The organism is Okeania sp. SIO3B5, from assembly GCF_010692555.1.
Classification (GTDB): domain Bacteria; phylum Cyanobacteriota; class Cyanobacteriia; order Cyanobacteriales; family Microcoleaceae; genus Okeania.
In genome coordinates, this window is record NZ_JAAHHG010000010.1 from 1 (window position 1) to 57,671 (window position 57,671).

Genomic DNA, 57,671 nt, shown 5'->3' on the forward strand with positions numbered 1-57,671 from the left:
TAAAAAAGTTTTGATAAGCTTGGTTTAAATCATTTAAAGATTGCTGCAATGGTATGTTAGAAACCTCTGACAACCATTCTCTTTCTTCAGTCTTTTTAGACTGAGTAATAAAAAGCTTTTGTAGTTCAGAATTAGTAGATTTCTTTTCTCCTGATTTATACCTCTGTTGGCAGTAAGCTAGACTATCATTCACTCGCCACACGGACACAGCCAAATAGCTTGGCGCTCTCGGTATTTTTGTCCCGGGGTTGGATATATACGGTACTTAAATCTAGCTTTCATAACTTGACTTCCAAACTAACATATATGTTAACATATTTATTGAAAAAAATCAACCTGTAAAAAGTCGCCCGCTTATGGGCGAGGCTTGAGACCCATTTTTTCAGTCAGCTGAAAGCGAAGCTCCTTTGTAAGAGGAAATTGCTACAACGTAGATTAAAGTTAAAGACATCCAGTTCAGCAAATCGACATAAACTTAACCAAAAGATAGCAAGACTTCATCAAAAAATCTCAGACACCCGAAAAGACTTTCACTTTAAATTAGCTCATCATTTATGCGACCAAGCAGGAATGATATTTGTGGAAGACCTAGACTTGAGAACCTGGGCCAAAGGAATGTTGGGTAAACATACCTTTAGATGCAGGGTTCGGTCAGTTTTTCAATATCTTGGCTTGGGTATGCAGGAAATGAGGGGTATATTTTGGCAAGGTAGACTATAGATATACCAGTCAAATTTGTCCGAATTGTGGAACCCATACAGGTAAAAAAGACCTGTCTGAGCGCGAACATAAATGTCCTGAATGTCACTACGAAATGAACCGGGATGTAGCAGCAGCAAAAGTAATTTGTCATCGAGGTGTAACTGCGGCCCTTGCAGATCGTAGAGCAAATTGACTGTGTAGGCGTACTGTCGGGGGTTGTTTTCAACCTAGATAAGTGCCACTCAAGCAGTAACCCTAAATCGTGAGGTTTGCGAATCTCCCGTTATAATCTTTGATTTAACAGGAGAGAATGTCAAATTTGTGGATATATCCTTAAATAAGTAGTAGCAAAATTTCTAGTATATTTATGAAAGTTAATCTACATTCAGTTCTTAACGATACCAATATTGACGCCACTAAATCTTCATCTCAACGTCAACTGGCCATATCTATTTCGGCTCTAGCTGATGAGCTAGAAAGAAATGTACCATTAAACCTATGTTTGATTTTAGACCATAGTGGTTCTATGGAAGGAAGGCCACTGGAAACTGTAAAACAAGCAGCAGGACAGCTTGTAGATAAATTGAAGGAGGGCGATCGCCTTTCAGTTGTGTCTTTTGACCATAGAGCTAAAGTGATTGTTTCTAATCAAGTTATTAATGACCCTGCTAGTATTAAGCGTGAGATTAACAAATTAAGGTCCTCTGGTGGTACAGCTATTGATGAGGGTTTGAAGTTAGGAATAGAGGAGTTAGATAAAGGTCAAAAAGACGCTATTTCCCAGGCTTTTATATTAACTGATGGGGAAAATGAACATGGAGATAATGACCGTTGTTTGAAGTTGGCAAAGTTGGCCACTGATTATAGTATGACTCTAAATTCCCTGGGATTTGGTGATGATTGGAATCAAGATGTTCTAGAAAAAATAGCTGATGCGGGTGGGGGGACTCTTGCTTATATTCAACGTCCAGAACAGGCAATAGAGGAATTTGGTAGACTGTTTAACAGGATTCAGTCTGTGGGACTTACTAATTCTTATTTGCGACTATCTTTGATGCCTAGAGTTAGATTAGCAGAACTTAAACCTATTGCACAAGTAGCTCCAGATACTATTGAATTGCCCGTACAAAAAGAGAACGACCGCTTTATGGTCAGATTGGGAGATTTAATGAAAGATGTGGAAAGGGTAGTTCTAATTAATCTTTATATTGGGAAATTACCTGAAGGAAAACAGGCGATCGCCCAATTACAAATTCGTTATGATGACCCTGCTCAAAGTAAGGAAGATTTACTTTCTGAACCGATATTAGTTGAAGCTAATGTTATGCAAAAATATCAGCCTCAAATTAATTCTGAAGTACAAAATCATATTTTAGCTCTAGCAAAATATAGGCAAACTCAAATAGCTGAAACAAAATTGCAGCAAGGCGATCGTTCTGGTGCTGCTACGATGTTACAAACGGCTGCTAAAACAGCATTACAAATGGGAGATACAGGGGCAGCAACTGTTTTACAAACAAGCGCTACTCGTTTACAAGATGGAGAAGAACTTTCTGAAGCAGATAGGAAAAAAACTAGAATTGTTTCTAAAACAATTTTAAAGTAATTTAAATTAAAGAATACTTTTTTATTAGTTTAGCCAGGTAATTTTTTCCTGGCTAATACTTTAATATAATGTCCAGTTGAACAGTTATAACTTACATTCCGCACTTCAATTTGTATCATTAAAAGTAGTATATAACCCACATTCCGCACTTCAATTTGTAACATAGAAATTAGTATAAAATCCGTAGCCAACTTAAGTATTTATACTATTTGATCACTATAATTTATAGCAATGTGCGCTGGCATATTTACAAATTTCAGGAACTGTCCAATAGCTAAAAGTTTTATATTATCAGCTTTTTATCCCCACTACTGCCTATTGCCTATTGCCAGATGAGCTGCGCGCAGCGCTATATTTCTTACTTTTGACTTTTGACTTTTGACTTTTGACTTTCATTTTTCTACTACATTTTGTCGTGCGGAATGTGGGTTTCAAGAGCGTATTTGTGTAGTACTTAACATAAAACTTGACAAAAATATCATTTGATGTATTAGGGGGTGAAAGCTCCTAGTGTCGTTGCGATCGCAACGACAAAAAACAACTTTTAGGAGTACACAAGTTAGTCAATTTGTCAAAGCTTGTAAAACCAACAAAATGCTCGTAAGCTTGTGATAATAGGCATTATCCACTAAGGAAAAAATTCATCAATATTTAAAACTCTCAATCCTATTTTAAGTTCAGTTTGACTACTCCCCGGACTGAAGTCACGGGGATTCTAAGCAGATACTACGCAACACCGATAAATCCGTGTTGCTCCGTTTCTTCGAGCGCTGACCAAAGATACACTCTTTGGGGACAATTTCATTGTGCCCCTACACAGTTGGCTTAAGTAGGGGCGATTCGCGAATAGCCCCTACAGCTTTGCGGCTTACTTTTGTGATTATATTTGCCGCTCCATTACAGTCTGCATTAATACACCAATTATTACCTGTTCTATACAAGCCACGCTTTATTCTTTTCGGTGATGGTTTCCAATCATCGGGTTTCTCACCATAAATAGGTAGATTGTCACCATCTAAAAATGAAGCAACACTTGTATAACTCTCTTGGTGTTTCTATAAATATTATTCCATATTCAGAGCATAATTGAGCTATTCTTTCTTTGAGTCTAGCTGTAGGAATTGGTACAAATTCTGAATTACTTTTTTTTCCTAATTTTATTTGATTTTTCTGGCCTTTATTCCAACCAAAAACAATTGTACCGAGCTGATTTTTTAAACAATTATTAATTACTATTCTAGCCGCTTTATTAATACCCAAATCGAATTTGGCGGTTACGCTTTTCTGTAATGGCAGCTAGTTTATTTGACCAAACACGGGGACCTTAAACGTGGCCTTTCGGTCAAATAAAGTACATCGGATTTTAATCCTTACATATTTTATTTTACCGAAAAGCAACATTGAAGCTCCCTGTGCTTGAACCGGGACATGAAAACAAGGGAATCGTTGAGACTAGACAACTTTAGTTGTCCTCTGTTACTATGATCAACAATAACTTTCCCAACGCCCGTTTCAAATGTACTCTTGTCAGCAAGTTTTAGTTGCTCAAAATCCTGAGTTAATTGCTATTTTAACATTCTTATGTGAACAGTCTCACAAGCTAACGAACATAGGAATATATTATGGTCGGCAATTATTTTTTAAGTCTCACAAAACTCTGGGCAAGTTTGACTTGGAAAAAGCCTATAAACACAACTATCATTACAAAGTTTTATATTCTCAAGCAGCACAACAAATATTGAGAACTGTAGCTGAATCATTTCGCTCTTATTATGGTCTTATTATTGCCTATAGTTCAGGAAAAATCTCAGACAGACCAAGGATTCCTAAGTACAGAAAAAAAGAGGGAATGGCTACAGTTAGTTACCCCAAGCAAGCATTAAAACTTAAAGATAATCAAATTAGAGTACCACTAGGGAATACCTGTAAACGCTGGTTTGGAGTAGATAACTTTTTAATTCCAATGCCTAGTATAAGAGCATTTTCTACGCTCAAAGAACTGAGAATATTACCGAGAAACAGATGTTTTACCCAAGAATTTGTCTATGAAAAAGAAATAGTAGTTAAACCTCAATTAAATCAAGAAAATGTATTAGGAATTGACCATGGTTTAAATAATTGGTTGACCTGTGTATCTAATGTAGGTACTAGCTTAATTGTAGATGGTAAACACCCACCCCTTTGGTTCCCCTCCCGGGAGGGGATAGGGGTGGGTTGGTACAACAAACAAGTATCAACTATTAAAGAAAATCAACCTTTGGGATTTTGGTCAAATAAACTAGCTGCCATTACAGAAAAGCGTAACCGCCAAATCCCTGACGGTATTAATAAAGCAGCCAGAATAGTAATTAATCATTGTTTAAAAAAATCTATTGGTACAATTGTATTTGGTTGGAATAAAGGTCAGAAAAATCAAATAGAATTAGGAAAGAAAAGTAATTCAGAATTTGTACCAATTCTCACAGCTAGACTGAAAGAAAGAATAGCTCATTTATGCTCTGAATATGGAATAATCTTTATAGAAACAGAAGAAAGCTATACAAGTATTGCTTCATTTTTAGATGGTGACTGTCTACATAATTATGGTGAGAAACCCAATGATTGTAAACCTAAGTCCTTCAGACAAGCTTTCCTAGGTCATGCTACGCAAACGCTTTTCATGTCGCGCAGCGAAACAGGAAAAAGAATAAAGCGTGGTTTGTATAGAAGTAGTAATAATTGGTTAATTAATGCAGACTGTAATGAAGCTGCAAATATCATCACAAAAGTAAGCAGAAAGCTAGGGTTAAACTTAAGCCGACTGTGTAGGGGCACCGCGGAAATTGTCCCCAGAGAGTGTATTTCAGCTAAGAACAGACGGAGCAACATGGATTTACGCTGTTGCGTAGTATCTGCTTAGAATCCCCTCGGCAACAGCTGCGGGGAGTAGTAAATACTTGGTATAGTTCGCGAATATGAGACAGTTGATTGCTATTTTAAAACTTATTTGATAGAGAATTTTTCATAGTAGAAAATATACATACAGAAAAATTTATACAGTATTTTCCAAGAAGTGTGAAGTGGATTGCACTTTTCCAGATTTCCTGTTCCATACAACCTCAAATTTTGTAATTCATCCAAACTAAAAATACTAAACTCTATTCTTGTGTTTACTCCTATATAACTATTATTTACGAAATTCTAATCAAACCGTTAGAATAATAATTTCAAATTTTAATTCACTTAATTTTCTACAATTAATTTATATACATGAAATACTAACAACTTTTCTATTTCCTGTCCTCAAAAACCCCAGATATATCTAGGGCTTGCTGATTAATTATCAAAGTATTGACTGCTATTGGATTGAGCGTTTTTCGGTTGAAAAAATTACCAGTTTTTCGGTGGAAAAAGCTGCATAAAGCTAGTATTCTGGGATGATTATGACAGAAAAATTGAGAATTTTTCCGACTACCTCCTCTAAATTCCCCGCCCCTCCTGTCTCCTGTCTCCTACCCCTACTAAAAAACTTATTCAGCAAACCCTATCTACTTAATAAAACAGCCAATTGCTGTAAGTTTTTAATCTAAAAGTAAAAATAGTTTTACAACAAGTATGAATTGGTTTTTTTTACAAAGTAAACAATGGTTTCAAAACTTATCTAGAGCATTAACAACTCCACTGTTTTATATTGGAGATAATCATCTTTCTATCAGCGCTATTGTCAGACTAATTCTATTAGCTGTAGCAGTCTTAATTATTGCTCGTACTATTGGAGAAGGAATTAAGAGATTATTACTAACTCGTATGGGTTTAGACCGAGGTAATCGAGAAGCGATCGCCTCAGTTATTATCTATATACTCGCCACTTTAGGGATTTTAATTGTTTTACAAAGAGCTGGTATAGATCTGAGAACTATTACAGTTTTAGCAGGAGTTTTAGGTATTGGAATTGGCTTTGGATTACAAAATCTTGCTAGTAACTTTATTAGTGGTTTAACACTTTTATTTGAACAACCTATTAAGGTAGGAGATTTTATTGAAGTAGATAATTTATTAGGAACAGTAGAAAATATTTCTATTAGGTCTACAATTGTGCGTACTCTTGACGGCATATTTGTAATTGTACCTAATATAAAATTTGTAGAAAATAATATTATTAACTGGAGTTATAAAGATCCTAGAAGTCGTCTTCATATGCCAGTTGGAGTTGCTTATGGTAGCGATCCACTGTTAGTAACGGAAGCATTATTAGCTGCTGCTCGGGCAGAAACGAGTGTATTAAACCGTCCTTCTCCTAAAGTATGGTTTAAAGGTTTTGGTGATAGTTCTTTAGATTTTGAGTTATTAGTTTGGATTGATCATCCTCAAGATATCGATATAATTCAAAGTTCTTTGAATTTTTTAATTGAGCATGAATTGACTCAGCAGGATATAGTTATTCCCTTTCCTCAGAGAGATTTATGGTTAAAAAATCCACAAGATTTGAGTACCTTACTTAACAATAGTATTGTTACTAATACTAGGGAAAGTAAAGTGTTTTCCCAAAATGGTGTTTCTTCTGAGCAAAAACAGAGTAGTATTCAACCTAAAACTAAAAAGTCAGCATTAAAATCACCAAATAATTGGACTTTGCGAGACTTACTCAGAAGAGTTACTTATTTTGAAAGTCTTACTGATTTAAAACTCAGAAAATTAATAGAATATGGTTATAGACAGTTATTTCCTGAAGGGCAAATTATATTTAGAGAAAATGATGTTGGAGATTCTTTTTACATTATTCTTTCTGGTGCTATTGAGGTGATTTCTGAAAAAACTGGTAAATATATTGCGACTCTTCACGAAGGAGAATTTTTTGGTGAAATGTCTTTATTATTGGGTTCTCCTCGTACAGCTACAGTAAAAACTATTGAAGATTCAATTTTATTTGTAATAGAACAACATGATTTACAAAGATTATTAGAAGAATCTCCTAGTTTAGCTACTGATATTTCTCGAAAGCTTTCTGAACGCCAACAGGCATTACAAGAATTAGGATTACTCGATCTTAGTTCTTCAGAAAATACTCCTTTTACCAAGATTAGAAATCGGATTCAAACTCTTTTTGGTATTTAAATAGGGCTTGCTGATTAAATATCGCGGGCATTGACTGATATTGGTTGTAGCATTTTTTGGTCTAAAAAAGTGCGCCTGTTTTCGGTGGAAAGAGCTGCAAAAAGCTAGTATTTTGGGACGATTATGGCAGACAAATCAAGAAACCATTATAAACGACTACCTCCTCTATAACTCCCCCTAAACTCCTTACTCTTAACTACTCCCTACTCCCTACTCCCTTCCTTCACTAACAGACTTTTGAGCGCATCCTGTCAAGGATTTTAATTGCCCTTATTATTCGTAACATTATGGTCTACTATAATAAATACTATATCTAATACTATTGGAGAAAAGAATATAGTACTCCTCAAAGTAGTTGTACAAAAAATATTTGAGAGTTAAGGAACGCTTAACTAAAGAAAAGTGATATTGAAATCTAGGATTTATAGCAGTTTCTATTAGGAGCAAGTAGTTATAATCAATATTTTATGATGTGTGATAAATAGGGCTTGCTGATTAAATATCAAAGTGTTTACTGGCAAAGGTTTCAGCCTTTGTAGGTACTAAGGGAGTACCTGTTTTTAGGTAATTCCAGTTCAATTTAGGAGCATATTTTGGGCATTTCGAGGGGTAGAAAACCAAGGGAAGATTCTTCTGGCTACCTCTTCTCGGAATCTCATTCCTCCTGGATTCACCGATTCTGTTTGCGGAGAATGACAAACGGAAATTCTGGCTCCTCCTCTGAAAAAAAGACTTTTGAGCGCAAACCCTAAATATTTATCAAATTTATATGATATGAAATTTCCACTCTATCCTCAAAAATAAATAAAGTTATAAAATACCATCTATTCCTGCTTGTGCTTCCTGGCGTAATCTAGAAGCAATTCTAAATAGTTCCTGGCCTGTATGTAAATAAGAATCATCATAATTTAGAGTAAATAATTCTAAATCTTCTATTCCATCACTAACTTGGTTTAAGCAATAATATAAATGAGCTGCTACTCCTGCAAAATTAGATGGATTTGGCTGAGAACTAAATAAATTATGAGCTTTTTTAAGCAAGCGCCGACAAGTTTCTAAATAATCTTGAAATGATTCCATTAGTTGGTCGTCAAACGGATCGGCAGCTAAATAATCAATTTCCTTTTTTAGAGGTTTTAATATTTGAATTATAATTTTATTAACTGGTTTATAAACCTGATTTAACCATTTTTGTAGATGTTCATCTGCATTATTTCGTCTTTTATTTTGCTGCTGATAATTTTGCTTCGTATTTGTATATTTCCAATCGTGTTGATTAAATTCTCGATCGTAAGATTTTCTTCGTTGGGGATCGCCCAATACTTCATAAGCTTCATTAATGCTAATAATACGTTCACGATCTGCTGTTTCGGTATTAACATCTGGATGAAATAACTTAACTAAACGACGATAAGCTTGTTTAATTTGTCCCTGAGTTGCTGTGGGATTAACATTCAAAGTTTTGTAATAGTCACCAGTTACCATAGAACTATTTGTACTCAATATTTACAATGGAATATAAAAATTTATATCCCCATTACTTATTCTATTCATTGTTACCAAGAATTTGCCAATGAAATAAGCAAACCTTTCAATTTTTAATAGTAGATTAAATATTTTAGATTCTAGATAGCAATAGTGAGTAGAAAATTATATCAGGTATTTTAATTTCCCATAAATATGAATTTTGCTAAATTTTGAACTGGGCTTAAATTTGACTTTCCGTAAGGTGGAGACTAATTATATTTTCTCCGCCGCAATACTTAGTCTTTGCAGAGCTTTAAATAATCTCAAATTAGTCAGGTACTTACCGAAAAGCGACGTTGAAAGCCCCCCGTGTTTTAACCGGATGAAAACAAGCGAGTCGTTTAGACTAGACAACTTTAGTTGTCCTATGGTATTTTCTGGATATACAAATGTTTAGACAAAAGTAAGCAGCAAAGCATGGTTTAGACTTAAGCTGACTGTGTAGGGGGACAATTTCATTGTGTCCAAAGAATATATCTTTGGTCAGCGCTCGAAGAAACGAAGCAACAAGGATTTATCCTGTTGCGTAGTATCAACTTAGAATCCCCTAGGCAAAAGCTGCGGGGAGTAGTCAAACATTGATTCTTATAAAATATCCTTATCCTTATCAAAATGCGTAAGTCCCACACTAAATATATCTAGTGCAGGATGGCATAAATAACTAACCAGTTACAAAATCCTAAAAGCCTTACCAATCAATAACTTTTTAATTTTTAATTTTGACTTCTGCGTAGCGGCACTAGCTGACTGCTGTAGCTAGAGTTTGTTCTGGCTCCTGAAAAAGTGGAGTACTTAAATAACGCTCCCCAAAACTAGGCTGAATCATTACTATTAATTTACCTTGATTTTCTGGTCGCTGACCTACCTTTATTGCTGCACAAAGAGCTGCTCCTGTAGAAATACCAGATAAAATACCTTCCTCTTTAGCTATACGACGACCATAACTAATTGCTTCACTATCAGCAACCTGAACTACTTCATCTATGATATCCACATTCAGTACCGATGGGACAAAACCTGCTCCTATTCCCTGAACTTTATGAGGTCCAGGTTGTCCACCAGATAAGACTGGACTATTTGAAGGCTCCACAGCGATCGCTTGAAAATCAGACTTTCGTTGCTTAATAATCTCTGCAATGCCTGTAAGAGTTCCACCAGTACCAACACCTGCCACCAAAATATCTACTTGGCCATTTGTATCTTCCCATATTTCTAATGCCGTAGTCTGGCGATGAATTTGTGGATTAGCTTGGTTATCGAACTGTTGTAACATATATGCGTTAGGCGTTGATTCAAGTATCTCCTGCGCTTTTGTGATACAACCCTTCATACCTTCACTACCTGGGGTCAAAACCAGTTCCGCTCCGTAGGCACGCAACATAGAGCGACGCTCTAAACTCATGGTTTCTGGCATTGTTAAAATTAACTTATAACCCCTAGCTGCAGCTACCATTGCCAGAGCAATGCCTGTATTTCCAGATGTTGGTTCAACTAATACTGTTTGACCTGGCGTAATCAATCCCTCACGCTCTGCTGTATTAATCATATTAACACCGATGCGGTCTTTGACAGAGGCAGCAGGGTTCATCCCTTCTAACTTTACTACTATTCTGGCTACACAACCTTCTGCTTGAGGAATACGATTCAATTGTACTAAAGGTGTGCGGCCGACTAATTCAGTAATATTATGAGCAATACGCATGATATATTTATCCTTAATAAATGGTAAATGGTATACTCAGGTCTACTTACTAACTTGATAGAAAATAATTTTTTATGTAGATTTCAAAGCTATTTTCAGCTAAAAGTAAAGTATCATTGCTTGCTCTAAAAATACTTTCTACTTTTTTTAAGAATTTCACATTATTAGCAAAAGTCTAAAATAAATTTATATTAAAAAGCGTTTCCGGAAGAAATACTCCGCAAACAGATACCTAATTCTATGGCACTACCTTTTTAGCCTGATAGCTATTTAAGTTATTTTCTATATTCTTAATAAGGATACCTAATACTAGCTATGATTGCTTGAGTTTCTAGATATCTTATGTACTGAATCTTACAGATTTATATATTTTTTCTTTTTCTTTATGTTCTTCTGAGCGTATTTCTGAGTGTATTATTTAATTAAAATTATTGAGTCAATATTTTATATATTCAAAAATCTTAAAATAATCTATAGTATTTATCGTAATTAAAAAAAAACTCAAGATAATTTGAAAAGGCTTAATTTTTCATTTTAACTCTCAGAACATTTAAGCGTTTTTAGCAAAAACCCAGTCACTGGGATATGTTCCTCTTTGCCTCAAAAAGAATTAGCTTGAGTTATTATTGAAGCATTTGCGAGGCATAGTAGCAGCTACATCACTCAAATCACTTAAGATGATGTCTTTGGTTATTCAGCAAATCCTCATTATTATCTATCAAGATAACTTGATAATTCAAGTATCGTTAGGGTGGAATAGCCACCGCTCAACTAAACTTACTCAAACTTACTCAAAGGTCTGAAAGTCTAGTCATTCGTAGTGGATCAACCACTACAGGGTTAAACGGCAAACCCTTTATTCCCTGGTCAAAGACATCAGGAATTACTTTTTTAATTATATTAAATGACCCATTTACATCTGCATTTAATAATTTCTTTTCCCTGGTTTTATACAACCCTCTTGTTACTCTTTTTCCACTAAATTTCGGTTTTTTATCTCCATATTTTGGTAAATCATCTCCATCTAAACAGCTCGATTGAGATGTATAAGATTCTTCGGTAATTATTACTTTTATTCCTCTTAGTTGGGCTTTATACGTTAACATCTCTATTAACCTATAGTGAGGGATGTTTACAAATTGTTGATTGTTCTTTTTCCCTAATTTTATTTCTTGTTTCCAAGTCTGATTCTGCCCAATGATTAAGGTTCCTATTTCATGGTTTACACACCAATCTATTACTCTTTTACTTGCTGTATGCAGATAGTTTTCTACTCGACTATTTCTTTTGTGAGTTAATTTTTTTAACCGATGAGAATTACTTTGATTGTGGTTGGTTTTTAGTTGGGATTGTAAATAAGAGCGTTGTTTATTATAAAAGGTGTTAATTGCTTTTAATGGTCTGCCTTTAATCAATAGAGGTGAAGTTCCTGTTTGATTTGTAGTTACAGCTATTAAGTTATTTACTCCTAAATCTACTCCTGCTATTTGTTGATTATTTGTTATTTCCTCCTGTTTTTCATAGACTATTTCTATTATGTAACAGCTACTTTTGGGGATAATTCTGGTTTCTATTATTTCTGTCTGTGAAGTGGGTATTTTTATTTCACTCATCGACAGATGACAAATTCCTTTTTTTAATGCTTTTTTATAAATTGATTCATCTGGATAAGGAAGAATATTTCGGCCTTTTGTCTTATGTTTATATTTGGGGATTTTTGGTTTCCCTAAAAATTTATTTGGCTGTTTTTGCCACTCTCTTAAGGCTGCAAAATAACTACTCCAAGCTGAATCTAGTCTCCTGATTATCTGTTTACTTACTTTGGTAGGTAAAGCTTGATAATCGTCGCTTTTAGATACCTTGTGATACAGTTGATTAAAATTTAATTTCTTTTTGTTTTCAAAGAAGTATTGACGATAATAATAGTTGGCTAAATTGAACAGATTTTTTGACAAAAAAGCCTTCTGGTCAATTTCGGACCACAAATCATGGGATTTGGTAATAACATGACGTTCAACTAGCTTCATATCTTAATTGTAGCTGATAGTGACTCAATGGATAGACGACTGAACAAACTTACTCATTTTAGTTTGATAGCTATAGTAATGAGTAAGTTTGATGAACTTTAGAGAAGTTTTGGCTTTCTGTCTTTACCCCTAATAACTTCAACTAACCACTAGAACTGGAATGTAGTTCTGATAGTACCGATAATTAATTCATCATTATCATCATCTTGGTTAGCATTTGTAATTACAGTCACACCAGGAGTAATCGAGATATTATCTGTAACTTGATATTTGTAGAATGCTTCTATGTGCCATGACATATCTTGTCGTAATCCCGATGCCAACCCATTAGGAACATCTAGTTCATTCATATAGGGTTCACGACCTACAACAATACCACCTAAACTACCTTCCTTAAACAGATCGGGGAAAGCAATATTTGCTCCATAACTCCATTGTTCAAAATCACCTAAACCAATGAGTTTCCCATCAAGATACATACCAAAGCCATTAATAGTTACCCAATCAGCTGCTCGCCAGGACATTTGTACACCATAAGCATTAGTCGAAACCGGTTGAGCAATATTAACTGAACCTGGTCGGCGGTCATTAAGTTCAGCATTTAAACCAAAGATAGTATTAGCAGCACCAGTTCCCACAAAGCCACTGTTTAAACTGCCATTATCACCTAGACCTGTAGCCGCACCATCATCATATCCAAAATTTCCTGGTCCAAAATAGCCTTTGTTGTAGGTAAGTCCAATTTGGAAATTTTTGATCGGAGTAAAGGTTAGTTGTGCTAGTGCAGCATAATCTCCATTAAACAGACCTTTTCCTTCGCGAGGATCTTCACCTTCCGCTGCTAAATAACCAAAAGATAGAGAAAATGGACTATAACTACAAGCATATTGGTCTTTGCAACCAAAATCATACTCAATACCAAGTCCTTTACCTCCCCCTAAACGATATATTGGACTCCTTTGACCAAAAGCGCTTAAGGAGCCACTTCCTCCATCATAATCTTCCATGTAAGGGTTGAGAGTAGGAACAAAGTCGTACCAACTTACTTTATTAGCAGCTATTGTTACTCTAATATTATCCCTGACTGGGAACTTATAGAAAAGTTTATCTAGCTCAACCGTTTCATCTGCGTCCTTAAGAATATTAAAGGTTTGCTGTCCCTCAGCCTCAGCTATCTTCTGGTTAAATGCTTGAGCATTACCTGCTTGTAACCTTGTAAATAATAAGTCCTCACCAGAAAAGCTAGTGTTGAAATCTAAACGTACCCTGTATTGAAATACCGTTTGGTCTTCGTCTTGTGTATTATCGTTAAAGGTTCCGTATTGCCCTTGGTCCTCAAAGTTATCAACAAGGGCAAAAATTACCTCACCTCTAAGTTTGGTAGTTGTCGAAAATTGATTGGCCTCTAATTCCGCAGCACGAGCTTCTAGAGCATCAACACGACCCCGTAAAATAGCTAATTCAGCAGAAAATTCTTCTTGTAATCTTTGTAGAATTGCCAAGTCTTCTCTACTTACTGTATCTGCTATGGCCGCCTGTAATAGTTCTGTAATTCTATCTAAGCAAGCATTAACACCAGCAGCAAATTCAAAACGGGTCAAAGCACGGTTGCCCCTATAAGTACCATCTGGATATCCAACAATACATCCATAACGCTCAACTAAGGATTGTAGTGCTTGAAATGCCCAGTCTGTAGGTTGAACATCAGAAAGTTGAGATACAGAAGTAACTTGACCTTTTGTTTTTCTTCTTCCTCTATTAAGATTACGAAGACTTGGTTGACGAAGGTTACGACCTTCTCTTCCGTAGCGGTTTATTTGTCGTATGGTAGTTGCTGGCGCATTAGCAACAGAATTAGCTGAATTTGTTCCAGGGACTTGAGCTAATAGTTCAATTTCCTGTGTTTCTATACTTGTATCTTGGGATTGAGCAACCAGATTTGCTGATTGACTTTCAGTAGCTACAGCGGCTGAGGATGCAACAAGGGTTGCTCCTAAGACTGCTGGACTAAATAATAGACAATTCCAGAATTTTTTTGACATTTTCCCTCTCATCCTCACACCAATTAAAGAAAGACTGTGTGATGTTCTCCTACATCAAATCAAATATTATGATCTAGGCATCCCTTCCTCACGGATAGGGTTTTCTGTTTCACAGGGAGTGTAACCACTTAACCCTCAGCAGACAGAGACGATAAGACCGACCGCCTTTTTGTACTAAACAATTCTGTACTCCGGAAAGTTCCCTCAAGAGTTGTACCTTTTCACGGGTTGAGGGCGAACTTCAACAATTGAACCCCATACTCGCTATTTGTTTTCATGGTTCTCTCAGGTGCGTATTACCGCTACTCCTGATATAATCAGAACACAAAAAAAGCACACAATGCAAGCTCTAAGCGGACGCTACGCGGTTTATTTGTTGGTCTGCAATTCCCCTTCAGTTAAAATTTGTATAATGGGAGACCCCTTGCCGACATCAAAGTTGGTGCTACTATAACATAAAATTTTTCGATGAATGGGACGTCGATCCTCATTCATTTACCGCCAATTAATTTCACACCAAATTGAAAATTATGGTGTGAGGCTTCTCGACGGTTTAGCTAAGCTGAGGATTATTAAACCACCAGCTTAACTACATAAATATATTAGTAGGTAGTTGAGAGAAAGGTTATCACAATTTTTTTTTATCAACAACCTCTATACAGAATTTTTTTATTCTGTTAACTATGGCCTAATTAATTTGAAATTTCTGTATTTATAATTATTAAGTGCAAATTTTGACTTTTTTGAGTTTACCCAAAAATTCAGGTATAAAGCCTCTCCATTCATGCAGAAAAAAGCGGTCAAGAGATGGCGGAGCGTGGAGCGACTCCGATCAGAGCAGGTCCCCTCGCCATATCCATAAGACCAAGAGAAGAAAAAAATCCTTTGATCCAATCCTCTGGATTTATCAGAAGAGGTAATTCTAAATTTTAAATTCTAAATTCTAAATTCTTGAATTTATTTGCTGTGCCCTAGTATGGAGAAGACTTCTCGTTGTTCAAATAGTTCCAAGAAGTTGCTATTAATTTTATTCTTGGCTGCTTCATGACGCATAATTTTGAGAGCAGCTTCTACAGGCAAACCTTGTTTGTAGGGGCGATCGCCTGCTGTCAAAGCATCATATATATCTGCAATCACCATAATCTGGGCTTGAATAGGAATATCTTTTTGCTTTAGTCCCCTTGGATAACCACTACCGTCCAATTTTTCATGATGTCCATAAGCAATTTCTGGAATTTGCTGTAAGTTACTTGTCCACGGAATCCGCTTCAGAAATTCGTAAGAATGAGTTACATGAGATTCTATAGCTTTTCTTTCTTCAACAGTCAAGTTACCTCGAGGAACTGCAAGTTGAGCCATTTCCTCTGGTGTAATTAATGACTTGATTTTACCATCTATGTCTTTGTAGGTGTAAAGCAATACTTGCTTCAGTTGTTTCAGTGGTTCTTCTGCTGTTATTGTTGGCTCGTTAGCGGTTAATACTATTTGCCAATAGTTATGAAGTTTAGCTATGGCTGTTTCTAGTTCTAAATCCAGATTTTCAATTTTTTGGCATAGAGGACAATTGTCTTGAGTATGTTGTTGAGATATGTCAGATAAATGTCCGAGTAACTGTTTGTACTTGGTTTGAGCGTACTCCATCTCCAAGGTACGTTGAGCAACAGAAAATCTTTGCTCGATCAGCTCTAATTGTTCTTCATAAAGTTTTTTACGTTTTGTTAATATTGCCTCTGGGACTCCAATTTTACCGAAATCATGTAGCAAAGCAGCATACCGAACTTCTTTAATTTGCCTGTCGTCAAAGGAGATACCCCATAAAGGCCCGCTAGTAATAGTATTAACTTCTTGACACAAGCTCACTGTTAATTTTGCTACTCGCTCTGAATGACCTGATGTACATAGGTCTCTAGCTTCTATTGCTTGAACTGATGCTTTGACAAAACCTTCAAATAGATTTTCAATATTTTCTTGTAAATGATTTCTTTCTATTGATATGGCTGCTTGAGAGGCAAGAGAACTTACTATTCGTTCTTCCCATGGAGAGTATGGCTGAATGAATTCTTGAAAATTCTTCGCTGTTAATACTGCACTTGAGTTAATCTTGCGATTAATTAATTGGAGTACTCCAATTATTTCTTGAGACCTATTTTGCATAGGTAAAACTAACACAGAACAGGTGCGATAACCAGTATTTTTGTCGAAGTTTTTGTCAAATTTATAAGGTACACTTAAAGGTAAATTATATGCATCTGATAAGTTTAAACTTTCACCTGTAAGGGCAACATATCCTGCCAAGCTTTTCGGTGTCATATTGACAGCTAGTTCTTGGAAAGAAAAGTTTGGCAACGAATCGTTTTGCGCTACCTTGAATAATAACCTAGATGGTTGATTTCCTTTTTTTTCTACTAGATAGACGCTACCTGCATCACTACAAGTTATCTCCCGACTTTTGGATAAAATTAAATTTAAAAGATCACCCAAATCGTAAGTATCTGAAAGGGCAGCACCAATATCTAGTAGCTGCTCTATCAATAATTCTGTGCCCTCGCTAGCGGACTCTTGCATCCACTTGAGAATATTTAGTTGGAACATAATTTCGGGCTATTAACTAGCCTTTATCCTGAACAAACTTAATTAGTGACATACTCCCACACTAAGCTGACGCTATAGTTTGGGCTTCTCGTTTCCCAGTCCCGGTACCCCGTCGGACTCCACGAGCTTTAAGGACGGAATGCCCTACCGCCCTATTTTTTATATTTATCGCGGCATTTAAGTCGCGGTCTATTACTATGCCGCAGTAAGGGCAAGAATGAGTTCGTATGTTTAATTCTTTATCGACTTTTTTCCCACAATTTGAGCAGTCTTGGCTGGTATTTTTGGGGTTTACTCCTATTCCTATGGTTTTCTGTCCAGCATTTCCGGCTTTGACAGTTAAAATAGTTAGAAATTTGCCCCATCCAGCATCATTAATTGATTTACTCAAACGAGTCTTTGCTAGCCCTTTAATGTTTAAGTTTTCATGGGCGATAACTTCAGCTTTTAATAACAATTCATTGGCTGTTTTAAAGTGGAAATCTTTACGTTTATCGGCAACTTTTTTATGTTGTTTAGCTACAGCTTTAACAGCTTTTAACCATCTTTTGCTGCCTTTCTTTTTACGATATAAACGTTTCTGTAGAGTCTTTAATCTCTGCTGAGATTTTCGATAGTATTGAGGGATGGGGACAAGCTCTCCTTCACTTGTTACTAAGAATTCTTTCAACCCCATATCAATTCCCAGAGTATTTTTTAATGTAGGTTTAACTTTACTTGTTAAAGCTGGAACTGATTTATCTTCTAGGGATAAAGTTACATAATAACCATCTGCTTTACGACTAATCGTCACTGTTTTAATTATAAAACCTTCTGGTATTGGACGATGCTGAATTAACTTTACCTTGCCTATTTTGGGCAAATTAATTTGATTTTCTTCAATGCAGTCAAGTTTTATTTGAGGATAAGTAAAACTGCGATAACATCCAATTCCATTAAACCTTGGTTTTCCTAATTTCTGTTTATTTTTTTCTGCTTTAAACCATCTATCAAAGGCAAGTTTTACCTGTTTTCTGCAATCCTGTAACACCTTAGAATGAATTAGCTTGTAGGAAGGAAACTTGTCTTTGGTATTGACCAAATCTCGCTTTTGAGAATAATAATTTGGATTATCTCTTAGTTGAGGAATTGGCATCACCAAGGGGCAAGCGTTAACCGGACAGCGATTTTCTTCCCACCACGAAAACCGCTCACCTAACCGATAATTGTACTGCCGACGCAACAAGTCCAGCCATAGTTCTATGGTAGACACTTGTTCTTTATTAGGCTTTAATTTGTACTGATAAGCCGTCCGCATTACTATCAACATCACTTCGATAATTGTTATGATAACATCAACTTTTGAGTCTGGAGCAAAAAGCAATATTTGTAAATTAATGGGGTGAGTACGCCCCATTAATTTACCAACGATTCATCTCGCGCCAAATCAGAGATTATGGCGCGAGGCTTCTCGACGATTTAGCTAAACTAACTTAAATTGTATCCGCTTAATAAGTGGGGACAAACTACCAGTTTATAAAGGATTGTAGATCATTTGAAGCTTGTCATTTTCCAAATTACCGCTCAACTATACTTACTCAAACTTACTAGCAAGTCTTAAAGTTTAGTCATTCGTAATTGGTCAAGCACTACAGGGTTAAACAGCAAACCCTTTATTCCAAAAAAATATCAGGAATTACTTTTCTAATAATATTAAATGCTCTATTCACATCAGCATTTAATAACTTATTATTTCCTGTTTTATACAATTTTCTTGCTATTCTTTTTCCTTTAAATATCGGTTTTGAATCACCATATTTTGGTAATTCATCTCTATCTAAAGAACTTGATTGTGATGTATAGGATTCTTCTGTAATTATTACTTTTATCCCTTTTAACTGAGCTTTACATCTTAACATCTCTATTAATCTATAATAAGGTATATTCACAAACTGTTGATTATTTTTTTTCCTAGATTAATAGATTATTTCCAATGCCTCATTATGTCCAATTATTAAGGTTCCTATTTGATGTACCTCATACCAACCTATTACTCTTTTACTAGCTGTATGTAGATAATTTTCTACTCTACAGTTTCGTTTATGAGTTAGAACATTTAACAAATGCAATTAGTTTTGGTAATTTTTTGTTTTCAGTTAGGATTGTATCAGGGAGCGTTGTTTATTATAAAAGGTGTTAATTGCTTTTAATGGTCTGCCATTTATCATGATTAAGTGCTACACCTGTTTGATTTCTAGTTACAGCCATTAAGTTATTAATTCCTAGGGTCTGTCATCAATTAGAACTATAAGCTTTGTGAGTCAAGGTTTTTAGCGTCTGGAGTCTTTCCAGGCCAAAAGTTCAAAACTCTTACTACGTAGTACTTTCAGATTTAATTGATGACACGCCCTAAGTCTATTCCTGCTACCTTTTGATTCTCTGTTATTTTCTCCTCTTTTTTATAGAGTATTTCAATGAAGTAACAGCTATTTTTTGGTACTATTCTCACTTCTATGATTGACTTTTGTGATGTGGGAATTTTTAACTCACTCATGGATAAGTGACATATTCCTTTTTTGAGAGGTTTTTTGTAAATTGATTCGTGAGAATAGAGTGACATACTCCCACGCCAACCTTAAGGTATAGCGTGGGCTTCTCGTTTCTGCTGTCCCGGTACCCCGTCGGACAAGCGCGTGCTTTAAAAACGGAATGCCCTACCGCCCTATTTTTAATATTTATTGCTGCATTTCCTACGGAATGCTGCGCAAACAAATCGCGGTCAATAATAACACAGCAATTGGCACAAGAATGAGTTATTTCTGGTAATTTTTTGGGGACTTTTTCACCACAATTTGAACAATTTTGGCTCTGTTTTTGAGGATTCACAACTATAGTCTTCACTTCCAGCATTTGCCTCCTAGATCGGAGCTGCGCTAACAGCTTTGACAATTAAAATAGTTAGAAATTGTCCCCATCCAGTTGATTGCCCAAGTTTTAGCCTTAATTTCTGCTAGAATAACAGAAATTTTTAGATAATGGTGAAAAACTCCAGAATAGTATTGTCAATCAATTGGACATCTAATCCAATTGATTTACCACCGATTAATCTCACGCCAATTTTTCAAATATGGCGTGAGGCTTCTCGGCAATGTAGCTAAAATATTTCGAGCTTTTATTTTGTTTGTATATTTAGTGATTTTCGGTCTGACTAAAAATTTATGGAACTATTTTTGCCATGCTTTTAAAGCTACAAAATAACTACTCCAAGCAGAGTCTAATTTTCTGATTATTTGCTTACTTATCTTGATAGGTAAAGCTTGATAATCATAACTTTTAGATACCTTAGTGATACAGTTGATTAAAGCTGAGTTTCTGTTTGTTTTCAAAGAAATATTGGCAGTGGATGGTAATTGGCTAAATTGAACAGGTTTTTTGACAAAAAAGCCTTTTGGTCAATTTCTGACCACAAATAATGTGATTTGGTAAGAACATGACCTTCAACTACTTTCATACCTTAATTGTAGCTGATAACAATTCAATGGATAGAAAACTGAAAAACTTAGTCACTTTAGTTTGATAGCTATAGTTATGAGTAAGTTCGATAAATTTTAGAGAAGTTTTCGCTTTCTGTATTTACCCCCAGATTATTAAGCGGTTACCTTAAATTTATATTAAACTACGAAAACTAACTTATTCTATAGCAGATATTTCTTTAGCCATGCTAAAATCTTGTTCTGTTAAACCGCCCGCATCATGGGTTGTTAAATTAATTATTACTTTATTATAAGATATCTCTATATCAGGATGGTGTTGTGATGCCTCAGCTGGATCTACTAATTGATTGACAAAACTAACTGCTTCAACAAAATTTTTAAATACTTTTACACACTGAAGTTTATTTCCTTCTAGCTTCCAGTCTGATAATTGATTGGTACGTTGACTAATTTCTTCTGCACTAAGTAATTCAGTCATAAAATTCTCCAAAAACTATCCGCTCTTATCATAATGTAGTCTTCTAGCAGATGCTTTAGTACTACTTTACAATAAGAGCGGTCTAGCGGGTCACCTTGATTGAAACCTAACTGCTGGGAGAAACCCCAGAACAGCTTAAGTTAAAATAAATTTTAACATCCCCACTAGGGGGAAACAAGCTAGCTACTAGAGTCCAGCCCCAGCACACAGCTGGTATTTTCCAATCAGGTGACCCAAGCGTTTACTACTATCTTGCATGGGCATCACCTCCTTATATCCCTAAGCGGTTATTAATAATCTTTACTATTAGATATAGTAGCACAAAAATTTGAGAATGCAATTATCTTGTGAATTTTTTTTGTTTTAGTTAAGGACTTAAATAACTTACAGCGCTTTTAAAATTGATAAGCCACATCGTCATAACCAAAATCCTGTAGGGGGCAAATAGCCAGGAGACTTCTACTGTAGTGCAACATTTAACCTTATCAAATCTATTCATCACTGAATATCTCTGATAATAGTATGGCATTACCGTAACGGTAAAGGCTGTTGCCTGCAAAGCTAATCCTTAAAGGACTAGCGCGTCCGAGACCTTTCTTCTCCTTTCATAACAGAAGAATTGTTTTCAGAAGGGTAGTGCTGGTATCCGAGCTAACTTCGCCTGGCAGGTAAAATCTACCGAACTGTTTCCAAAAGGCACTGTTTCCTATATTGTACCAGATTTAGGACTATTTTTGAGCGTTCAAAATCTCAAAAATCAAGGAAATGGATAGGTTTAACAAGGTTTTTGGTTAATAGTTGCGTCTCTACTGAAATGAAAACCGGTTTCAACAATTAATTAGGATTTGCTCAAAAAAAGCAAAGTGTGGGGAGTTGGTTCGTGTGGGAAGGGTGGGAAGACGCTCGAAAGTAGAAGGAATAATTGTTCGAGAGATTTTTCTGCCATAATCACCCCAAAATTCTCACTTTTTGAGGGTAATTGAATTAAAACAGGCACAGTTTTTTCTATTCTAAAAAGGCTAAAACCTTTATCTATCAATGCTTTGAGATTTAATCAGCAGAGCAATAATTATTAATTAGGGTTTGCTGAAAAAGTCTTATGGGCGAGGGTAGAAGACAGAAGACAGGAGACAGGAGACAGGAGAAATGGGAATGAGCGAGGAGGTAGGAGTAAGAATTGTAAGAATGATTTTTCTGCCCAACTCTTGCCCAAAATGCTAATTTTTTGACCTTGAGCAACCGAAAAGCTGGCACTTTTTTCAGCCTAAAACAGATAAAACCTTTATTTATCAGTGCTTTGAGATTTAATCAGCAGAGCAATAATTATTAATTATTAATTATTAATTAATAATGGCTCCTACAAATTAACAATGTAGGAGCCATTACAAGATTTAGAATTATATTCCTTAATCAGTTATTACAGAGCGTTACCGCGTGGTAATACTTCTTCAGGGAATATAAAGTTTTGATGTGGTTGATCTTGAGGTGCCATCCATGCTCGGATACCCTCGTTCAACAAAATGTTTTTGGTATAAAATGTTTCAAACTCTGGGTCTTCTGCTGCCCGTAACTCTTGGGATACGAAGTCATAAGCTCGTAGGTTTAATCCTAAACCTACTATTCCTATGGAACTCATCCATAATCCTGTTACTGGTACAAACAACATGAAGAAGTGAAGCCAACGTTTGTTCGAAAATGCGATTCCAAATATTTGGGACCAGAAACGGTTAGCTGTCACCATGGAATATGTTTCTTCCGATTGAGTTGGCTCAAATGCACGGAAGGTATTAGCCTGTTCACTATCTTGGAACAGTGTGTTTTCCACTGTCGCCCCATGAATTGCACACAACAGTGCACCACCCAAGATTCCTGCTACACCCATCATGTGGAATGGGTTTAATGTCCAGTTATGGAATCCTTGTAAAAATAGGATGAATCGGAAGATTCCTGCTACTCCAAAACTGGGTGCAAAGAACCAGCTTGATTGACCCAATGGGTACATTAAGAATACACTGACAAATACAGCAATTGGCCCTGTGAAGGCAATGGCATTGTAAGGACGTATTCCTACCAAACGGGCAATTTCAATCTGACGTAGGCAGAAGCCAATCAGAGCGAATGCACCATGGAGAGCTGTGAATGACCACAAGCCTCCGATTTGACACCAACGAGCAAAGTCTCCTTGAGCCTCTGGACCCCAGAGGAAGAGTATGGAATGTCCCATGCTGTTAGCGGGACTGCTGACAGCGACGGTCAGGAAGTTACAGCCTTCTAGATAAGAACTGGCTAACCCGTGGGTATACCAGGAAGTAACAAAGGTGGTTCCAGTTAACCATGCTCCAATGGCTAGGAAAGCACATGGGAACAATAGTATACCAGACCAGCCTACAAATACGAAGCGATCGCGTTTCAGCCAGTCATCGAGGACATCAAATGGTCCTCTTTGACTCTGCGGGCGTCCGACTGCTACAGTCATTACGGAATTCTCCAAATAATTATGATAACTACAGGTAATGTTTTTATCTCAACCTTCTCTTAATAATTATTGTTCTGCCATAGCAGAATATGAGAGGTTTTGTAAACAATGTTTAAATTTCTTTACCTTAGTTATCATTATATAGATAATTTCCCCTTGGAGCAACCCAAAAAAATAGTTTTTAGGGACAATTTGTTTTTTAGATTTTAGATTTATACTAGGAAGTTAAGTATTCTCAATTCCTATGGGACAAGCTCAGATAACTTTGTTTGAATCTTAAGTATAGGAAATAGAATTAGATCGAGAGCTGTCCCAAAAGTATTAAAGTACAGATTAGCAGTTGGATAAGTATTAATAAGATGAGTAATGTTAATAACTCATAAAAATATAGTCAAATATGACATATTCTTAATTTTGCAGGTGTTACCCTGACTGGGTGTTAGCGCAGCTCCTCCGGAGGAGGCACTACAACACCACGCCAGTTGCGTGACTGTCGGGAAACCCGCCCAACGCACTGGCTTCTCTATCCCATAGTCAAAGACAAAAGGGAGCTGCTTTTCTACAATTGGTTGAGAGAACCGTTCACACACCTCAATTGATTAATACTTTTCTATTTTCATTATGCTATAAAGAGAAAGTTATTAAATTTTGTCAAATATTTAGTAGCTGGTTAGTACAAACAAACGAACATATTTGAAATGATTTGACTATATTTCTGTATAATTTTTACTTTACTTACTCTAACTAAGAAATGTTCACTATTGACATTATTGTGAAATATACCCCTGCACCATTTTCAGTACAACGTAAGTTAGCTGAGGATGCTGAAGCAGTTTATCAACAAGTTCTTGAGTCTATTCGTTCTGGTAATCCTCAAGTGATAGAACTTACTTGTGAGAAAATGCCTGAGAAAAAGATTGCTATACTAGCCAGTGAAATTTCTGGTGTCCAGATTTCTCAAAAATCTGGTGCTGCGGCTACTGGAAGACCACCTGGTTTTGTTGCTCTGACACAATGAACCCTACGGATAATAGTATTCAAATTACTGATCCAGCGATTGTAGTAGAAGACCTTTGTTTTGATTGGCCTAATGGTGGCCAGGTTTTACGTTCTTGTTCTCTAAAAGTACCTAAAGGAGAATTTTGGATGCTCTTGGGTACTAATGGTAGTGGTAAATCAACTTTGTTAAGGGTATTGGCAGGACTTTTGTCTCCTCATTCTGGAAAAATTCATTTTGAAGGGCGAATGGGTTTTGTTTTCCAAAATCCTGACCATCAATTAGTGATGCCTACTGTGGGAGCAGATGTGGCTTTTGGACTGGTTGAAGAGAGACTTTCTCAAATTGAAATTCGTCATCGGGTAGAAGATGCTTTAACAGCAGTGAATCTTTTAGATCTACAAAGGCGTCCTATATATGCTTTAAGCGGAGGTCAAAAACAAAGGATAGCGATCGCTGGAGCTATTGCTCGTAATTGTGACATCTTGCTTTTGGATGAGCCTACTGCTTTACTTGACCCAGACAGTCAATTAGATTTGGTCACTCAAGTTCAAAGCTTGGTGAAAAAGCGAGGTATTACTGCTCTGTGGGTTACTCATCGTTTAAATGAGCTGGATTATTGCGATGGAGCATTTGTGCTAGATCGAGGTCAAGTAGTAATACGCAAGACTGAAGAGGACTTTTGCTAAGATTACCGAAGAGCTATGGTTCAGTTTTGTTTCTCTGGCCCTAACCGCCGGAGAGGATGTCTAAAGATGTACAGCCAAACTTTTGATTCTTAAACTCTCAAGCTTTGAGAGTTTAGGGATTATTTTTTTGAACCCGACAGAATCTGAATAAATGTTATATTACATTAAGTATTTGTTAACATTCTGTGGATAATTATCCCTTTGAATCATGTCACGTCCTTTAAGACAAAAGCTTATCCTCGTAGATGGTTATAATGTTATTGGTATCTGGCCTCGTCTTCAAGAAAGCTTTAGGATTCATGGCTTGGAAACAGCAAGACGAGATTTGATAGAAGCTATGGTAAATTATAGTGCTAGTCAAGACTTGAATACTCGTATAGTATTTGATTCTCAATACCAGTATACTCCTACAGTTAAAGAGGTTATTACTGATCGTTTATCTGTTTATTATACAGAATTTGGCCAGACAGCAGATACGTATATAGAGAAAGCTTGTGCTAATCTTCGTCAAGAGATGCGTCTGTCTAAGAGTAGGTTAATTGTTGCGACTTCAGATCGCGTTCAACAACTTACTGTGGCCGGTTATGGTGCAGAATGGATATCTTCTCAACAGCTTGCCCATGAAATTGAAAGTGTCGCAAGTAGTGTTCGGCGTAGATGCCAACAAAGTAAAAGAAGATCAGGCCGTTTTTTGGCTAATTACCTAGACCTAGAGTCTCAAAAGCGTCTAGCTGAACTAAGAATGGGTAAATAATTTTTGCTTATCAAAATAAGACCTAAAAGTCAAATTAGTTTTATTAAATTAAATAATGAAAAGTATTAATAAAAAATATATAAAAAGGGGTTGCAAAATATGTTGAGTTAGGGTTAACATTAGTAATCGTAGCTCAGAAATCAAGGTTACATATTCCTCGGTAGCTCAGCGGTAGAGCGGTCGGCTGTTAACCGATTGGTCGCAGGTTCGAATCCCGCCCGGGGAGTTAAAAAAAATTTAGGTTTTGACTTAGAGATAGTTAGTAGTTCTATCTAAAATGCAGCGATAGGACTCCCGGTATAATCTTCGATTTACCGAAAAGCGACGTTGAAAGCCCCGGTGTTTTAACCCTATCCATTATAAGCAAAATTCTTTACAAAAGTGGATAATGGTTATTATAAAAAGCTTACGAGCATTTTATTGGTTTTACAAGCTTTGACAAATTGACTAACTTATGTAGTCCTAAAAGTTGTTTTTTATCGTTGCGATCGCAACGACACTAGGAGCTTTCAGACTCTAATACTTCAAATGATATTTTTGTCAAGTTTTATGTTAAGAAATGCGAGTATTGACAGGCCAGATGAGACTGTGGGAAAACTGGGAAAGAGAAGTAGTGCATTTTTTTATCTGAGAGTATGAAGCTAGAGAAAAGTTAGCAAAATTTGTAGATACAAAGTTAGAGGAGTTAGCATTTGAAATAGATGCAATCAATGGGATAAATGCAGTATTAGGCTCCCGCAAATTTTCCCGATGTATTCCACAGACCAAGAATGTAACCCCTGTCGTAATGCCCTGAATTTTGTTTGCTATTGCACAGGTGCTAAAGTGATACTCGCATCCCTACCTTTTCCGGTAGAGTCTCCGCAACAAATAATTGAAGTAATTATTAAACATATTTCACCAAGAAAAAAACTTGTACTACTTAACTACTAATGTGGTCAAACAGCATTTGTATTTCCCATTCAAGAACTGATAAAAAAATTAGCTAAATGAGATGTGGATACATTAGTAGATGTTACTCATGCAGCGGGTATGCTTTTACTTAATTTTAATACTATTTCTCAAAAACTTTTCTACATTTTCTTGAGTGGGGAAGTGGGGGAATGAGTAGGGACGTTGCATGCAAGATCCCTACGCAGTAGGGAACACAAAATATACTTGTATACTTCAGCAGTGGCTCTAAAAATCTTCTTTCATAGCTATTACCAATCATCAAATATAAAATTAATTATCGCACAAAAATTATCAATTATTTTCCTCTACTCCTTATTTTTTGGATATATCTATTGCTTTAATAGCAGTTTTCAAATTGCTATATCGTAGAGCGGGTGAAGTTTATCGTGGATTTTTTCACCTGAATAAAATGATTTATGCGAGAAGTTTTAAATGAAAATTCATATAGTTTATTTGACTGATAAAAGGACGCAACCTTTACAAATTGCTGCGTAAGCATTCAGCCGTCAGCTATCAGCACTTCCCTGCGGGATGCGCTCGCATTCAGCTATTGCTTTTAGTTGACGATCAAAGCTTTATTAATTCTCTTACTACAAAAGTTGGCTCCCTTGCCATTAAAGTCTATTTTAATTTAAACACTATAGCAATCCTAAATTGGTTGTGACAAATCAAAAAATAGATAAAAAAACTGAAACTCTTACCTGTTCCCTATTCCCTGTTCCCTGTTCCCTAAAAGACGATTCTTCCTACTATCTCCTCTATAATTCTCCTAACTCCTGACTTCCCCCTCCACGGTCGCAGGGTCTATTTATTGTCACGAGAGAAAAAAGAAGTAGGGGAGTGGGGGAGTGGGGGAGTAAGGTCAATTTATCGTCAAGAGAGAAAAATTGTATCCTTTGAAATTTTGAAATTTTGTACATCTTGTCAAGAACGTAGTTCTAAATCCTTGATACAAGAAAAAACCCTCATAGTCAAGAGACTGTGAAAAAAAGTTAGAGCATCAAACATCATGGAGAGTTTGATCCTGGCTCAGGATGAACGCTGGCGGTCTGCTTAACACATGCAAGTCGAACGGACCCTTCGGGGTTAGTGGCGGACGGGTGAGTAACGCGTGAGAATCTGCCTTCAGGTCTGGGACAACAGAAGGAAACTTCTGCTAATCCCGGATGAGCCTAATGGTAAAAGATAAATTGCCTGGAGATGAGCTCGCGTCTGATTAGCTAGTTGGTGGGGTAAAAGCTTACCAAGGCAACGATCAGTAGCTGGTCTGAGAGGATGAGCAGCCACACTGGGACTGAGACACGGCCCAGACTCCTACGGGAGGCAGCAGTGGGGAATTTTCCGCAATGGGCGAAAGCCTGACGGAGCAAGACCGCGTGGGGGAGGAAGACTTTAGGGTTGTAAACCCCTTTTCTTTGGGAAGAAGTTCTGACGGTACCAAAGGAATCAGCCTCGGCTAACTCCGTGCCAGCAGCCGCGGTAATACGGAGGAGGCAAGCGTTATCCGGAATGATTGGGCGTAAAGCGTCCGCAGGTGGCCATGTAAGTCTGCTGTCAAAACCCAGGGCTCAACTCTGGTCAGGCAGTGGAAACTACAAAGCTAGAGTCTGGTAGGGGCAAAGGGAATTCCCGGCGTAGCGGTGAAATGCGTAGATTTCGGGAAGAACATCGGTGGCGAAAGCGCTTTGCTAGACCAGAACTGACACTCAGGGACGAAAGCTAGGGGAGCGAATGGGATTAGATACCCCAGTAGTCCTAGCCGTAAACGATGGATACTAGGTGTTGCCTGTATCAACCCAGGCAGTGCCGTAGCTAACGCGTTAAGTATCCCGCCTGGGGAGTACGCACGCAAGTGTGAAACTCAAAGGAATTGACGGGGGCCCGCACAAGCGGTGGAGTATGTGGTTTAATTCGATGCAACGCGAAGAACCTTACCAGGACTTGACATGTCGCGAATCTTAGGGAAACTTAAGAGTGCCTTCGGGAGCGCGAACACAGGTGGTGCATGGCTGTCGTCAGCTCGTGTCGTGAGATGTTGGGTTAAGTCCCGCAACGAGCGCAACCCTCGTTTTTAGTTGCCATCATTAAGTTGGGCACTCTAAAGAGACTGCCGGTGACAAACCGGAGGAAGGTGGGGATGACGTCAAGTCAGCATGCCCCTTACGTCCTGGGCTACACACGTACTACAATGGTCTGGACAGAGGGTAGCCAACCCGCGAGGGCGAGCCAATCTCAAAAACCAGGCCTCAGTTCAGATTGCAGGCTGCAACTCGCCTGCATGAAGGAGGAATCGCTAGTAATCGCAGGTCAGCATACTGCGGTGAATCCGTTCCCGGGCCTTGTACACACCGCCCGTCACACCATGGAAGTTGGCCACGCCCGAAGTCATTACTCTAACCCGTAAGGGAGGGGGATGCCGAAGGCAGGGCTGATGACTGGGGTGAAGTCGTAACAAGGTAGCCGTACCGGAAGGTGTGGCTGGATCACCTCCTTTTAGGGAGACCAACTAGAGCAGCAGGAAAAAAGTAATACTGTATGTATCTAGAATCCCTGGTCGAGCAAGGTTAGTAGTAGGAAGAAACTTTCAAACTAGAGTTATGGTTCTATTATGGGCTATTAGCTCAGGTGGTTAGAGCGCACCCCTGATAAGGGTGAGGTCCCTGGTTCAAGTCCAGGATAGCCCACCTAACCAAGCTGGGGGGTATAGCTCAGTTGGTAGAGCGCTGCCTTTGCAAGGCAGAAGTCAGCGGTTCGAGTCCGCTTACCTCCAGGAGAAAAATCAAGAACTCAGCAATCAGACCTAAAAAAGTTTAAGTCAGACTGCTGGGAATCTAATTTCCAGTAAGAACCTAGAAAACTGCATAGTCAAAGAAGTAAAAAGTAACTGAAAAGGATTTAGACATAATCAAAGGTCTAAGAAAGTCCAGTCAGGTAGAAATTAAGTGGTCAAGTGAATAAGGGCTGACGGTGGATACCTAGGCACACAGAGGCGAAGAAGGACGTGGTTACCGACGAAAAGCTCCGGGGAGCTGGAAACAAGCATAGAGCCGGAGATATCCGAATGGGGCAACCCAAAAACGGCTGGCGGAATATATAAGCCAGAACGAGCGAACCCAGCCAACTGAAACATCTTAGTAGCTGGAGGAAGAGAAAGCAAAAGCGATTTCCTATGTAGCGGTGAGCGAAAGGGAAACAGCCTAAACCATTTGTTAAAACAGATGGGGTAGTGGGACAACCATAAGTGATTGAGGAAGTTAGACGAAGCAGCGAGAAACTGCACCAGAGAAGGTGAAAGTCCTGTAGTCAAAAACGGAATCAGTTACGGTTGTATCCCGAGTAGCATGGGGCTCGAGAAATCCCGTGTGAATCAGCGAGGACCACCTCGTAAGGCTAAATACTCCTGTGTGACCGATAGTGAACCAGTACCGCGAGGGAAAGGTGAAAAGAACCCCGGAAGGGGAGTGAAATAGAACATGAAACCGTCAGCTTACAAGCAATGGGAGCTCGATTAAACGAGTGACCGTGTGCCTGTTGAAGCATGAGCCGGCGAGTTATAGGCAGTGGCAGGTTAAGACCAGAAAGGTTGAAGCCAAAGCGAAAGCGAGTCTGAAAAGGGCGGTTAGTCACAGTTTATAGACCCGAACCCTGGTGATCTAACCATGTCCAGGATGAAGCTTGGGTAACACCAAGTGGAGGTCCGAACCGACTTCTGTTGAAAAAGGAGCGGATGAGGTGTGGTTAGGGGTGAAATGCCAATCGAACCAGGAGCTAGCTGGTTCTCCCCGAAATGTGTTGAGGCGCAGCGGTGAGAGGAAAAGTCTGGGGGTAAAGCACTGTTTCGGTGCGGGCTGCGAGAGCGGTACCAAATCGAGACAAACTCTGAATACCAGATGGTAATCTCACCAGTGAGACGGTGGGGGATAAGCTTCATCGTCGAAAGGGAAACAGCCCAGACCACCAGCTAAGGTCCCCAAATTACTACTAAGTGAGAAAGGAGGTTGGAGTCCATAGACAACCAGGAGGTTGGCTTAGAAGCAGCCACCCTTGAAAGAGTGCGTAATAGCTCACTGGTCAAGGACTCTGGCACCGAAAATGAACGGGGCTAAGTAGTATACCGAAGCTGTGGAATACAAATTGTATTGGTAGGGGAGCGTTCCGTGGTAGTAAGAAGCATTAGCGAGAGCAGGTGTGGACGAAACGGAAGTGAGAATGTCGGCTTGAGTAGCGAAAATATGTGTGAGAATCACATACCCCGAAACCCTAAGGGTTCCTCCGGACGGCTCGTCCGCGGAGGGTGAGTCAGGACCTAAGGCGAGGTCGAAAGGCGTAGTCGATGGACAACGGGTGAAAATTCCCGTACCGTTATTGGTTGGTGCAGAGGGACGGAGAAGGCGTGAGCTAGCCGGAAGATGGTTACCGGTGTAAGCGTTCGAGGTGTTGCGGAACGGAGAAAACGTTCCAAGCTGAGGCGTGAGTCCGACTGCCTACGGGCAGGAAGTAGTATCTGTCAGGCTTCCAAGAAAAGCTCTAAACACCATAAACCAATGATGCCTGTACCCGAAACCGACACAGGTAGGGTGGTTGAGAATACTCAGGGGCGCGAGATAACTCTCTCTAAGGAACTCGGCAAAATGGCCCCGTAACTTCGGGAGAAGGGGTGCCAGCGAGAGCTGGCCACAGTGAAGAGTCCCAGGCGACTGTTTACCAAAAACACAGGTCTCCGCAAAGTCGAAAGACGCAGTATGGGGGCTGACGCCTGCCCAGTGCCGGAAGGTTAAAGAAGTTGGTCAGCGAAAGTGAAGCTAGCGACTGAAGCCCCGGTGAACGGCGGCCGTAACTATAACGGTCCTAAGGTAGCGAAATTCCTTGTCGGGTAAGTTCCGACCCGCACGAAAGGCGTAACGATCTGGGAGCTGTCTCGGAGAGAGACTCGGCGAAATAGAAATGTCTGTGAAGATACGGACTACCTGCACTTGGACAGAAAGACCCTATGAAGCTTTACTGTAGCCTGGAATTGGGTTCGGGCTTCTCTTGCGCAGGATAGGTGGGAGGCGATGAATAGTTTCTTGTGGGGAACTAGGAGCCATCGGTGAGATACCACTCTAGAGAGGCTAGAATTCTAACTTGGAGCTCAATCAAGCCCAAAGACAGTTTCAGGGGGGCAGTTTGACTGGGGCGGTCGCCTCCTAAAAGGTAACGGAGGCGCGCAAAGGTTCCCTCAGGCTGGTTGGAAATCAGCCGGAGAGTGTAAAGGCACAAGGGAGCTTGACTGTAAGAGAGACAACTCGAGCAGGTAGGAAACTAGGCCTTAGTGATCCGACGGTACTGCGTGGAAAGGCCGTCGCTCAACGGATAAAAGTTACTCTAGGGATAACAGGCTGATCTCCCCCAAGAGTTCACATCGACGGGGAGGTTTGGCACCTCGATGTCGGCTCATCGCAACCTGGGGCGGAAGTACGTCCCAAGGGTTGGGCTGTTCGCCCATTAAAGCGGTACGTGAGCTGGGTTCAGAACGTCGTGAGACAGTTCGGTCCATATCCGGTGTAGGCGCAAGAGCATTGAGAGGAGTTCTCCCTAGTACGAGAGGACCGGGAGGAACGCACCGCTGGTGTACCTGTTATCGTGCCAACGGTAGACGCAGGGTAGCCAAGTGCGGAGCGGATAACCGCTGAAAGCATCTAAGTGGGAAGCCCACCTCAAGATGAGTGCTCTCACTACTTTAAGTAGGTAAGGTCACGGGAAGACTACCCGTTTATAGGTGTTCGGTGGAAATGCAGTAATGTATGCAGCCTAGACACACTAACAGACCGAGGACTTGACCTCATACACTCACTTCTTACTTCTGACTATGCAGNTATTCATCAAACTGAGCATCATCAAGCGGAGCGATCGCCAAAAATCAGAAAGAATAAACAGCTCCTATCTAGTAATAAATGAGGGTGAACCAGTAAAAAAACATATCACTTTTCCGCTAATTTATGTCTTCTTATTAAATATGTTAGCAATCTTAGTAATATTAGTAGGGTTCTCCCGGTTTCAAATTCAACGGTCACAAATTTCAGAAATCCGTACTCGTAGTGCTAGGGGAGAAGCATTTTTTGCCTCGAATCAACAGATAGAGGGGTTGATAGCCAGTTTACGCTCAGGGAAAGAACTCAAGCTATTACCTAGAAACAATACTGAGTTAAACAATGAGGCGATCGCCACCTTACAAAAAGTAGTTGATGAAATCAAAGAACAAAACCGCTTCCAAGGAAATCAAGGTTCAGTGACTAGCGTCAATTTTAGCCCCGATGGTAAATTGCTGGTTAGTGTAGGAGAAAATGGCACGGTTAACTTATGGAATTTGGAAGGCAAACTGTTACGCTCATTAATAGGAAATCAAGGTTCGATCACTAGCCTTACTGTTACTCGCTATGGCAGTCTCTTAGCTAGTGCAGGAGAAAATGGCACGGTTGACTTACGGACTTGGGAAGGCAAACTGTTATACTCATTCAGAGGAAATCAAGGTTCAGCCACTAGCATTACTTTTAGTCCCGATGGCAACCTCTTAGCTAGTGCAGGAGAAAATGGCACGGTTAACTTATGGAATTTGGAAGGCAAACTGTTATACTCATTCGGAAGAAATCAAGGTTCGGTCACTAGCGTTGCTTTTAGTCCCGATGGTAAATTACTAGCTAGTGCAGGAAAAAATGGCATGGTTAAATTATGGAATTTGGAAGGTAAACTATTACGCTCATTTATAGGAAGTCAGGGTTTAGTAACTAGCATTAGTTTTAGCCCTGATGGTAGATTACTAGCTATTGGAAGAAAAAAGGGTACTGTCTACTTGTGGAATTTACAGGGTGTGCAGGAGCAAGTATTTAATGTTCCCAAAGGTGCAGTTAACAGCGTTCGTTTTAGCCCCGATGGCAAATTATTGGCAACTGCTGGAGCAGATGGCACCGCACGCTTGTGGGATTTGAAAAATCGTCAGCAGGTGGAGAAATTCCAAGTACCTAAAGGAGCGATCAACACTATTAGTTTTAGTCCTGATGGCAAGTTACTCGCAACTGGTGGAGAAGACGGTACTATCCGCTTGTGGAACTTGCAGAAGCAGCAGCCACCTAAATCTACAGAGAATAAAGACTTAGAAGATGGTACTATCCACTTGTGGAGCTTGGAGAAGCAGCAGCCACCTAAATCTACAGAGAATAAAGACTTAGATGAACTGCTAAAACGTGGTTGCAACTGGGTGCGAGACTATCTGGAGAATAATCCCGAAGTTGATGAGAGCGATAAAACTCTTTGTAACGATATCATTGATAATTGATAATTTATGGATAATAATTTTGAAAAAAAAGGCGTTGCATAAATGCGGGATGGTATTAATAGTCTTGTGGAATGGGCATCTTGCCCGTTCCCGTTCTTTATATTTTAGGATAGGCAGAATACCCACTCCACTTAATATTCATATCAAAGAGGAGTCAGGAGATCCCCCCTAACCCCCCTTGAAAAGGGGGGAACTGGAAGTCCCCCTTGTTAAGGGGGATTTAGGGGGATCATTGATGTACTGCACGCCTTTAGATTAAACCTATATTCTGATTTTGCATTTTCGTGGCTCCTCAAGACTTATTTCATCAAGTGTAGCTGTATTTAGGATAATTTGCAGCCTACAGCGCTTTTCAAATTGATAACCACATCGCCATAACCAAAACCCAGTAGAGAGGTTGCATGCAACGCCCCTACTGTGGTATACTGAAATGAAAACCACTGTCACTCGCGTTGCCTATAATTGGTTAGGATCAGAAACCCCATCCAGTTGTTCCTTCTGCCCTCTGCCTTCTGCCTTCTGCCTTCGTTCATGTTGATATATAACATTTGGTAAACAACATAGTCTCAATGTCACCCACCAGAGATAAGACATCAGAGGACTTAAAAAATCATCATCATCCAGCAAACCATGAACCATGCGGTTTCTCAAATTAGAGCCTGAATTTTCAACAAGTAAACCTCGAAGATCAAAAAGTGTGTCTTCGTCGAAAATATCAGCCATCTCAGGGAGGTAAAGAATTTTGTTTAAGTTATATTCTTTTTGAATTCCTTTATCATCATAGCTAGAAGGTAATGCCCCTTGTTTCCAAAGTAGATAACGGATGGCATTTTCAATTTGGGGAATGAGGATGTGAGTAGATGTGTAGAAATCTCCAGTTAAGCCAGCATATAATCCTTTTGCAAACAAAAATTTTCTCTTGGGTGGTACAAAAGGGTTATTTGAAACAATGGGAAAAAAGTCTTTAATTTCTACAGAATGTTCTAAATTTATTTGTTCCCTGGCTGGATCTATCAATACTTGGGCTTGAATACTTTGGTAAGATGCGCTGGTATTATACATTTCAAACTCCATTGCAGCTTTGAGTTCCTCAAATTGTGTAGTTTCCACTTTTTGTCTATCTACAACTTTACCATTCTGATTTATTTTCTCTTTTTTCATAATAGGAAACACAGGAAAATCATAAACTATCTGCTCTATTTGTTTTTTAAGTTGAGAAACTTCTGCAAAATTTGTTGATAAAGCTAAGGAAAAAAGAGCATCCTTTAATTTTTCACCTCTCACAATTTTTCTAGCTTTCTCTAATACTTCAGTAAAGTCAACGGGATCGGAATAGTTAGTAATCCATTTTTTCTTAGATTTTTCTTGATACTGAAGTAAAAGTTTATGAGCTTCTTCTGCTCTGGCTTTTGCCACTACAGTCTCTTCTTTTGTGCCAGGAATATTTCTAAAGGCTTCAATGGCTTTCTGAAGATTCTTTGATGCTGCTAAATAAAAAATCTGATTGTTTTTTAGGGCTTTTTCTACTTGTTTAAAATAGGTTTCAGCAGCAAGTATTAAAGCTGCACGTTCGTTTTCTTTATCCTTTTCTATTTGATGCCATTTGGCTTTTATTTCCCAATAATTTCTCGCTCTATCCCAATCATAAGATGATTCTGATAAAAGGGCAGCTTTTTCAGCTAGAGCAGCATATTTTTTGGGGCAGCCAAGTTTATTTTTTTGTAAAAGTTCCATGAGTTTTGCTGATAACCAAAGAGGGTCTTCTCCTTGGTAACGTTCGAGAACTTTTTCTATATGTTTAACTACTTTTTCAACGTGATAATTAATTTCTTTTGCCAGGTGAAATGCTCTTTCTATTCGGTCATAGCAACCGATCCATTTTGTAGGAATTCCTAATTTTATAGCAGTAAAATATTCTAATTTTATAGCAGATTTTATGTAAGCATTAACTGCTAGTTTAGCCATGGGATAATTACGTTGTTTGCTCCACAGAATATTTGCAACTCTTGCCTGAAGTTCAGGGTCTGATATCTCAGGTGCAATTTCAACCAGAAAGTTTAGATGTTCATCTGTCAAGTTAATTTTAGCAAAGTCTTCTTCATTTAATTGTCGGTGAGTTCTCCTAATATCAACGAGAGTTACTTTTGCTAATATTTTAAATATAGTTTGTTCTCTAATATTTCCTGCTTCTTCTGCTTCTTCCGCTTTTTGACAGAAGCCTTTAATGTAGGCAAAACATTCTTTTTTTTCACTAGCATTAACCACATTTTGCCAGCCTGATTTGATAAAGTCTTTCTTAGTAATAGATAACATACTCTTACTTTTATTCTATATTTTTATTAGTTATTTAGTAAGCATTCAGCCGTCAGCTAGCCTCCTGTCGGAGGAACTGCGTTATCAGCCAGCCTCCTGCGGAGGAACTGCGTTAACAGCTATTGTTTTTTTTAGTTCTAGATAAAAGCTTTACTAATTGAGTGAGAATTAAATTTTACGCCTAAAAGCTGCCTGAAACAGTCTAGATATTAAAATCCCCTCATCAGAGCTGAGAGCTGACAGCTAATAGCTGAATGCTTACGTTATTTATTATGAAATACAAAAAATTGTGCTATTTACGAACCTCCCCATCTCTCCATCAATCTTTGATAGCGAATATTAACGTATTTAATATTAGTTCTACCACAAATTATATTTGAGGAATTTTGACAGAATATAGCGGTTTTCACAAAGGTAGACTACAAAAATTATTCCCTCTGCCCTCAGCATAGCTGCCTTTAAACCAAAATCTCTGTACTCTATGTTAATGAAAACTGCATTAATAATTAATAATTAATAATTAATAATTAATTGTTAAACACAACTGCTATACCTTATTCTACTAATTCATAAAGTAAGCATTCAGCTATTAGCATTTCCTAGGTCATGTTCCGCAAAAAGCAATCAGCTTTTAAACTTATGCAAGCAATAACTGAGGTTAGGTTATAGCCAATTTCATTAATTAATTTTAATTCTCCTTGGTAGATAATTTTCTTCTAGTATGATAATTTAGTTAATAACAAAGAGCTGATAGCTGATAGCTGACTACTGAATGCTTAGGTCATAAAATACCTGTAACAATCCCGAATTGTAATTTTTAACTTCTTTAAACTTGAGTTTTGTCTCTAGATTTTTATCTTTAACAATCAAAGGAATACCATCTCCTAAAATAATTGGATGAATCGCCAAAATCAACTCATCAAGAAAACCATGCTTGATAAAATATTGAATTATTTCTGCACCGCCAACTAGCCAAATATCATTACCACTAGATTGACGGAGATGATGAACAAACTCTCCTAAATTTTCTCCAATAAATTCTACATTTTCATCTCTTTCACCGTGGCGAGTTTTGGAAAAGACAAAACCCTGTTTTCCAACATATGGATATTCTCCAAATTCTAATATTTGTTCATAAGTTTTCCGACCCATCAATACAGTCCCCACCTCAGCAAAAAAATCATCATATCCGTAATTTTGGTCAGTAAATAACCAATCAACTTCTCCCGATATTCTGGCAATATATCCATCCAGACTAGCAGCAATAAATAACCTAATTTTTCTCATGATATCTAATAATTTTTATTCAAAAACATAGAATCTTATTTATAGCAGTAAACAGCGGTGTTACCCCACGTCGGTTACAGACGTAAGCAGTCTGAACCCGGCATTTTGCTCCGCGATATGTTAGCATTCCTATAGGAAAAAGCGGAGCAACTCTGCAAGAGCGGGTTTCCTCACCATGGGAATACCGACCAAGAAAGGTCATTTCAGTTATCAGTTATCAGTTATCAGTTATCAGTACCTCCGACTAAAGCCAGAGGCTTGAAATACTGAACTGAATATTTTTTCATCCCCTTAAAAGGGAGGCGCGTGGACCTCATTTTTTGGTAACAGTGGGACAAATATTTTCCTATCTAAGGCGCATCATTAGCAGAAGTCAAACACCAACTACGTTCCTTGCTATAAAAATAATTAATCTATATCAAACAAAATCAAAATGATAGAAAACATTCCATTCAAAATTTTATGAATTCTTAAAATAATTGTAGTAAGTATAACCTCCTACAATAATATTAGTATTTTGAATACTCCTCTTTAAATAGACTAATTAAGTATTATAAAGTATTAAATATTTAAGGTTAGAGTCAAGATTTTTACTCATATTTTTTTATAGTTATAATATTCTTCAATACTCTAAGATTTTATTCTTCAAGAGTAGAAAAAAGTAGCGATCGCGACCCTCCTACTGACAAAGAAATTTGGTGGTGATGTATTGTAATGGTCGTGTATTGTCCGTTCATTAATGGATAATTGATAATTGATAATTGATAATTGATAATTACCTCTGGTTAAAACCGCTCTTGATTGAATATAAGGAAATATTATTTCTTTTTTTTTCCTTAAAAGGGGAGGCTTTAAACCATAATTATTTAATTATTCATTATTAATAATTAATAATTCGATAATGTTTCTGACGAGAACAGTGGGAGCATCTTGCTCCCGTGCCGGGTATTCCTCATTACAAGAGGTACTGATACAGCAAATTCCACTTTAATGAGGTACACCCGTCGCGCGCAAGATGCCCACACTTGCATTCATTTAATTGTTAATCTCTGTACTTCATATACCTGAAATCTGCTGTAACTGATAACTGATAACTGAAATGACATATTTACACTTAAAAAATATTACTAAAAGCTTCGGAAATTTTGTTGCCAACGATAATATTAGTATTTCCATTGCAGCAGGTTCTGTCCACGCTATTCTCGGAGAAAATGGTGCAGGAAAAACCACATTAATGAACATATTATCAGGACTATATCAACCAGACTCTGGTCAAATTTATCTAGAAGATAAACCAATCAAAATTTCTTCGCCTGGTGTAGCAATAAATTATGGTATTGGCATGATTCATCAGCATTTTATGTTAGTACCAACATTAACAGTTACAGAAAATATTATCTTGGGAAATAGTGGAAAATTTAATCTGAATTTAAACACAAAATCCGCAGAAATTAGCGCTATGGCAAAAGCCTATAATTTAGAAATACCAGTGAGTAGTAAAGTGGCAGATTTACCAATAGGTATTCAGCAACGGGTAGAAATTCTCAAGGTACTTTATCGTCAAGCAAAAATTTTAATCTTAGATGAACCTACAGCAGTTTTAACTCCAGCAGAAGTACATTCTTTGCTGAATATTTTGCGAAAATTAGCAGCAAATAATCACACAATTATTTTTATCAGTCATAAACTAGAAGAAGTAATGAATATTTGTGATACTGTCACAATTTTACGTCGGGGAAAAGTGATAGATACCATCAAAACATCAGCAACTACTACCCATAAATTAGCTGAAATGATGGTAGGTCGAGAAGTAAATTTAGTTTCTAATAAAATTGCTGCCAAAAAAGGCAAAATAATTCTAGAAGTTAAAAATATAGAAGTCAAAAATGACCGAGGTTTATCTACAGTAAATAATTTATCTTTTCAATTACATAGTGGGGAAATTTTAGGAGTAGCAGGAGTCGATGGTAATGGTCAAAGAGAATTAGCCGATGCTATTAACGGTTTGCGTTTTGTGGAGAAAGGAAACATCGAATTTGTAGATAATTTAAAAGTGGGATATATTCCCGAAGACCGCCAGAAAATGGGGTTAATTATGAACTTTAGTATTGCTCGGAATTTGATTTTAAAATTGTTTAGATTTTTGCCTTTTTGTCGTTATGGTTTTTTGCAGTCTGGAGCAATAAATAATCATGGGAAAAAAGCCATAGAAAAATTTGATATTCGTGCCAGTCATCCACAGTTAAAAGTCAATCAACTTTCTGGAGGAAACCAACAAAAAATTATCCTGGCGCGGGAACTTTCTGGAAAACCAACATTAATAGTAGCAATGCAACCTACCCGTGGTTTAGATATCGGTGCTACTGAATATGTACAACAAGCTTTACTTGCTCAAAAACAACAAGGAGCAGCTATCTTATATATTTCCACAGAATTAGAAGAAGTCATGGCAATGAGCGATCGTATTGCCATTATATATGAAGGTAAATTTGTTGATATTCTAGATGCTGCCACCGCTACAGTTGAAGAGATAGGTTTATTAATGACATCCGGTAAAAAACAATTGATACCGTAGGTTGGGTTAAGCGCAAGCGCAACCCAACAAATATAGGAGGTGGGGGTAGGACACGGGGACGCGGAGACGCGGAGACAGGTCGATTTGTGGGGGAACAGGTAACAGTTTCGGCCATTTTATATGAAGAAATTTTGTTGAATTTCAGCAGAAAATTTCAGTATTTTGAGGCAAATAAGAGCCATAAAAGTAGGAGATAAACTGAATATAAAAAGCTCCATTACCGTAAGCTATCCTGACTTTTAGCTTTATGAGCGCAAACCCTAATTATATCAAAATGCCTATTGCACTAGAGACTTAAAAATTAATGCTGTATTGATAATCATAGAAAACATTACATAAACTATTACAGGTAAATAAAATGCCAATAAATAATATTGCCACTGCACTCTTCCAAAAACAGCCAATGCAAAAACACAAGATGACATTATCCAATTTATTGAGAAATACGCAAATGAAAATTTAATTCCAGTTAAAATTACAATTACAATCGAAATTGAACTGAGTATTATTGAGTATAATATAATTATTGTTGAAGCAAATACTATGAATTTCATTAATTTAGTCGATGACTTAGATAAGGTAGCTAAACGACTAGAAAAAATTAATGTTTCATTATTTAAACTTTTTTTAGGATTTTGTAAAAACTCCAATAATTTCTCTTTCTCATAATAAGAAAGCCCGTCAAGAGATCTTTCTTTTATTACTTTTTCAACTAGATTGTCAATATTCGTTATATTTTCTTCTTTATCAGATTCTAAAATAATTTCACAGATATATTTAAACAAATAACAAACTATTTGCCATAAATACTCTTGTATTTTTTTTCTAGTTTTTTTGATAAATGGAAGAGTATTTTCAAAAATGTAAATAATTATAAATATAGAACAGATAATAATACAACATATTAGCGAAGGTAATGTTGGTATACCGATCAATATTCCAACTAATATATAATAAATTGTATCTACTCTATCTTTTTTCATTCATCAAAAAAAATGATATGTTTGATATTAGCTACCAGAAGAAAAAGACATTAATGCAATTTTTATTATTTCTCGTAGCCCTCTTTTGCTGACTGCCCCTATATTTATAATCATTACTAGAAAGCTAGAAATAGTAATAAAAATTGCTACAATTCTCAATATAAACAGTTCAAATTGAAATGTTAAAAGCAATATCCCTGACGATAAAATATAGTTTGAGGAATGGAAGATGACTAATCCAAAATTGAATACCTTCCTCTTTGTCTCCTTTTCCTTAAAGCTAGTTGAATTGGCAAAAATTCCAGATGAATAAATATAAAATGTTGCAGATATCAAAATCAAACTAGCTATCCAATCTTTATTGCTATTTATTATTATTATTTGAGGATTCAAACATAGAACTAAAATAGCTATACTAAAACCTCCTAAAACTCCTGAAACAGATGAAAAAGCAGAAGCTGGCTGTGATAGGTTTTGCTCACGGTTCAGTAGTTCTTGTGCTAAAACTTGCGTTAATATTTCCTCTCTAGTAGGTGATGTTTCTTGTTCCATTTTCACTAGCAAAAACAATTTGAGTGGAAGATAATCTCATCTCTACATATCCCAATTAAACCTCTCTGAAAAAAGAGGACTGATATAGAATCCGGTTGAATAGTTATTGTATAGTTGGGAGTAGGGGAGTAGGGGAGTGGGGGAGTGGGGGAGTGGGGGAGATTAAATATTGAAGTAATTATAGAATTATCAACATATACTATATAACTGGATTCTATATGAAACCACAATGGTATTATTACTTTTCATTGTACCAAATAGACTTTAGTTTAACTGGTACAATAAATGTCAAGAGAATTGTTGTAATTATAGAATTATCAACATATACTATATAACCGGATTCTATATAATAGGGGATATGTATTGGGTTTCTTTCCTTCACCCAACCTACGCAAACTCAAATACAAATCTTTTACCGAAAATGATATTAGTCTTTATGAAAAATCAAAGACAAATTATTTGCAGGCATTTCTACCATCTCCACAAACCTTAACCCCTCCTTCTCCGCTACTGCAATAACATCCTCTAAATTTCTCACTCCCCACTCCGGATCTTGAGAACGCAAAGACTCATCAAAACTCAGATTACTCGGTACAGTATGTTCCCCACCTTGTTTGTATGGACCATACAAATATAGCACTCCATCCTTCGCTAACAAACGTCCTGCACCTGCCATTAATCCCAGACAAGTTGACCAGGGACTAATATGAATCATATTAATATTGACAATAGCAGCAATCTCAATACCTTCTTTTTCCACCGCCCAAACCGACTCTCGTACATCAATATCAAGAGGAGAATGCAGATTATCTGACGGACTATGTTGTTGCCAAGCTACAATACTTTCCCGCAACATTGGGTTAGGGTCAGAAGGAAACCATTGACGAGGTTGCAGGTGGGGAGAAAAGAAAACAGAATGTTCTCCCGTACCACTAGCAATTTCTAGAATATTTCCCGTTGGAGGCAAAACTCGCTGTAGTACTTCCAAAATAAATGAGCGGTTGCGCTCAGTTGCGGGAGCATATTGCCGAGCATCGCTAAAAGAACTCATAGTTCAAGAATTTAGAATTTAGAATTTAGAATTTAGAATTACTTCTTCTGATAAATAACGAGGATTTACTCAAAGGAAAATTTTTCTTTATTATCCCCGTTCAAGAATTAAGAATTTAGAATTTAGAATTTAGAATTACTTCTTCTGATAAATTAAGAGGATTGACTAATCATCAAAATTTTTCTTTATTATCCCCGTTCAAGAATTAAGAATTAAGAATTAAGAATTTAGAATTACTTCTTCTGATAAATTAAGAGGATTGACTAATCATCAAAATTTTTCTTTATTATCCCCATTCAAAGGCTATGCTTTAAACCACAATTTTTCGGTAATGATTAATTTTTCTAACTAGCTATTAGCTTTTAGCATTCAGCTTTTTAAGCTTGGGTTAAAACCCCCGGTTTCTAAACTGGAAGCGGAGGGGTTAAAATCTCCTTCTAAAGATTTCTCCTGACTGCTGACTGCTGATTTAACGGGACTGGCGCGATTCGAACGCGCGACCTAGCGCTTCAGATTTGTGTGAGTTTCCCCACTCTCTGGACTATCCCTTCACCATAGCTCCAAAATAGCTTTAGGTGGTGGCCTAGTTTAAGCAGAATTTTATTTCTCCTTAAAACCCTAGTCTCTGCACCTTCTTCACCAATAATTAGGTAAAGCTTGGCTCAAGATTACCATATCTACAAATAATAGACTTAGGCTTCCTTGAATTTGACCACATTCACTCACGGAGTTTCCTCACATGGTGCCCGATACTTCAGGAGGCGCTTGCTCTATCCATCTGAGCCACAGCCCCATATTTTTTAGTAGTTAGTAGAGTATATTTAACTTTATGTACAAAATACTCTACATATGTAAGATTAAAATCTCGCAGCAATATTCCGCAGGATTTTGACATACTCCCAACGTTGCGCTTGAGGGACAACGGGGGATTCTTCAACCCACAAAGGAGTTGCAGTTTATACAGAGGTGATGCCCTCCCCCTGTGTTCTTATATTATAACATAGTCGCTTTTATCCCGACGTTCCCGACGAGGAGAACGCGGGACTTCTCGCTATTTTTTGTTAACTGTGGATTTTAACTAAATTTAAGGTGCTAAAGCATTACCCCGGAGAAGACTACCAATAGTTTTAGCAGTAATCTTCATCTGAACTAAAGGATTAGCAGGTACGACAGTTTTGTACAAATAACTATCAAAAGTTAGCTTCTGCACATCCATATCAGCACACATTTCTACAAAAGCTTCGCGAGTAGCATCAGAACGATAGAATACTCTCTGTAAAATATCTAACACTTTGTAAGTCATGCCATACTTCTTATCCCACCGCTTCAAATAAAGCTTTAAATCTGCTTCAGTAGGAATAGTCGCACCATTATTAGAAGTCTCTACAATAGTTTCAGCACACATCCGAGCAGACTTAGCCGCAAAATAAATACCTTCACCAGAAGACTTAGTTACAGTACCAGCAGCATCTCCCACTAGAGCAACTCTACCACGAACCCGACGAGGACGAGGATGTTCAGGAATGGGGTGAGCTTCTACCTTAATAATCTCTCCACCTTCCAGACGCTTTGCAGCACGAGCACGAATACCTGCTTGTAACTGTTTAATTCTGGCCTGGTTAGGTTTCATTGTGCCAGTACCCACAGCAACGTGGTCATGTTTGGGGAATACCCAAGCATAGAAGTCTGGGGAAACATCATCACCCACATACATCTCTGCTAGGTCTTCATAATATGCCATGAGATGTTCTGGCAGACGAATACGCTCTTGGAAAGCGATCGCGTAATTATAATCTCCAGCATCAATGGCCTTAGCTATACGGGAATTGGCCCCATCAGCTCCAATTACTAAATCTACCTTTAAGGTTTTAGCTGTACCTTGGATTTCACCTTCTGAATGGTCAGAGTAATGAAGAGTGTAGGGGTCTCTATCATTCGTAGGAATATCCAGTTTATAAACTGTGCCATTAATTAGGTTAGCTCCGAGAGAAGCTGCTCGGTCTCTCAGGAAGCCATCTAAAACTTCCCGACGGCACATACCTATATATTCATCTTGTTTTCGTATATGGATATCCACCTCAACATTAGAGGGAGATATCATTTTCATATTTCTAACGCGGCGATCGATAATTTCTGCTGGTAGGTCAAATTCACTAACCATACACAGAGGAATAGCTCCACCGCAAGGTTTAGCATTATCTAGTTTACGTTCAAATAAATAAGTTTCAATACCTGCTTTTACTAAAGTTTCAGCAGCAGATGAACCTGCTGGGCCAGAACCAACTACAGCAACTCTTAGAGTCAAAGGTCTTCTCCCAATCTTTTTTTATACTTACAAATTGGGATGGTATCACGGACTTGAGTCGCTTATTGTTACGTTCCGTTAAGCCTTGGGGCTTTTACTGTTGAGAAAAATGATTTACTTGACAGGATGTGTCACGAGACATTTTGCGTGTCGTGGCCATCAAAAAAAACGTTGAAACTGCACAATAGAAATGATGGAAAATATTCCGAATTTTAGTCATTTGTACAGCCGAGATGGCCATATCTGGATCGATATCAAAAAGCAAGCTGTGGGCTAAAGGATTAGGCGTTCTTTAAAACTAATTGACATCGTTTTGTGGTACTTTCTCTAATGATTCTGTCAGAGCTTTTGTTCTCTCCAGCAGCTCATTCATCACATTTTCTATTTCTTGTGGGCTTCCTGGTAAAACTTCAATGGCATCCCCTAAATCTTCTGCTAGTAATCTTTGCCTTTCTTCTGTTGGCCTTCTTTCCAGTTGGGCTACTGATGTGATTAGTCCAAATTTCTCTCCAATGAATTCTTTCAGGGAACGATAGTTGACCTGAATTTCTTCTTTGGCCACGGAGGAAGCAACAAATATTGCACCAGATGCTAGGGCATTAATGATTAAACCAACAGTTACTGGGTTCATTTAGTTCTCTCCAAGAGAATATTTTTAGGTTTAATATAACAAATTGCCAATTTTGACTCACTGCACAGTTTACTTTGGATATTTGAGGTAAAGAAATTGGTTTTTAATTACTTAATTTCAACTATTCTCTAAAGACGATTTCTCCATGTCTGATATGATTTGCAAACTCCTTTCATCAGATAATTCCTCTTGTCTGTTTTCGTTGAGAACTTGCTGTAGAAAATATAGATAGTTTCCCCAAGTAGTTTGAGTATTGGGATGTTCTTTTCCTAGCAGTTGCATACAAATTTTCAGTGCTTCCAAATACAATGGTTCTGCTTCTGTGTATCGCCCTTGATAGTCGTACAGTAATGCCAGATTGTTGAGACTCATGGCAACATCAGGATGTGAAGAGCCTAGGAGTTGCTTTGTCATCTCCAATGATTCTTTGTACAAAGGTTCTGCTTCTGTATATCGCCCTTGGGAGCGGTAGAGTAATGCCAGATTGTTAAGACTCATGGCAAAATCAGGATGTGAAGAGCCTAGGAGTTGCTTTATCATCTCCAATGCTTCTATGAACAAAAGTTCTGCTTCTGTATATCGCCCTTGGGAGCGGTAGAGTAATGCCAGATTGTTGAGACTCTTGGCAAAATCAGGATGTGAAGAGCCTAGCAGTTGCTTTATCATCTCCAATGATTCTTTGTACAAAGGTTCTGCTTCTGTGTATCGCTCTTGGTAATGGTAGAGTAATGCCAGATTGTGGAGACTCTTGGCAAAATCAGGATGTGAAGAGCCTAGGAGTTGCTTTATCATCTCCAATGCTTCTATGAACAAAAGTTCTGCTTCTGTGTATCGCCCTTGGGAGCGGTAGAGATTTGCCAGATTGTTGAGACTGGTGGCAAAATCAGGATGTGAAGAGCCTAGGAGTTGCTTTATCATCTCCAATGCTTCTATGAACAAAAGTTCTGCTTCTGTGTATCGCCCTTGGGAGTGGTAGAGTGCTGCCAGATTGTTGAGACTGGTGGCAACAGATGGATGTGAAGAGCCTAGGAGTTGCTTTGCCATCTCCAATGCTTCTATGAACAAAAGTTCTGCTTCTGTGTATCGCCCTTGATAGTCGTACAGTAATGCCAGATTGTTGAGACTCATGGCAACAGATGGATGTGAAGAGCCTAGGAGTTGCTTTTTCATCTTGTTGCTGTCATTCCTCCTGATGATTTCTGTAGCGCAGGTAAATTCCAAGCTTGTTTCTCTAACTCCTGTATCATTCTTTCCAACTTCCACCCAGACCTCCTCTTAAGAAAACGTCCTATCAATTCTAATCCCAAGGGTAAATATCCTAACCACTGACAGAGTTGTTTTGCTTCTTCTATTTGCTCTGCTACACGAAGCTCACCAATTAATACCTCTAACAATTCTAAGGCAGCACTCTCATTTAATACTTCCAAACGCAAATTTTCAAATGATTCTGACAGCCAATATCTGCGGGTAGTAATGAGTAATTTGAAACGTTGTGACTGTGGCGGTAAATAACGTTCAATTTCTTCATACTTATCCACATCATCTAAAATAATTAGTACATCTCCTGCTGGTTGCCAGTTTGACCAACAGTAGTCAAGATACTGTGCTACAGTCCAACCTTCTGCGGGAAATAGCTAATGAAATTCTGAAGTTACAGGCAGTTAGTGGTGAAAAGAAATCCAAAAAAAAGCAAGGTTCTAACTTAATTAATTGTTGCGGTGATGTAGCGGAAGAGAGCTGTGAGTGTGTTTTGTCGGACTGTAGTTGTAATGGCTGTGATTTTCCAGAATTAGATTGTGGTAGCTGCGAATTAGATTGTAGCCCAGACTTTGGCAGTTGTGGTTCATAATCATCATAGGTATAGTCGGCAAATATCCAGTCTATTAAACTTTTCCAGAAAAGAGGGAGTAGGGAATAGGGGGAAAGAATTGATAATTTATATGCGATAAGGGAACGAATTGGTTAGGACATAGAATGCTGATAAACCTTAGACAGAGAAATGGTTTTCCTACTGTTCCCTGTTCCCTATTCCCTGTTCCCTGCTTTACGATAAATTTTCAATTACTTTGTCAATCAAATCACAACCTTGTTCCACCGTTTCCACTTTTGCCAATTTACCCCGCAACTCCCCTGCTCCAGGAAAACCCTTAGCATACCAAGTCATGTGTTTGCGGGCTTGACGAATACCGCGATCGCCCTTATATTCCCATAGTGCCTGTAAATGTTCTTTAGCACATTCCAGTTTTTCTACTGCAGTAGGCGCTACTTTTTCTGCACCATTTTTCAAGAAATAATCAATTTCTCCCACCAAAAATGGATAACCCAAAGTTCCACGGGAACACATTACCCCATCAGCACCAGTTTCCTCCAAACAACGTATTGCAGCATCCACAGAAAAAATATCCCCATTAGCAATAACTGGAATCGAAAGTATTTCCTTCACTTTTGTAATCCACTCCCATCTTGCCGGGCCATTATATCCTTGGGCACGAGTCCGACCATGTAAAGTTAACATTTGTGCGCCAGCATCTTCCATTCTTTTAGCAAATTCAAGGATATTAATTTCTTTATTACTCCAACCAATTCTTGTTTTTACAGTAACAGGAACAGGCACAGCTTTTACGACTTTACTAACAATTTCTCCTGCTAATTCTGGCTGTCTTAATAATGAAGAACCCCCACCATTTTTGGTGATTTTATTAACAGGACAACCCATATTAATATCAACAGTATCCGCCCCTTCTTTTACAGCCATTTCTGCTGCTTCCGCCAAAAAATCTGGGCGACAATCAAATAATTGAATACTTATTGGTCGCTCATTATTATCAACTTCCATTATTTGAGGTAATTCTTTCACATAATGTAATCCTGTGGCGTTTACCATTTCAGTGTACATCATTGACTCTGGAGCATGACGACGTACTAGACGACGAAATACTAAATCTGTTACACCAGATAATGGTGATTGAAGTACACGACTTTTTACTTCAAAATTACCAATTTTTAGTGGAGTAGCTAATTTTTGTTTTAATTCAGGAGATAGAACAGTCATTTCAGTTATCAGTTATCAATACCAAAACGGGCAAGATGCCCATTCCACTCTCTGAATTATATCATGTCCGGTGGCATTTTTTGTGTGTAAAATTAAGTCAAAATTGGATGCTAGCGTAGTAGTTCCGCTAATTCTGTTTCACTTTGCACTTGAAGATTGGTTCAGAAAAAGTAAACATTCAGCTATTAGCTGTCAGCAAAAAAACTTTCTCTTTAAGAACAGTGTTTAAATTAACAATTGACTTTAAAGTTAAGGGAACCAACTTTTGTAGTAAGACAATTAAATATTGCTTTGATCGTAAACTAAAAGCAATAGCTGATAGCTGATAGCTGATAGCTGATAGCTGACGGCTGAATGCTTATCAGAAAAATATCTGACACGATATTTTCTGGGTTTGTTAAATCAATTAGTAAGTTATTTTCTTGAGGTATTAGTCTCATAAATTCGTCCTTTTTTTCTATATTTATCATAATTTTTTAATTGATTTTAACAAAGATTTTGAGTAAGCATTCAGCAGTCAGCTTTTAGCTAGCCTCCTGCGGAGGAACTACGTTAACAGCTATTGACGATCAGAGGAGGTAAAAGCAATTGAGAAATGCAATTTATAAATTTGGATAGAATTAAAAATTACTGTAAAATTACGCTTCTTTAAACTTATAAGAAATTATTCATTATTTGCTGATAGCTGACTGCTAAGAGCTGAATGCTTACGACTTTGATTATCAAAATCTTAGTTTTTTACATTTATATTAAGTTTTTTTGCATAGATTTGATATATTATTAATATAATGTTATATATTCTGTTGTTATAAACTTTTATCTCAACATTTTGGAGCAGTATCATGGAAATTTTTCAGAAAGTAATATCTGTATTAGCTTTTTTATCCATAGGATTTTCTCTCGCAGAAGTTTACTTAACAATGAATCCAGTCTGGAAGCGAAAACATGAGCGTGTAGTTGCAGAAAGTCAATCTGTTAGTGGTAATCTACTTTCTTTTACTATTGGAACTATTTTTGCAATTAACTCTCTTTTCACTGGAGAATATGTAGGTTTTATAGACAACATATTATTTAATGGTTTGGCATTGTTCTATATTTTTGTAGGAATGTCATTATGGGTACCAGGAGAAAGAAAAAAAGGCTTCTGGACTTTAATCAAAGAAGCCCTTAATTTTGAAAGAAAAGAAGCTGGAGATTTAGCCAAGTCATTTTTAAAACCTTCAGGAGCTAAAAAAATTATCAGTATTTTAAGCCAGGTAGCTATGATTGATGAAGTAATTGACCCCAGAGAAAAAGAGTTTATTCAATCATTTGCAGACCATTGGGGTATTAATTTTTCCTGGGATAATTTAACAACAAATAGAATAGCAGATGCTTCTGTAAATTTGATAAATTTACGTCAGGATGTAAATGATTATTTGGCAACTTCCCCACCTCAAAAACAAGTATCAGAATTAAAAGATATTATCAATGCTCTGGTGAATATTGATGAAGAAGTTTCTGAAAAAGAAAGGCTAATTATGGGAGAATTAGATGGCTTACTTTCTGAATACATTAGTCAAGAGTCAAATGCTGCTAGATATCATGTAATAGTAGCGCCACAAAACGAACGGCAGATTCAAGTAGTAACTACTTCACTACCAGAATTAACAAGATATGAAGTAGGAGAAGGATTTGCTTATAATAGCGGTCCTTTTTATTCTAAAGAATATGCAGATATTATATCTGATGGTTATCGCAGTCTTAATCTTTTCAGCATTGTGACTTTAACTCTTCCTACAGAAATAAATTCTATAAATTCTGAGGATGATTTAACAATTAATAATGAATAATTAATAATTAATAATTAATAATTAATAATGAATAATTAATAATTATTAATTACCTCTCCTTGAAAAGAAGAGGATTGACTAATAATGAAAATTTTTCTTTATTATCCCCTTAAAAGGGGAGGCTTTAAACCACAATTTTTCGGTAAGCAAATTAATCAATTTTTATGAAGAGGGAAGAAGGAAGAAGAAAGAAGGAAGAGGGAAGAGGGATTTTTTTTGCAGTTCTGTAATCTGAAGAGATACCAATCATGCTTCCATTTTCCATACCTTATGAGTTTTGGTACTATTGTGAAGCATATTGGACTATAATAGCATTTTGAAAAAAGAATGTTACGAATAATAAGCGTGATTAAAAGGCTTTAAATGAGATGTCTAATAGACATCTCCGATAATAAAAAATTAAATCAATAGACATCTCTAAAAATCAAAAACAAAATCAATTCTTACACAGAAATTATCAATTATTTCTCCCTACTGCCTACTCCCTCTTTTGGAGGAGATATCTAATTAGGGTTTGCTGATTAAATATCAAATAATTACCAGATAAAGGTTTGAGCCTTTTTAGGTATTAAAAAAGTACATGGTTTTCAGCTCTTCATGGTCAAAAAGTTAGCACTTTTAGCGCATAGTTGGGCAAAAAAATTCTCCCCTACTCCCCCGCTCCCCTACTCCCTACTCCCTACTCCCTCTATAATTTTGAAATGCTTGACTAAAGAATAGAAACTGTATGATTAAAAACCAAAAAAATCATGAAACAGTCGGTATTGCAGCAATTGGTTATTATATTCCTTCAGGAGTTATGACTAGCGAAGCGATCGCTAAACTAGCAGATATTCCCCTGTGGGTTTTGACAGAAAAGATAGGCATGGAAAAAAAATCAATTGCTGCTGAAGACGAACATCCTAGTGATATGGGAATTAAAGCAGCAATATCGGCTATAAATAAAGCTCAAATTCAACCAGAAGAAATAGATTTAATTGCTTATTGTGGTGTGGGAGATTACGATTACAGATTTTGGTCTCCCGCAGCTAAAATACAAGGTATTATTGGTGCTGAAAATGTTCATGCTTTTGAAGTTAGAAATTTTTGCAACAGTGGCAATTTAGGTATTCATATTTGCCGGAATATGTTGCTGGCAGATTCGAGCTTAAATTATGCTTTAGTTGTTTGTAGCGATAAATTATCCCAGTTGCTTAATTACTCAGATAAAAATACAAACTCCATACTTTTTTTCGCCGACGGTGCCGCCGCCGCCCTGTTAAAAAAAGGAGAGTCTAGTAACAAAATTATCTCCTATCATGGCATGACTGATGGGAAATTAGCTGATTTTATTCGAGTACCTTTGGGCGGTACTAAATTGCCTGTAAAAAGTGAAAATCTTGACTTAAGACTTAATTATATCCAAGTAGAAGACTGTGAAAAATTAGACTAAATTTTATCAGAAATTTATTTAAAAAATTATAAAAAAGTTATAATAACTGCATTACAAAAAAGTGGATTTTCCATAAAAGAAATAGATTTTTTGTTTACTAATCAAATTAAAAAAAGCTTATTATCATCAATTTTTGAATCTCTGAAATTAAGCGAAAAAAATACATTTATTTCTTTAAAAAAAACGGTCATTTAGGAGCAACAGATACTTTATTTGGTTTGGCTAAAACTATAGAATTAGAGAAAATAAAACCTGGTAATTTAGTAGTTTTAGCCAGTAGCGCTGCTGGGTTTTCTTGGGGAGCAACTGTGATTAAATATTAAGTAAGCATTCAGCCGTCAGCTATCAGCCATCAGCTATTGCTTTTAGTTTACGATAAAACCTTTATTAGATCAAATCCGGTAGCATTGGTGTAATAAGAAAGTGCGAGGTTTTAGGTGGTAATGGTTCAAAAATTTAGGATTTTGCTCAAGAGTTGGGCAGAAAAATTAAGGGATGATTCTTCCTACTATCTCTTCTATAAATTCCCATTTATCCTGACTCCTGACTCCTGACTCCTACCCTCATCCATAAGACTTTTCTGGAATTTTTTAAAAAGATTAGCAGTTAACATAGGAAAAACTATCTATCAACTCAAACATGAATTACTCTCAGATTATCTCCTCCAAGAACTGAAGAAGCCCACAATAAAATTCAGGGCTATTTTGATTGGATAGGTGTTTTTTTATTCTTGTTTTTTAAATGGTAAAAATCTTGAGGCGTTAGCGGAGCTTTGCGTCAGCAATCGCTATAATTTTTCAAGCGTTAGCGGAGCTTTGCGTCAGCAATCGCCTAAATTAGTAGACGCTATGTATAGTGTCCTTGCGTAAGTCCTGTTTTATTGAACTATTGAAGAGGCGATCGCTAGACGGCAAACACAACACATAACTTACGGTTTGCCACAATGGCAACAAAGCCCTCAAGGAGCGTAAATTAGTAAAGAGTAAAGGAGCAAAATTATAAAAGCTTCTAAAAGTCCACTATTCCCTGATGTTCGGTAAACACGCCTTCATGGAATGGTCTAAATAATCGCAGTATAGATATAAGTAACTTAATCTTAAAGACTGTATAAAAAATGGACAGGCCCTGGACTAAATCCAGAAGGCTCAAATATTAGTCCTTAAGTCAACCTCAAAAACTAGGGTTGACAAAAAGTAAAAATTTTTGTAGTAATTTGGAGCAAAAAAACTCTTATGGCAAAAGTAGTCGGAATTGACTTAGGTACAACAAACTCCTGCGTTGCAGTTATGGAAGGCGGTAAACCCACAGTAATTGCTAATGCAGAAGGTTTCCGTACAACCCCATCTGTAGTTGCCTATGGTAAAAAAGAAGAGCAACTCGTAGGGCAAATCGCCAAACGTCAAGCGGTGATGAACACCCAAAACACCTTTTACTCAGTAAAGCGGTTCATCGGGCGTAGATTTGATGAAGTAACTAATGAAACCACAGAAGTTTCCTATAAAGTACTAAATGTTAATGGTAACGTTAAATTAGATTGTCCAGCATTAGAAAAACAATTTGCCCCTGAAGAAATTTCAGCCCAGGTTCTGCGTAAACTGGTTGAAGATGCTAGTAAATATCTGAACGAAACAGTAACACAAGCAGTAATTACCGTACCAGCTTATTTCAACGACTCCCAAAGACAGGCAACCAAAGATGCAGGTAGAATCGCTGGTGTAGAAGTATTGCGGATCATCAACGAACCTACAGCAGCTTCTCTAGCTTATGGGTTAGATAAGAAAAGTAACGAAACTATCTTAGTATTTGACCTTGGTGGTGGTACATTTGACGTTTCCATTCTAGAAGTAGGTGATGGTGTATTTGAAGTATTAGCTACTTCTGGCGATACTCACCTTGGTGGTGACGACTTTGATAAGAAAATTGTTGATTTCCTCGCTAAGGAATTTGAAAAAGCAGAAGGAATAGACCTGCGTAAAGATAAGCAAGCACTGCAACGTTTAACAGAAGCAGCAGAAAAAGCTAAGATTGAACTTTCTAGCGTTACTCAGACAGAGATTAACCTGCCATTTATTACCGCTACTCAAGATGGACCTAAGCACTTAGATACCACCTTAACTAGAGGTAAATTTGAAGAACTCTGTGCTGACCTGATCGACCGCTGTCGCATTCCTGTAGAAAACGCCATTAGAGATGCTAAGTTAGACAAAAGTTCTATTGATGAAGTAGTATTAGTTGGTGGTTCTACTCGGATTCCAGCAGTCCATGATGTAGTTAAGAAAGTCCTCGGCAAAGATCCTAATCAAAGTGTTAACCCTGATGAAGTGGTAGCTGTTGGTGCTGCAATTCAAGCAGGTGTATTAGCGGGTGAAGTTAAAGACATTCTCTTGTTAGACGTTACTCCTCTATCTCTGGGTGTAGAAACCTTGGGTGGGGTAATGACCAAAATTATTCCTCGTAACACTACTATCCCTACCAAAAAGTCAGAAGTGTTCTCAACTGCTGTAGATGGTCAGACAAATGTAGAAATTCATGTACTGCAGGGCGAGCGGGAAATGTCTAACGACAACAAGAGTTTAGGAACTTTCCGCTTAGATGGTATTCCGGCAGCACCTCGTGGCGTACCTCAAATTGAAGTTACCTTTGATATTGACGCTAACGGTATTCTGAATGTAGCTGCGAAGGATAAAGGTACTGGTAAGGAACAGTCTATCAGTATTACAGGTGCTTCCACTTTACCAGATTCTGAAGTTGAGCGGATGGTGAAAGAAGCAGAAGCTAATGCTGCTGCTGACCAAGAGCGTCGTGAAAAAATTGACCGCAAAAACCAAGCAGACTCTTTAGCATATCAAGCTGAGAAGCAAATTCAGGAGTTGGGAGATAAAGTTTCTGAAGCTGATAAGACTAAGATTGAAGGATTGATTAAGGATTTGCGCGATGCTGTTTCTCAAGAAGATGACGAGCGTATTCAGTCTCTAACTACTGAGTTGCAACAAGCTCTCTATGCTGTGAGCAGCAGTATTTATGAACAAGCTGGTGGGGCAACTCCTGATGGAGCAACTCCTCCTAATGGTGATGGTGCTGCTGAGTCTTCCTCAAGTTCTGCTGGTGGAGATGATGTAATTGATGCTGACTTTACTGAAACTAAAAAATAAGTAGTCTCGGCGTTGCTGAAGGAGTCAGGAGTCAGGAGTCAGGAGTCAGGAGGGAAGAAAGAAGAAGTAAACAGGAGTAGAAGGAAAAAGTTTTTTACTCGCCCTCCGATCCGGACATGATATCATACCTCAAATCAGCAACGCTGTAGTCTCTAACCATAAAGTTTAATGAGATGTAGGGTGTGGGTGATGTCAAACCCTACTTAATTTACACATTTATTGAATTTTACCGAATAATTAAGGTTTAAAGGAGAGGCTTTAAAGGAGAAAAAAGCGGTCAAGGGATGCTGAGGAAACCTAGCCATATCCAATTGACCAAGAGAAGAAACAATTTTCCTTTGAGTCAATCCTCTTCTTTTTAAGGAGAGGTAATTATTAATTATTAATTATTAATTATTAATTGTTGAATCACATACTTCCAATGGCAAAACCATCTACCACTACTTCTGGCGATCGCTCTCAAGCAGCTAAGGTCAGAGAACTGCGTAAAATTAGCGATTTACTCGATAATGCTGTTCGCGTTCCTGGTACTTCTTATAGCGTTGGTATTGACCCACTTCTAGGATTGATTCCTGGGGGTGGTGATTTTTTAGGAGGACTTATTTCTGTTTATATTGTATTTTCAGGAGCAATGATGGGTTTGCCCCGGGAAACTCTGATACGAATGGCTTATAATATTGTATTTGATTATTTGGTAGGAATTGTGCCTGTTCTTGGAGATTTGTTTGATGTTGCTTGGAAGGCAAATTCTAAAAATATGGATATTATGGAGGCTCATTTAGAATCTCCTAAAAATAGTAAAAGTGCCAGTCGCTGGTTTGTTTTTTTGCTGTTGGGTGGTTTAATTTTATTTGTTATTATTCTTGCTGCTTTGGGGGTTTTAGTTATTAGTTTATTGGTGCAGATTTTACAGTTTATTACATCGGGTTAGGTTGAGAAAAATGGTTCTAAAAATTGCCCTTTTCAACCATAAAGGTGGGGTTAGTAAGACAACAACAACATTTAATTTAGGTTGGATGTTAGCATCGAAGGGAAAAAGAGTAATCCTAGTAGATACAGACCCACAATGCAATTTAACAGGTATGGTATTGGGGTTTTCTCGTAAACAAGAATTAGAAGAAATTTACAGTAAAAACCAAGATATTAAATCTGCTTTAGCACCTGCTTTCGAGTCTCAGCCAAGATTAGTAGAAGCGGTTAATTGTATTTCTATTGAACGACAGGATGGTTTATTTCTGTTACCTGGTCATGTAGGATTAGCTGAATATGAGGTAACTCTAGGAATAGCTCAAGAATTAAGTGGTTCGATTCAAACTCTTCAAAACCTTCCTGGTTCAATTTCCTATTTATTTGAAAAAACAGCAGAAAAATTTTCTGCCGACTATATTTTAATTGATATGAGTCCTAGTTTAAGTTCAATAAATCAGAACTTACTTATGACTAGCAATTTTTTTATTGTGCCTACTGTTCCTGACTTTTTTTCTATAATGGCAATTGATTCACTAGCTAGAATAATGCCAAAATGGCATATTTGGGCAGAAAAAGCTAGTGACTTAAAAGTTTTGAAAGAAGCTACTTATCCTTTTCCAAAAGTAACACCTCTTTTTTTAGGAACAATTATCCAAAACTATCGAATCATATATCAAAAACCTTCTGCTAGTTTTCAGGAATGGATAGATAAAATTCAAAAAGCTGTTTTAGATGAATTAGTTCCATCATTAAAAGAACAAAATATGTTATTACCGAATCAAGTTTACTCTTCTCAAAATATTAATAACTATTGTTTAACTCAAATGTCTGATTTTAATAGTCTTATTGCCATATCTCAGAACTGTCAAACACCTGTTTTTGCATTGACAAAGGAGCAAATTAAACAAGGTGGTAAACGAGGTACACAAGTTTTAGAAAGTACCTTAAAAGCACAAAGTACTTTTAAAGATAATTTCTCAACTCTAGCTGATCGAATTATTAATTTGACCTCTAATGCAGTCTGCGCTTGACCAGTTTCATATCAGTATTAATCGCGTTAGAGATTTGATAGCTGTTCATAACTCTGTTAAAGCGCAGTCTACTTCTGCTCT

The 57,671-nt window shown here is 37.5% G+C and carries 42 protein-coding genes, 3 tRNA genes, 2 rRNA genes and 3 pseudogenes (1 of these 50 running past the window's edge); 22 read left to right on the forward strand and 28 right to left on the reverse strand.

Annotation, left to right across the window (positions count from 1 at the left end):
* Both F6K54_RS02455 and F6K54_RS02460 read right to left on the reverse strand, forming a co-directional pair.
* Positions 1–202, reverse strand: a pseudogene (locus F6K54_RS02455) (RNA-guided endonuclease TnpB family protein); the annotation flags it as partial.
* Entirely contained in the window at positions 190–282 is a 93-nt protein-coding gene (locus F6K54_RS02460) for a helix-turn-helix domain-containing protein (protein ID WP_293073970.1), read from the reverse strand. The gene F6K54_RS02460 and the pseudogene F6K54_RS02455, both read right to left, overlap by 13 nt.
* Before the next feature lie 117 nt (positions 283–399).
* Here F6K54_RS02460 and F6K54_RS02465 point away from each other — a divergent pair.
* Positions 400–968, forward strand: a pseudogene (locus tag F6K54_RS02465) (RNA-guided endonuclease InsQ/TnpB family protein); the annotation flags it as partial.
* Positions 969–1,069: 101 nt separating this feature from the next.
* Positions 1,070–2,308, forward strand: a complete 1,239-nt coding sequence (locus F6K54_RS02470; protein WP_293073973.1) for a VWA domain-containing protein — start codon at positions 1,070–1,072, stop codon at positions 2,306–2,308.
* Positions 2,309–2,337: 29 nt separating this feature from the next.
* Here the strand turns inward: F6K54_RS02470 and F6K54_RS02475 are convergent, their stop codons facing one another.
* Positions 2,338–2,472, reverse strand: a complete 135-nt coding sequence (locus F6K54_RS02475; RefSeq protein WP_293073975.1) for a hypothetical protein — start codon at positions 2,470–2,472, stop codon at positions 2,338–2,340.
* Between the two features lie 844 nt (positions 2,473–3,316).
* Positions 3,317–3,568 carry a hypothetical protein gene (locus F6K54_RS42615; RefSeq protein ID WP_366558032.1) on the reverse strand — a complete coding sequence of 84 codons (252 nt, stop codon included), beginning with the start codon at positions 3,566–3,568 and terminating at the stop codon, positions 3,317–3,319.
* Between the two features lie 256 nt (positions 3,569–3,824).
* Here F6K54_RS42615 and F6K54_RS02485 point away from each other — a divergent pair, with 256 nt between their 5' ends.
* Both F6K54_RS02485 and F6K54_RS02490 read left to right on the forward strand, forming a co-directional pair.
* The gene (locus tag F6K54_RS02485) at positions 3,825–5,207 is read left to right on the forward strand and encodes a transposase (RefSeq protein ID WP_293073977.1); all 1,383 of its coding nucleotides are present in this window, start codon (positions 3,825–3,827) and stop codon (positions 5,205–5,207) included.
* 695 nt (positions 5,208–5,902) lie between these two features.
* On the forward strand, positions 5,903–7,402 hold the full coding sequence (locus tag F6K54_RS02490; protein ID WP_293073980.1) for a cyclic nucleotide-binding domain-containing protein: 1,500 nt from the start codon (positions 5,903–5,905) through the stop codon (positions 7,400–7,402).
* Positions 7,403–8,212: 810 nt separating this feature from the next.
* On the opposite strand, the gene F6K54_RS02495 is transcribed toward F6K54_RS02490, so the two are convergent.
* The 13 genes and pseudogenes from F6K54_RS02495 to psbD form a co-directional block, all read right to left on the reverse strand.
* Entirely contained in the window at positions 8,213–8,887 is a 675-nt protein-coding gene (locus F6K54_RS02495; RefSeq protein ID WP_293074098.1) for a J domain-containing protein, read from the reverse strand.
* Positions 8,888–9,668: 781 nt separating this feature from the next.
* Positions 9,669–10,631, reverse strand: a complete 963-nt coding sequence (gene cysK, locus F6K54_RS02500) for a cysteine synthase A (RefSeq protein WP_293073983.1) — start codon at positions 10,629–10,631, stop codon at positions 9,669–9,671.
* 791 nt (positions 10,632–11,422) lie between these two features.
* Complete coding sequence (locus tag F6K54_RS02505) at positions 11,423–12,658, reverse strand: transposase (RefSeq protein ID WP_293073986.1); 1,236 nt, start codon at positions 12,656–12,658, stop codon at positions 11,423–11,425.
* Between the two features lie 149 nt (positions 12,659–12,807).
* The gene (locus F6K54_RS02510) at positions 12,808–14,700 is read right to left on the reverse strand and encodes an iron uptake porin (RefSeq protein WP_293073988.1); all 1,893 of its coding nucleotides are present in this window, start codon (positions 14,698–14,700) and stop codon (positions 12,808–12,810) included.
* Positions 14,701–15,657: 957 nt separating this feature from the next.
* Entirely contained in the window at positions 15,658–17,292 is a 1,635-nt protein-coding gene (locus tag F6K54_RS02515) for an HD domain-containing phosphohydrolase (protein WP_293073991.1), read from the reverse strand.
* Between the two features lie 61 nt (positions 17,293–17,353).
* Complete coding sequence (locus F6K54_RS02520; RefSeq protein ID WP_366558033.1) at positions 17,354–18,688, reverse strand: transposase; 1,335 nt, start codon at positions 18,686–18,688, stop codon at positions 17,354–17,356.
* Positions 18,689–18,944: 256 nt separating this feature from the next.
* Positions 18,945–19,232: pseudogene (locus F6K54_RS02525) on the reverse strand (zinc ribbon domain-containing protein); the annotation flags it as partial.
* 431 nt (positions 19,233–19,663) lie between these two features.
* Positions 19,664–19,891: a hypothetical protein gene (locus tag F6K54_RS02530; protein WP_293073994.1), complete on the reverse strand. Its 228-nt coding sequence runs from the start codon at positions 19,889–19,891 to the stop codon at positions 19,664–19,666.
* Entirely contained in the window at positions 19,822–20,181 is a 360-nt protein-coding gene (locus F6K54_RS42620) for a zinc ribbon domain-containing protein (protein ID WP_366558034.1), read from the reverse strand. Before F6K54_RS42620 ends, F6K54_RS02530 begins: the two co-directional genes overlap by 70 nt.
* Before the next feature lie 314 nt (positions 20,182–20,495).
* Entirely contained in the window at positions 20,496–20,657 is a 162-nt protein-coding gene (locus F6K54_RS02540) for a hypothetical protein (protein ID WP_293073996.1), read from the reverse strand.
* Positions 20,654–20,782 carry a hypothetical protein gene (locus F6K54_RS02545; protein ID WP_293073999.1) on the reverse strand — a complete coding sequence of 43 codons (129 nt, stop codon included), beginning with the start codon at positions 20,780–20,782 and terminating at the stop codon, positions 20,654–20,656. The genes F6K54_RS02540 and F6K54_RS02545 overlap by 4 nt, the downstream gene beginning before the upstream one ends.
* Positions 20,783–20,961: 179 nt before the next feature.
* Positions 20,962–21,243 (reverse strand): 4a-hydroxytetrahydrobiopterin dehydratase, encoded by a 282-nt coding sequence (locus F6K54_RS02550; protein WP_293074002.1) that lies wholly within the window; start codon positions 21,241–21,243, stop codon positions 20,962–20,964.
* Between the two features lie 1,417 nt (positions 21,244–22,660).
* The gene (psbD, locus tag F6K54_RS02555) at positions 22,661–23,719 is read right to left on the reverse strand and encodes a photosystem II D2 protein (photosystem q(a) protein) (protein ID WP_293074005.1); all 1,059 of its coding nucleotides are present in this window, start codon (positions 23,717–23,719) and stop codon (positions 22,661–22,663) included.
* Between the two features lie 751 nt (positions 23,720–24,470).
* Between psbD and F6K54_RS02560 the strand changes: the two genes are divergently transcribed.
* From F6K54_RS02560 to F6K54_RS02600, 9 genes are all read left to right on the forward strand, one after another.
* Entirely contained in the window at positions 24,471–24,737 is a 267-nt protein-coding gene (locus F6K54_RS02560) for a hypothetical protein (RefSeq protein WP_287527046.1), read from the forward strand.
* Positions 24,734–25,405, forward strand: a complete 672-nt coding sequence (locus tag F6K54_RS02565) for an energy-coupling factor ABC transporter ATP-binding protein (protein ID WP_293074010.1) — start codon at positions 24,734–24,736, stop codon at positions 25,403–25,405. Before F6K54_RS02560 ends, F6K54_RS02565 begins: the two co-directional genes overlap by 4 nt.
* Positions 25,406–25,613: 208 nt before the next feature.
* Positions 25,614–26,159, forward strand: a complete 546-nt coding sequence (locus F6K54_RS02570) for an NYN domain-containing protein (protein ID WP_293074013.1) — start codon at positions 25,614–25,616, stop codon at positions 26,157–26,159.
* Positions 26,160–26,313: 154 nt separating this feature from the next.
* Positions 26,314–26,385 (forward strand) — tRNA-Asn (locus F6K54_RS02575).
* 1,734 nt (positions 26,386–28,119) lie between these two features.
* Positions 28,120–29,607, forward strand: a 16S ribosomal RNA gene (locus F6K54_RS02580).
* Between the two features lie 116 nt (positions 29,608–29,723).
* Positions 29,724–29,797: transfer RNA gene (locus F6K54_RS02585), tRNA-Ile, on the forward strand.
* 13 nt (positions 29,798–29,810) lie between these two features.
* Positions 29,811–29,883: transfer RNA gene (locus tag F6K54_RS02590), tRNA-Ala, on the forward strand.
* 174 nt (positions 29,884–30,057) lie between these two features.
* Positions 30,058–32,936 (forward strand): 23S ribosomal RNA (locus F6K54_RS02595).
* Together the 16S and 23S rRNA genes with 2 tRNA genes alongside form the textbook arrangement of a ribosomal RNA operon.
* 25 nt (positions 32,937–32,961) lie before the next feature.
* On the forward strand, positions 32,962–34,425 hold the full coding sequence (locus tag F6K54_RS02600; RefSeq protein ID WP_293074015.1) for a WD40 repeat domain-containing protein: 1,464 nt from the start codon (positions 32,962–32,964) through the stop codon (positions 34,423–34,425).
* Between the two features lie 456 nt (positions 34,426–34,881).
* Here F6K54_RS02600 and F6K54_RS02605 read toward each other — a convergent pair whose 3' ends face one another.
* Both F6K54_RS02605 and F6K54_RS02610 read right to left on the reverse strand, forming a co-directional pair.
* Entirely contained in the window at positions 34,882–36,738 is a 1,857-nt protein-coding gene (locus F6K54_RS02605; RefSeq protein WP_293074048.1) for a DUF4209 domain-containing protein, read from the reverse strand.
* Between the two features lie 765 nt (positions 36,739–37,503).
* The gene (locus F6K54_RS02610) at positions 37,504–38,025 is read right to left on the reverse strand and encodes a dihydrofolate reductase family protein (protein WP_293074050.1); all 522 of its coding nucleotides are present in this window, start codon (positions 38,023–38,025) and stop codon (positions 37,504–37,506) included.
* Between the two features lie 1,099 nt (positions 38,026–39,124).
* On the opposite strand from F6K54_RS02610, the gene F6K54_RS02615 reads away from it, so the two are divergent.
* Positions 39,125–40,600 carry an ABC transporter ATP-binding protein gene (locus F6K54_RS02615; RefSeq protein WP_293074053.1) on the forward strand — a complete coding sequence of 492 codons (1,476 nt, stop codon included), beginning with the start codon at positions 39,125–39,127 and terminating at the stop codon, positions 40,598–40,600.
* 278 nt (positions 40,601–40,878) lie between these two features.
* Here F6K54_RS02615 and F6K54_RS02620 read toward each other — a convergent pair whose 3' ends face one another.
* The 7 genes from F6K54_RS02620 to F6K54_RS02650 all read right to left on the reverse strand — a co-directional run bounded on the left by F6K54_RS02620 (position 40,879) and on the right by F6K54_RS02650 (position 47,660).
* The gene (locus F6K54_RS02620) at positions 40,879–41,583 is read right to left on the reverse strand and encodes a hypothetical protein (protein WP_293074055.1); all 705 of its coding nucleotides are present in this window, start codon (positions 41,581–41,583) and stop codon (positions 40,879–40,881) included.
* A 27-nt stretch (positions 41,584–41,610) separates the two neighbouring features.
* Entirely contained in the window at positions 41,611–42,135 is a 525-nt protein-coding gene (locus F6K54_RS02625) for a hypothetical protein (protein WP_293074058.1), read from the reverse strand.
* 427 nt (positions 42,136–42,562) lie between these two features.
* A complete protein-coding gene (locus tag F6K54_RS02630; protein ID WP_293074061.1) occupies positions 42,563–43,186 on the reverse strand; it encodes a DUF938 domain-containing protein in 624 nt (207 codons plus the stop codon).
* Between the two features lie 1,084 nt (positions 43,187–44,270).
* Positions 44,271–45,491 (reverse strand): geranylgeranyl reductase, encoded by a 1,221-nt coding sequence (chlP, locus tag F6K54_RS02635; protein ID WP_293074064.1) that lies wholly within the window; start codon positions 45,489–45,491, stop codon positions 44,271–44,273.
* 298 nt (positions 45,492–45,789) lie between these two features.
* Positions 45,790–46,122: a hypothetical protein gene (locus tag F6K54_RS02640; RefSeq protein ID WP_293074067.1), complete on the reverse strand. Its 333-nt coding sequence runs from the start codon at positions 46,120–46,122 to the stop codon at positions 45,790–45,792.
* Positions 46,123–46,239: 117 nt separating this feature from the next.
* The gene (locus F6K54_RS02645; RefSeq protein WP_293074070.1) at positions 46,240–47,292 is read right to left on the reverse strand and encodes a tetratricopeptide repeat protein; all 1,053 of its coding nucleotides are present in this window, start codon (positions 47,290–47,292) and stop codon (positions 46,240–46,242) included.
* On the reverse strand, positions 47,289–47,660 hold the full coding sequence (locus F6K54_RS02650; protein WP_375341948.1) for an NB-ARC domain-containing protein: 372 nt from the start codon (positions 47,658–47,660) through the stop codon (positions 47,289–47,291). The genes F6K54_RS02645 and F6K54_RS02650 overlap by 4 nt, the downstream gene beginning before the upstream one ends.
* 41 nt (positions 47,661–47,701) lie before the next feature.
* Here F6K54_RS02650 and F6K54_RS02655 point away from each other — a divergent pair, with 41 nt between their 5' ends.
* Positions 47,702–47,971 (forward strand): hypothetical protein, encoded by a 270-nt coding sequence (locus tag F6K54_RS02655; protein ID WP_293074073.1) that lies wholly within the window; start codon positions 47,702–47,704, stop codon positions 47,969–47,971.
* Positions 47,972–48,166: 195 nt separating this feature from the next.
* Here F6K54_RS02655 and dusB read toward each other — a convergent pair whose 3' ends face one another.
* Complete coding sequence (gene dusB / locus F6K54_RS02660; protein ID WP_293074076.1) at positions 48,167–49,174, reverse strand: tRNA dihydrouridine synthase DusB; 1,008 nt, start codon at positions 49,172–49,174, stop codon at positions 48,167–48,169.
* A gap of 302 nt (positions 49,175–49,476) precedes the next feature.
* Positions 49,477–49,644 carry a hypothetical protein gene (locus F6K54_RS02665; RefSeq protein ID WP_293074078.1) on the reverse strand — a complete coding sequence of 56 codons (168 nt, stop codon included), beginning with the start codon at positions 49,642–49,644 and terminating at the stop codon, positions 49,477–49,479.
* Between the two features lie 372 nt (positions 49,645–50,016).
* Between F6K54_RS02665 and F6K54_RS02670 the strand changes: the two genes are divergently transcribed.
* From F6K54_RS02670 to F6K54_RS02700, 7 genes are all read left to right on the forward strand, one after another.
* The gene (locus F6K54_RS02670; protein WP_293074080.1) at positions 50,017–51,006 is read left to right on the forward strand and encodes a hypothetical protein; all 990 of its coding nucleotides are present in this window, start codon (positions 50,017–50,019) and stop codon (positions 51,004–51,006) included.
* 727 nt (positions 51,007–51,733) lie between these two features.
* Complete coding sequence (locus F6K54_RS02675) at positions 51,734–52,438, forward strand: hypothetical protein (RefSeq protein ID WP_293074082.1); 705 nt, start codon at positions 51,734–51,736, stop codon at positions 52,436–52,438.
* Between the two features lie 146 nt (positions 52,439–52,584).
* Entirely contained in the window at positions 52,585–52,761 is a 177-nt protein-coding gene (locus tag F6K54_RS02680) for a 3-oxoacyl-[acyl-carrier-protein] synthase III C-terminal domain-containing protein (RefSeq protein WP_293074105.1), read from the forward strand.
* A gap of 909 nt (positions 52,762–53,670) precedes the next feature.
* Positions 53,671–55,590, forward strand: coding sequence for a molecular chaperone DnaK (dnaK, locus tag F6K54_RS02685; protein WP_293074084.1), 1,920 nt, complete (start codon positions 53,671–53,673; stop codon positions 55,588–55,590).
* Positions 55,591–55,993: 403 nt separating this feature from the next.
* Positions 55,994–56,521, forward strand: coding sequence for a DUF4112 domain-containing protein (locus tag F6K54_RS02690; RefSeq protein WP_366558035.1), 528 nt, complete (start codon positions 55,994–55,996; stop codon positions 56,519–56,521).
* Between the two features lie 10 nt (positions 56,522–56,531).
* Positions 56,532–57,590: a ParA family protein gene (locus F6K54_RS02695; RefSeq protein ID WP_293074086.1), complete on the forward strand. Its 1,059-nt coding sequence runs from the start codon at positions 56,532–56,534 to the stop codon at positions 57,588–57,590.
* Positions 57,574–57,671 carry the 5' portion of a HEPN domain-containing protein gene (locus F6K54_RS02700; protein WP_293074089.1) on the forward strand. Its footprint extends 508 nt past the window's final position, so only the first 98 of its 606 coding nucleotides appear in the window; the start codon lies at positions 57,574–57,576; its stop codon lies off the right edge, out of view. The genes F6K54_RS02695 and F6K54_RS02700 overlap by 17 nt, the downstream gene beginning before the upstream one ends.

Coding starts and splice junctions, on each gene's coding strand:
- F6K54_RS02520 (WP_366558033.1), bottom strand. CDS start 18,688: ATGGGGCGTACTCACCCCATTAATTTACAAATATTGCTTTTTGCTCCA.
- F6K54_RS02550 (WP_293074002.1), bottom strand. CDS start 21,243: ATGACTGAATTACTTAGTGCAGAAGAAATTAGTCAACGTACCAATCAA.
- F6K54_RS02665 (WP_293074078.1), bottom strand. CDS start 49,644: ATGATAAATATAGAAAAAAAGGACGAATTTATGAGACTAATACCTCAA.
- F6K54_RS02695 (WP_293074086.1), top strand. CDS start 56,532: ATGGTTCTAAAAATTGCCCTTTTCAACCATAAAGGTGGGGTTAGTAAG.
- F6K54_RS02460 (WP_293073970.1), bottom strand. CDS start 282: ATGAAAGCTAGATTTAAGTACCGTATATATCCAACCCCGGGACAAAAA.
- F6K54_RS02485 (WP_293073977.1), top strand. CDS start 3,825: ATGTACTCTTGTCAGCAAGTTTTAGTTGCTCAAAATCCTGAGTTAATT.
- F6K54_RS02570 (WP_293074013.1), top strand. CDS start 25,614: ATGTCACGTCCTTTAAGACAAAAGCTTATCCTCGTAGATGGTTATAAT.
- F6K54_RS02640 (WP_293074067.1), bottom strand. CDS start 46,122: ATGAACCCAGTAACTGTTGGTTTAATCATTAATGCCCTAGCATCTGGT.
- F6K54_RS02505 (WP_293073986.1), bottom strand. CDS start 12,658: ATGAAGCTAGTTGAACGTCATGTTATTACCAAATCCCATGATTTGTGG.
- F6K54_RS02610 (WP_293074050.1), bottom strand. CDS start 38,025: ATGAGAAAAATTAGGTTATTTATTGCTGCTAGTCTGGATGGATATATT.
- psbD (WP_293074005.1), bottom strand. CDS start 23,719: ATGACTGTAGCAGTCGGACGCCCGCAGAGTCAAAGAGGACCATTTGAT.
- dnaK (WP_293074084.1), top strand. CDS start 53,671: ATGGCAAAAGTAGTCGGAATTGACTTAGGTACAACAAACTCCTGCGTT.
- F6K54_RS02670 (WP_293074080.1), top strand. CDS start 50,017: ATGGAAATTTTTCAGAAAGTAATATCTGTATTAGCTTTTTTATCCATA.
- dusB (WP_293074076.1), bottom strand. CDS start 49,174: ATGACTGTTCTATCTCCTGAATTAAAACAAAAATTAGCTACTCCACTA.
- F6K54_RS02495 (WP_293074098.1), bottom strand. CDS start 8,887: ATGGTAACTGGTGACTATTACAAAACTTTGAATGTTAATCCCACAGCA.
- F6K54_RS02630 (WP_293074061.1), bottom strand. CDS start 43,186: ATGAGTTCTTTTAGCGATGCTCGGCAATATGCTCCCGCAACTGAGCGC.
- F6K54_RS02605 (WP_293074048.1), bottom strand. CDS start 36,738: ATGTTATCTATTACTAAGAAAGACTTTATCAAATCAGGCTGGCAAAAT.
- F6K54_RS02475 (WP_293073975.1), bottom strand. CDS start 2,472: ATGTTACAAATTGAAGTGCGGAATGTGGGTTATATACTACTTTTAATG.
- F6K54_RS02625 (WP_293074058.1), bottom strand. CDS start 42,135: ATGGAACAAGAAACATCACCTACTAGAGAGGAAATATTAACGCAAGTT.
- F6K54_RS02530 (WP_293073994.1), bottom strand. CDS start 19,891: ATGTCACTCTATTCTCACGAATCAATTTACAAAAAACCTCTCAAAAAA.
- F6K54_RS02675 (WP_293074082.1), top strand. CDS start 51,734: ATGATTAAAAACCAAAAAAATCATGAAACAGTCGGTATTGCAGCAATT.
- F6K54_RS02565 (WP_293074010.1), top strand. CDS start 24,734: ATGAACCCTACGGATAATAGTATTCAAATTACTGATCCAGCGATTGTA.
- F6K54_RS02615 (WP_293074053.1), top strand. CDS start 39,125: ATGACATATTTACACTTAAAAAATATTACTAAAAGCTTCGGAAATTTT.
- F6K54_RS42620 (WP_366558034.1), bottom strand. CDS start 20,181: ATGCTGGAAGTGAAGACTATAGTTGTGAATCCTCAAAAACAGAGCCAA.
- cysK (WP_293073983.1), bottom strand. CDS start 10,631: ATGCGTATTGCTCATAATATTACTGAATTAGTCGGCCGCACACCTTTA.
- F6K54_RS02645 (WP_293074070.1), bottom strand. CDS start 47,292: ATGAAAAAGCAACTCCTAGGCTCTTCACATCCATCTGTTGCCATGAGT.
- F6K54_RS02510 (WP_293073988.1), bottom strand. CDS start 14,700: ATGTCAAAAAAATTCTGGAATTGTCTATTATTTAGTCCAGCAGTCTTA.
- F6K54_RS02545 (WP_293073999.1), bottom strand. CDS start 20,782: ATGAAAGTAGTTGAAGGTCATGTTCTTACCAAATCACATTATTTGTGG.
- F6K54_RS02515 (WP_293073991.1), bottom strand. CDS start 17,292: ATGTTCCAACTAAATATTCTCAAGTGGATGCAAGAGTCCGCTAGCGAG.
- F6K54_RS02470 (WP_293073973.1), top strand. CDS start 1,070: ATGAAAGTTAATCTACATTCAGTTCTTAACGATACCAATATTGACGCC.
- F6K54_RS02620 (WP_293074055.1), bottom strand. CDS start 41,583: ATGAAAAAAGATAGAGTAGATACAATTTATTATATATTAGTTGGAATA.
- F6K54_RS02560 (WP_287527046.1), top strand. CDS start 24,471: ATGTTCACTATTGACATTATTGTGAAATATACCCCTGCACCATTTTCA.
- F6K54_RS02490 (WP_293073980.1), top strand. CDS start 5,903: ATGAATTGGTTTTTTTTACAAAGTAAACAATGGTTTCAAAACTTATCT.